This is a genomic window from Streptomyces sp. NPDC048718, assembly GCF_043198875.1.
Lineage (GTDB): Bacteria > Actinomycetota > Actinomycetes > Streptomycetales > Streptomycetaceae > Streptomyces.
Genome location: NZ_JBICVG010000018.1, coordinates 1 through 56,284 on the forward strand (window position 1 = coordinate 1; position 56,284 = coordinate 56,284).

Consider the following 56,284-nt stretch of genomic DNA (forward strand, 5'->3'; position numbering starts at 1 on the left):
AGGATCATCCTCGTACTGGACGTACTTGGATGACTCCGACAACGCAGCGAGCGTGCGTGCCAGGCGTCGCGGGCCAGGAGGGACTTTCGAAACACGCCCTAGTCCACGGGCCATGTGCCTGTCACAGGGCTGTCATATGCCTGGGGACCTGACGGGGGACCGCCTCGCGAGAGGCGGCCCCCCGTCCGCGTAGGGTCCCCGGCATGGGAACTCTCCTGCGCCCCCGGCTCATGGCGTGCTGCGCCGCCCTGCTCACCGTCGCCGCCGGTCTCGGCGTCAGGGCCGCGGGCTCGGGCGTCGTCGCCAAGTACGCGGGCGACGCGCTCTACACGGTCCTCGTCCTGGCCCTGGTGGTGCTGGTCGCACCCCGGGTACGGCCGGCCGTCGCCGCGTGGACCGCGCTCGGGTTCAGCTGCGCGGTGGAGCTGTTCCAGCTGACTGGCGTCCCGGCGGAACTGGCCGCGCGCAGCACGCTCGCGCGCCTGGTGCTCGGCACGTCGTTCAACGCGCCGGATCTGCTCTGGTACGCGATCGGCGCGGCGGTCGGCTGGGCCGTCCACCGCGCCGTACACACGCGTAAGTCGCTTGAGAACGCGCACAGCGCGTAGAAGCGAGGGTCAGTCGTTGGCGACGACCGGGTAGCGCGGGGTGCCCTCGGCCATCTGCCGCAGCGCGTCCTTGCGGTCGCGCTTGGAGAGCTTGTCGATGTACAGGAACCCGTACAGGTGGTCCGTCTCGTGCTGGAGACAGCGGGCGAAGTAGCCGGTGCCGCGGACCTTGATCGGGTTGCCGAGCATGTCCTGCCCGGTCACCTCGGCATAGTCCGGACGGGCCAGGGCCGCGTAGGCGGTCGGGACCGACAGGCAGCCCTCGTTGGAGTCGTCGAGGATGCGGCGGTCGGCCGGCAGGTCGGCGAGGACCGGGTTGATCACATGGCCGACGTGCCGGGTGCCCTCGTCGTCCATGCAGTCGTAGACGAAGACCTTGAGGTCGACGCCGATCTGGTTGGCGGCGAGGCCGACGCCCTCGGCGGTGCGCTGGCTGGCGAACATGTCGTCGATCAGCGTCGCCAGCTCGTCGCCGAACTCGGTGACGTCCTTGCACTCCCGGTGCAGCACGGGGTTGCCGACGACCGTGATGGGGCGCGAGGTCCCGCGCTCGCGGTGGGCCGCCTCGCGGGCGTCGGTGTCCTCGGTGTCGACGATGAAGCCCTCGTCGTCGACGTCGTACACGCCCATCGGTCCCTGCTCCTGCTCAGTGCCCTGCTGCGACATCTCGGCCGTACGCCCTCTTCCTCGAACCGGTCCGCCCCCGACGGCTGGTCGCGGGGCCGGAGTACAGCCTACGGGGAGCGGTCAGCAGACTTCCTCCAGATCACGCCATTCCCGGCTGTCCGGGCTGTCCGCGACCCAGCCGTCGAGCAGTCCGCGGACCAGGCTCGCGGGGGCGGCGATGCCGCATTCGCGTTCGGGGACCCACAGCTCGCCGGGCGAGCGGTGGCCGAGCGGGCCGGGGTGGCCCGGTTCGCTGTGATCGTGCGGGTCCAGGTGCTCGCCCTCGCCCTCGGCGCTGGGCATCGTCGACTCGGAGCAGGCGCGGCACAGCAGCCGCACGGAGGACGACCAGTCCTCGGCGGCGAAGCCGGCGTCGGCGGCCAGCTGTTCCAGGGCGTCCCGGTCGGCCTCGGTGGCGGCCTCCAGGAGCACCACCCAGGTGGGGACGGGGGACGGGGCCCACAGCTCGATCTCGTCGAAGACCGGGTAGGCGGGGCCGGCGCTGGTGGTGCGCTCGCCGTTGGGTACGCCGTCGTGCAGCACGACCTCGCCCCAGCGCCGCCCGGACGACGGCAGCGGGATCGACAGCACCTCGATCCGGGCCGGGTCGAGCCGGCGGCCCCAGACGACCTCGGCCTCGCCCTCCGGGGAGAGCCGCACGGCCGCGCTGCCGAGTTCCATGCCGGCCGGCTCGCCGGTGCCGGCGGAGGCGCCGGGCACCTTGAGGCCGTACGCCTGCCAGGCCCGGCGGGCCAGCGGCCAGTCCTGGAGGGCGGTGGCGGCGATGCCGACGTTCCACCAGTCCGGGGCGCCGTTCTCCTTGTCGAGCAGCGCGACGGCCCGCAGGCCCGCGGTCCGTGCCTGTTCCCAGTCGTGCCGGAACTTGTGCAGCAGGGCCAGGTTGAACCAGGACTCGGAGAGCCAGGGCTCCAGGTCCGCCGCACGCGTCAGCAGGGCGCCCGCGTCCTCGTACCGGCCGTCCCCGATCAGCGTGAACGCCCGGTCGGTGGCCTGCCGCCACGAGGCGGAGGGCCGATGCCGTACCTTCCCGAAGATCCTCACGATTCCCGCCTGCCGGTCGCTTCACCCTCTTGTTCGCATCCAACCATGCCCGGTCGGACGCGCGCTCATTACCCGTGGGTTACCCCGGTGGGACAGGGCCGACGCCCTTGTACGACGGTGGTGGCGGAGGGTGTCCGACCGGCTCCGTCACGCGGTCGCCGCAGGGGTCCCAGCGGTCTCGGCGACCCCGTCCGTCCCGCCGGATCCGGCCCCGGCGGCCCCGGCGGCGGCCCCCGTCCCCACCTCGGAAGCCCCTGCGGATCCCGTGGTTCCCGTGGATCCCGTGGTTCCGGCCTCCGCGGCGGTCGCCGGGCCGCCCCGGGCCAGCACCCGGGCGAGCGCCTCGACCACGTCGGGGTGGTAGTCGCGGGCGGTGCCGAGCCGCAGCCGCTCCAGGGCGGTGGGCCCGCCGCCCGCGCCGTCGGCGCCGTCGGCGGCCAGCTCGTCGTACGCGTTGACGACCCGGACGATCCGGGCCGCGAGCGGCTGCTCCCGGTACGGGTCGGCCTGCCGCTCCACGACGACGGCGACCTGGGGCGGGACGCCGGTCTGCCGGACCACGGCCCCGCCGAGCAGCGCGATCCGGCGCTGCTCGGCGGGCGGCAGCGGGGCGGTGGCGCCGCCGGCCACGGGGTCGACGAGCGAGAGCTGTCCGATGTCGTGCATGAGCGCCGCGTAGGCGAGCACCGTCAGCTCCGCCCCGGCCAGACCCAGCTCCCGGCCCACGGCCCGGCTGAGCGCGGCGACCCGGTGGGCGTGCCCGGGGCGGGTGCAACCGGCGACCTCGGTGGCGCGGGCGAGCGAGGCGATGGTCTCGCGGTTGGTGGTGCGCACGGCGGCGAACCGGCGGAAGGAGACCTGGGCGAGCAGCAGCGGCACGGCGAAGACGGGCAGCGCCCACAGCCCGACGACGGCCACCCCGAGGGCCATGACGGCGCCGGTGGCGCAGACCGCGGAGCCGATGCCGACCAGTCCGCGCAGTTCGTCGCGGAGCAGCGGGGCGAAAGGGGCGGCCGGGACGGGGGTGGCGCCGGCGGCGCGCGGGGCGCGACGGGGGGCGGAACGAGCCCGGCGCAGCAGGGCGGCGAGGACGGCGTCGCACAGCGCGGTCAGGAGCAACAGGAAGAGCAGCAGCAGGGCGTACGAGGGGCCCTGGCCGAGGCGGGCCGCGAGCGGGCTCCCGGCGGAGAACGGCTGGAAACAGAGGGCCGCGAAACCGACGCTCAGGATGCCGCGGGCCAGGTGGTCGAGTTCCGGGCCCCGGCCGCGCAGGACGTGGGGCAGGGCGCCGAGGAGCGCCGCCGGGGCGACGATGGCGACGGTCTGGAGGACGCCGTGGTGGGTGGGGTGTCCGGCGTTCCCGCCGAGCAGGGCGTACGCGAGGGAGGCGGCGGCGGTCGTCGGGGCGGGGTCGCGTTCACGCGGCTCGCCGAGGCCGGGCAGGGTGGCGGTGGCGATGCCGGCCCGGCGGGTGAGCTCGCCGAGGCCGATGAGGGCGGCGAAGGCGAGGGCGGTGACGGGGTCGTCGAGGCCGCCGCGAAGGGCGCTGCCGAGGCCGCCGAGGGTGAGCAGCAGGGCGCCGGTGTGGACGGCGCCGATGGTGAGGCGGCCGGGCCGTCCGGGGTGGGGCCTCACGCCCGCTCCTCTTGGAGGGACGCTGGATCCGGTGCGGCGGCGGACGGCGCTTCCGGAGTCTCCGGGGCGTCCGGGCCGGAGGCCGAGGTGCCGGAGGCGGGGCCGGGAACGGAACCTGAGGCGGGCCCGGGGCCCGGGCCCGGAACGGAACCGGGCGGTACGGGCTCCGCCGGGCGCGGGCCAGCGGGCTCGGGCGGGCGCGGGGTGGGGACGGCGGTCTCGTCGGCGGTGACCTCGGTCTGCCAGCCGTGCCGCTCCAGCGCGCGGGCGAGCGCGGCGACCATATGGGGGTCGAACTGGGTGCCCGCGCACCGCTCCAGCTCGGCGAGGGCGGCCTCGACGGGGCGGGCCCGGCGGTAGGAGCGGGTGGAGGTCATGGCGTCGAAGGCGTCGGCGACGGCGACCACGCGCGCGTACTCGGGGATCTGGTCGCCCTTGAGGCCGTACGGATAGCCGCTGCCGTCCAGGTGCTCGTGGTGGTGCAGGATCGCGCTGCGGGCCTCGCCGAGGAAGCCGATGCCGCGGACCATCTCGTGGCCGTACTCGGGGTGCAGTTCGATGATCCGGCGCTCCTCGGGGGTGAGCGGCCCGTCCTTGCTGAGGACCCGGGTCGGCACGCCGAGCTTGCCGACGTCGTGCAGGACCCCGGCGAAGCGGACGACCTCCAGACGGGGCTCGGGCATGCCGAGTTCCTCGGCGATGAGGACGGAGGCGCGGCCGACGCGTTCGCTGTGGCCTCGGGTGTAGCTGTCCTTGATGTCGACGGCCTGCACCAGGGCCCGGATGGTGGCCTGGTGGGCGGCTCGCTCGCGGTGGTACTGGGCGAAGGCCCAGCAGGAGACGGACACCGGCAGCAGGACGAAGACGGCGGCCACCGGCCCGTAGTCGCTGCGCCAGAGCACGGCCATCATCAGACCGGCCAGGGTGTGCACGGCGTGCGGGGCGAGGGACCGGCCGAGCAGTCCGCGCCAGGCGGCGTACGGCGGGACCGCCTCGACGGTGGCGCGGATGCCGCCGTCGAGGGCGGTGAGGGCCAGGCTGAAGGCGAGCGCCGTGGCCCCGGAGGGCAGCAGGACGTACGGGAAGTCGGGGACGACGAGGCCAGGTCCGAGCGCGTCGTGGCACGGCAGGAACTGTCCGACGCGGGCCGAGGCCCAGACGGCGAGGACGAGCCGGGCGGCCCGCCAGAGGCGGCGCAGGGCGACGGGCGGTTCGTCGACGGGGGCGAGCAGGGCGCCGGGGACGGCGGTGAGCGCGGCGGCGGACGGCGGGAGCAGCAGCGCGGCGGCGAGCAGCACGGGGAAAAAGGAGCCCGCGCCGAGGCAGGCGGGCAGCCGGCCCCGGCCGTCCTCGCCGTTCGCGTACGCCCGGCGCAGCCGCGGACAGCGGGCGGGCAGCTCGCACGCGGCGTAGAGCGCGGCGAGCGGCAGCACGGTGGCCCAGGGGGTGGCCGCGCCGGGGCGTAACGCGGGCAGCACGGCAACACCGGCGGCGAGTACGGCGCTGCCGACGTAGCCGCGTGCGATACGCGGGACACTCCTCCCGCGCGAAACGACCTCCACGCCCATCACCCGCGCCACGCTAGTGAGTGGGGGTGGCGCGTCGTGGCGCGCCGGACCCGATTCGCACCTTCGGGTGACAGGGGCGGCGGGAACGTGACAGGCCGGGCGAAAGACTCGCCCGGCCTGTGGTTCTGTCGATGTGTCCGGTGATACGGCGGGGGGCCGCCCGCGCGAAACCGTGCGGTGCCACGCGGAGCCTCGCCGTACCGGATGCCCCGAGCCGTACCTGATGCCCTGAGAGGGCGGAGGGGCTCAGTGCTCCTGCGGGGTCGGCTCGGCCGTCTGGGCGGCGGCGTCCGTCGTCTCGACGACGTCCGTCTCGGGGATCTGGTGCCCGGTACGGATCAGCTCGATCCGCCCCATGACCTTGGCACGCAGGTCCACCGGTACGTCGTCACTGCCGCAGCAGCGCTTGACCAGCTTCTTCACGGCCTGTTCGAGACCGTACTTCTCCAGGCAGGGAGAGCACTCCTCGAAGTGCACCTCGAACTTGGTGCAGTCGTTGTCCGGCATCTCATGGTCGAGGAACTCGTAGAGATGGTCGAGGATCTCGGAACAGTCCGTCTCGTGCGGCTCTCCGCAGCTCATGAGGCCGAACCTTTCAGATCGTGCGACGACTCTCCGGCGCCCGCGGGTACCAGCCCACGATCGCGCGCGTAGTCCTCGAGCATGCCGCGCAGCTGGCGGCGGCCCCGGTGCAGTCGGGACATCACCGTACCGATGGGTGTCCCCATGATGTCGGCGATCTCCTTGTAGGCAAAGCCCTCCACATCCGCGAGGTAGACCGCGATGCGGAATTCCTCGGGGATCGCCTGGAGCGCCGACTTGACGTCGGAGTCCGGGAGGTGGTCGAGCGCCTGGGACTCGGCGGAGCGCAGTCCGGTCGACATGTGCGACTCGGCGCGGGCGAGCTGCCAGTCCTCGATCTCCTCGGCGGCGGAGCGCTGGGGCTCGCGCTGCTTCTTCCGGTAGGAGTTGATGAAGGTGTTCGTGAGGATGCGGTAGAGCCACGCCTTGAGGTTCGTGCCCTCACGGAACTGATGGAAGGACCCGTAGGCCTTCGCGTAGGTCTCCTGGACCAGGTCCTCGGCGTCCGCCGCGTTGCGCGTCATCCGCAGCGCGGCCGAGTACATCTGGTCGAGGTAGCCGAGGGCGTCCCGCTCGAAACGCGCGTTGCGCTCGGCGGTCGTCTCCTCGGGACCGTCGCCCGTCCCTGTGTCCGTCCCGGTGACCGGACCCACCTCCTCCAGAGCCACGGCGGACCCGAACACGGATCCGCTCGCTTCGGAGGATAGACGAGGATCCACATCGCCCGCCGCCCGAACAGGGGCGGTACGCACCGCCGGCAGCACGGTCCACTCCAGGGCCGTGGCCTTGGGGCGCTCGTGGCAGATGGTCGAACCCATGCGGCGGTCTCCCTCTTCCTTCTGGCTCTCACACACCGACGTCCGTCACAACAGCCCGCCCGCCCCCGGCATTCCCGGGGTCAGCGGAGGGTGGCGATCCAGCCGGAAACGGCGCGAACGAGCGTCTCCAGGGCCTCGTCCTGGCCGAGCGGAGCGCGCTTGGGCACGGCGAATCCGTGATCGCCGTACGGGACCTCGGCGAGGGTGTGGGGGCCGCCCGGGAACTCGGCCGGCTTGCCGAACGGATCGTTGCCGCCCTGCACCACGAGTGTCGGCAGACCCGTGCCGAGGAGTTCGTCATCTCGGGACTTCTCCGGCTTGCCCGGCGGGTGCAGCGGGAAGCTCAGGGCGAGGACGGCGCTCGCCCCCAGCTCGGCTCCGGTCCGGCAGGCGACCCGGGCCCCGGCGCTGCGCCCGCCCGCGATCACCGGCAGGCCGGGCGCGGTGAGCGCGGGCCACAGGCCGCGCCAGCCGGTGTCGAGGGTCTTCGGGGCGGGCGCGACCTTCTTGCCGGCCACCCGCCAGGGCTGCTCGACCAGGGCCACGGTCACGCCTTCGGCGGGCAGGGCCGCGGCGAGCGCCTGGAGGTCGCGGGCCTCGATGCCGCCGCCCGCGCCATGGCTCACGGCGAGCACGGTCCACGGCTTCTTCGCGTCGATCCAGGTGATCCGGGCGTCCCCGGCGTCGGTGGGCACGGTCTCGGTCCGGGGCGCGGGGCCCGTCCGTCCGCTCGCGGTGGTGCTGTCGGTCTCGGTCACCCGCTCATCCTGCCGTGACCGGCGCGAACGCGGACGGAGGGACACCGTCCGCCGGGGGCCGCGGGCATACGGACCACGTGCGTACGTGGGGGACGTGGCGTACCTGAGGGCGGTACGCGTCAGAAGAGCGTGCCGACCTCCGGCCCGTCCAGTTCCGTCAGCAGCTCGGGCCCGTTGTTGCGGACGTTGCTGACCGCCGTCCCCACCGGGAAGGCCCGCATCAGCCCTTCGGGCGGGGCCGCGAGCAGCGCCCGTACCTCCTCGGGATCGGTGCACGCGGGGTCGAGCCAGGCGTCCCAGCGGTCCGGGGTCAGCATCAGCGGCATCCGGGGGTGGATCTCGGCGAGCGAGCCCGGGCCCTCGGCGGGGGCGACGGCGAGCGGGCCGGTCTCCGCCTCCGTGGTGACCACGGAGCAGGTCGCCCACCAGGCCGCCGGGTGGCCGTCGGGCAGCGTCCGGTCCCGCCAGAACTCGAACAGTCCGGCCATCGCGAAGACGGAGCCGTCGGCCGGGGTCACGAAGTACGGCTGCTTCCGGGCCCGCTTCCGCTTGCCCTCGACCTCCAGCTCCCGCTCGTCGGCGCCGGTCACCCACTCGTAATAACCGTCGGCGGGCAGGATGCAGCGGCGGGTGGCGAAGGCCTGCTTGAAGGAGGGCTTCTCGTGCACGGTCTCGGCGCGCGCGTTGATGAGCCGGGCGGCGCCCTCGGGGGTCTTCGCCCAGGACGGGACGAGCCCCCACTTCAGCACCCGCAGCTGCCGAACCGGCCGCCGCGGGTCCGCGTCCTCGCCCTTGAGGGGGCGTTCCAGGACCGCGTACACCTCCTTGGTGGGGGCCACGTTCCAGTCGGGGGCCAGGGTCTCCTGCGGATCCCACTTCTCGACCCCGAAGGTGTCCACCAGGTCCTCGGGTCGCCTGCTCGCCGCATACCGTCCGCACATGAGTGCCACACTGCCACGGTCCCGCCCTCCACCGAGAGCCTTCCTCACATGCCCGATCACACGCCCGACCACCTGCCCGGTCTTCTCTTCGTCACCCAGCCCGCGCCCGAGTCGTGGATCGTGATCGCCACGGCGGTCGCGGCGCTCGTCGCCGTGGTGCCCCGGCCGCTCTGGCGGCTGTCCCGCAACGCGATCACCATCGCCCACGAGGGCGGCCACGGGCTGATAGCCGTGCTGACCGGTCGTCGGCTGCGGTCGATCCGGCTGCACTCGGACACCAGCGGTCTCACCGTCTCGCGCGGCAAGCCCACCGGTCTCGGCATGATCCTCACGGCCGCCGCCGGCTACACCGCCGCCCCGCTGCTCGGCCTCGGCGGCGCCGCGCTGCTCGGCACGCACCGGCCGGTCCTGCTGCTGTGGCTGGCCACGATCCTCCTGGTGGCGCTGCTGATGATGGTCCGCAACCTGTTCGGCATCCTCACGGTGCTGCTGGTCGGCGGCGCGTTCAATCTGTTCCTCGCCTACACCGGCCCGGACGTACAGGCGGTCTTCGCGTACGCGGTGGTCTGGTTCCTGTTGATCGGCGGTGTCCGCCCGGCCTTCGAACTCCAGGCCCAGCGGCGGCGCGAGGGCGCCGGCGACTCCGACGCCGACCAGCTCGGCCGGCTCACCCATGTGCCGCCCACCCTGTGGCTGCTCTTCTTCCACGCCGTCTCGCTCTGCTGCCTGATCGGCGGCGGGGGGTGGCTGCTCGGCCTCTGAGGTGCGGGGGCGGTGGCTGCTCGGCCTATTGGGCGGCGGGCACGGACAGTGGCGCTCGGCGTGCCGCGGGTGAGGGGTGCCCCCGTAGAGTTAAGGACATGACCGATAGCCCTGTGTCCACCGATCCCCTGACCGGCCTGTGGCCCGCCCCGTACGCGGACGGCGCCGTCGACGCCACCGTCACCGTGCCCGGGTCGAAGTCGGTCACCAACCGGGCCCTGGTACTCGCCGCGCTGGCCGCCGAGCCGGGCTGGCTGCGCCGCCCGCTGCGCTCGCGCGACACCCTGCTGATGGCGGAGGCGCTGCGCACCCTCGGCGTACGGATCGAGGAGGGCGTCGGCCCGGACGGCAGCGGCGAGGCCTGGCGGATCGTTCCGGCCGGGCTGCACGGCCCGGCGACGGTGGACGTCGGCAACGCCGGTACGGTCATGCGCTTCCTGCCGCCGGTCGCGGCGCTCGCCGACGGCCCGGTCCGCTTCGACGGCGACCCGCGCTCGCACGAGCGTCCGCTGCACGGGGTCATCGACGCGCTGCGCGCGCTCGGCGCCCGGATCGACGACGACGGGCGCGGCGCGCTGCCGATGACCGTGCACGGCACCGGCGCGCTGGAGGGCGGGGTCGTCGAGATCGACGCCTCCTCGTCCTCGCAGTTCGTCAGCGCGCTGCTGCTGTCGGGCGCGCGGTTCAACCAGGGCGTCGAGGTCCGGCACGTCGGCGGCCGGCTGCCGTCGATGCCGCACATCCGGATGACGGTGGACATGCTGCGGGCGGCCGGCGCGCTGGTCGACGAGCCGGAGCACGGCGGCGAGCCCGACGTGTGGCGGGTCGCCCCGTCCGCGCTGCGCGGCCGCGACCTGGTCGTGGAGCCGGACCTGTCGAACGCCCAGCCCTTCCTGGCGGCGGCGCTGGTCACCGGCGGCCGGGTCACCGTGCCGGACTGGCCGGCCCACACCACCCAGCCCGGTGACGCGCTGCGGGAGATCTTCACCGCGATGGGCGGCTCCTGCGAGCTGACCGAGGCGGGGCTGACCTTCACGGGCACCGGCCGGATCCACGGCATCGACGTCGACCTCGGCGAGGTCGGCGAACTGACCCCCGGCATCGCCGCCGTCGCCGCGCTCGCCGACTCCCCCTCGACCCTGCGCGGGGTGGCCCATCTGCGGCTGCACGAGACGGACCGGCTCGCGGCCCTCACCCGCGAGATCAACGGGCTCGGCGGCGACGTCACCGAGACCGAGGACGGACTGCGCATCCGCCCGCGCCCGCTGCGCGGCGGCGTCTTCCACACGTACCACGACCACCGGATGGCGACCGCGGGCGCGATCCTCGGTCTGGCCGTGAAGGACGTGGAGATCGAGAACGTGAAGACGACCGAGAAGACCTTGCCCGACTTCCCGAGGATGTGGACCGAAATGCTCGGGGTCTGAGTCATGCGGCGTTACGGCAAGCACACCGACGCGGACGACATCCGCCAGCGGCCCAACCGCAAGGGAAGCCGCCCCCGTACGAGCATCCGCCCGAAGCACGAGGACGCCGTCGAGGGCATGGTCCTCACCGTCGACCGGGGCCGGCTGACCTGTCTGGTCGACGACCGGATCATCTTCGCGATGAAGGCCCGCGAGCTGGGCCGCAAGGCCGCGGTGGTGGGTGACCGGGTCTCCCTGGTGGGCGATCTGTCCGGGGAGAAGGACACCCTGGCGCGGATCGTGCGGATCGGCGAGCGCAGCTCGGTGCTGCGCCGGACGGCCGACGACGACGATCCGTACGAGCGGGTGGTCGTCGCCAACGCCGACCAGCTGGCGATCGTCACGGCCCTGGCCGACCCCGAGCCCCGGCCCCGGCTGATCGACCGCTGTCTGGTGGCGGCGTACGACGGCGGGCTCGAACCCTTCCTGGTGCTGACCAAGTCGGACCTCGCGCCGCCGTCGGCGCTCCTTGAGCTGTACGGCGCTCTGGACATCCCGTACGTGGTCGTCAACCGCGACGAGCTGTACGACGGCGGGGCGGCGGACCGGGTGCGGACCTATCTGGACGGCCGGGTCACCGCGTTCGTGGGCCATTCGGGTGTGGGCAAGACAACGCTGGTGAACGCGCTGGTCCCACAGGAGCGGCGGCGGATCACCGGTCATGTGAACGCGGTGACGGGCCGCGGCCGGCACACCACGACCTCGGCGCTCGCGCTGCCGCTGGACAAGGCCGAAGGGTGGGTGGTCGACACCCCGGGCATCCGGTCCTTCGGGCTCGCGCACATCGACCCGTCCCGGGTCATCCACGCCTTCCCCGACCTGGAGGCGGGTACCGAGGAGTGCCCGCGCGCGTGCAGCCACGACGAGCCGGACTGCGCGCTGGACGCCTGGGTCGAGGCGGGACACGCCGATCCGGCGCGGCTGGTGTCGCTGCGGCGGCTGCTCGCCACCCGGGAGCGGCGCGAGGGCGACTGATCCCTCACCGGGCCTGCGCCGGGCCGGGCCGACGGGTCGACCGCTTGCCGGCTGTTGGGCCGTCCGCTCGCCGGGCCGTCCGCTCGCCGGGCTGACGGGGCGTCGGGCCACCAGTCACCGAAGTCGCGGCGGAATCGCGCACGTTTGCGGGCCGCCACGGTTGGTAAGTGCATAATCGCACCAAGTGAGCCGAGTGAGCCACGGGATGCGAGTGGCGGAGCGGTCACCGAGGCGTGGGAGGCACTGACGATGGCGTGGCTGCTGGTGGTGATCGCCGGATTCCTGGAGACGGGCTTCGCGGTCTGCCTGAAGCTCTCGCACGGCTTCACCCGGCTGTGGCCGACGATCGCGTTCGCGTCCTTCGCGCTCGGCAGCTTCGGCCTGCTGACCCTGGCACTGCGACGCCTTGACGTGGGTCCGGCGTACGCGGTGTGGACCGGGATCGGGGCGGCCGGAACGGCGATCTACGGAATGGTCTTCCTGGGCGACGTGGTGTCCACGCTCAAGATCGTCTCGATCACACTGGTCATCGTGGGCGTGGTCGGACTCCAGCTCTCCGGCTCCGCGCACTGACCGTCCCGGCCTGCCGCGCCCAGCGCGCCCTGTGGACCCCGCGTGCCCGGTGAGCCCGGTGCGCCTTGCGCACTCCAGGGGACGGCCGGTGCCACCACATGACTGAGCGCCAGTCGTACGGCGAGCTCACAGCCCGCCGCCCACCGCTCCCCCGCCGAGGCCGCGGCCTCGGCGACCAGCTCACCGGGCGCGGGCGGTCCCTCGTCGGCCCGCCGCTGGGCGGGCAGGGGCGCGGCCCTGGCCCCGGCGCGGACCGGACGGGGCCGCGGCAGCCGGTCGCTCCAGGCGTCGGTGAGCAGGGCGCGCAGCAGCGGGCGTTCGGCGGCGCGCACCACGGTCCACTCGGCGACGGCGGCCAGATTGCGCGCGGGCGGGGCCGGGGCGGCGAGCAGCCCGCGTACCCCTTGGAGATAGGCGTCGGCCTCCCGCCGGGCCAGGGCCCGGGCCAGCCCTTCCTTGCTGCCGAACTCGTTGTAGAGGGTCTGCCGGGACACCCGGGCGTCCCTGGCCACATCAGCCATCCGCACGGCGGACCAGGGCCGGTGCACGAGCGCGTCGAGCGCGGCGTCGAGCAGGGCCTCGCGGGCAGTCGGCATGGGCGCCTCCCGGAATGTCTCCCGGACCGTACGGATCCGCAGCCACGGACCCGTGCCCAGCGTCGGCAGCCGGCCACGCGCTGTCAAGGTCCCCGGCCAGGGGGCGGCTCTTCGGGGGATAGAGTTCCGGCATGGCCGATTACCACGACGACCTGCGTCTGGCCCATGTCCTCGCGGATGCCGCGGACGCGGCCACGATGGACCGGTTCCAGGCTCTCGACCTGAAGGTCGAGACGAAGCCCGACATGACTCCGGTGAGCGAGGCCGACAAGGCCGCCGAGGAGCTGATCCGGGGGCAGCTGCAGCGCGCCCGGCCGAGGGACGCGATCCTCGGCGAGGAGTACGGGGTCGAGGGCTCGGGCCCGCGCCGCTGGGTGATCGACCCGATCGACGGCACCAAGAACTATGTGCGCGGGGTACCCGTTTGGGCGACCCTGATCGCGCTGATGGAGGCCGGGGAGACCGGTTTCCAGCCGGTGGTCGGCGTGGTGTCGGCGCCCGCGCTCGGCCGCCGCTGGTGGGCGGCGAAGGGGCTCGGCGCGTACACCGGCCGCAGCCTGGCCTCGGCGTCCCGGATCGGGGTGTCGAAGGTGGAGCGCCTGGAGGACGCCTCGTTCGCGTACTCCAGCCTGAGCGGCTGGGAGGAGCGGGGCCGGCTCGACGGTTTCCTCGACCTCACGCGCGCGGTGTGGCGGACCCGGGCGTACGGCGACTTCTGGCCGTACATGATGGTCGCCGAGGGCGCGGTGGACCTGTGCGCGGAGCCGGAGCTGTCGCTGTGGGACATGGCGGCGACGGCGATCGTGGTGCAGGAGGCCGGCGGCACCTTCACCGGGCTCGACGGGCGGCACGGCCCGCACAGCGGGAACGCGGCGGCGTCCAACGGGCTGCTCCACGGCGAGCTGCTCAGCTATCTCAACCAGCGGCCCGCTGACGACGACCTCGCCTGACCACCCCGGTCACTCCGGTCGCCCCGGTCGCCTCCGACGACTTCCGATCGCCCCTGATCGCGACTGTCCACCTCTGATCGGGCCGTCCCCTGCCGGGGGCGGCCTGTCCGCGTTCCGCCGTCCGCCCCGTGCCCCGTCCGGCCGCCCCTCAGCGCTCCCGCGGTGCTCCACGCGCCCCCTTGCCGCCCTTCTCCCCCCAGTGCGAATCTGAGACTCCCTTCACTTGTGAACTTGTGAACGGGTTCTCGAAGGCCACGATTCGGGGGTGGTTCCCTCCATGTTCGTCCGCGACGCCATGACTACCACGATCCTCACCATCGGCCCGGCCCACACCCTGCGCCAAGCGGCCCGTCTGATGTCGGCGCGCCGCGTCGGCTCCGCCGTCGTCCAGGACGGCGACGCGGGAGGCTTTGGCATCCTCACCGAGCGCGACATCCTCGACGCGATCGGCATGGACCGCAATCCCGACCTGGAGACCGCCGACGCGCACACCACCCGGGACGTCGTCTACGCGGCGCCGACCTGGACCCTGGAGGAGGCCGCGGAGGCGATGACCCGCGGCGGCTTCCGCCACCTGGTGGTGCTCGACGACCTCGGGCCGGTCGGCATCGTCTCCGTACGCGACATCGTCCGCTGCTGGGCCCCGGCCCGGCTGGCCGCCTGACGACGCCCGCACACCCCCGGGCCCCCGAGCCGGGAGGTACGCGGGCCGGGACGGACCACGGGAGCCCGGCCACCCACACCGTCCACCCCCACGTCCCAGATTCTGGACAGAGTCCAACTCGAACCCGTATCCAAAATCACACTCATTCAAGAACAGCCCGCTCGGCTGTTAGGCTGACGCCCATGAGTGACCTGTTGGAACGACTGCGCGGCCGCGGATGGCGGATGACCTCGCAGCGTCGCGTCGTGGCCGAGGTGCTGGACGGGGAGCATGTGCACCTGACCGCGGACGAGGTCCACTCGCGCGCGGTGGAACGGCTCCCCGAGATCTCCCGGGCGACCGTCTACAACACGCTGGGCGAAATGGTAACGCTCGGTGAGGTGATCGAGGTCGCCACCGACGGCCGCGCCAAGCGGTACGACCCCAACGCCCACCGCCCGCACCAGCACCTGGTCTGCGCCCGCTGCGGCGCGATCCGCGATGTGCACCCGGCGGGCGACCCGCTGACTTCCCTCCCCGCATCCGAGCGCTTCGGCTTCGCGATCTCCGAGGTCGAGGTCACCTATCGCGGCATCTGCCCCGGCTGCATGGCGGCCGGCGTCTGACGCGACGCGCTTCCTGAACGAAACAAGGCCCCTGCCCGACGGCGGGGGCCTTTGTCGTACGCGCCCGCGCTTCCCGCGTGTACGCCCACCCGCGCACAGGGCCGGACAACGGCGAAGGCCCGGATCGTGAGAAACGATCCGGGCCTTCGGCTACTGAGTAGCGGGGACAGGATTTGAACCTGCGACCTCTGGGTTATGAGCCCAGCGAGCTACCGAGCTGCTCCACCCCGCGTCGGTGAACCCAACCTTACGGGACGGCTCCGACCAGAGCAAATCCGTATCAGGGCACCCTCACGGCACACGCGCCACACGCGTCCCACCCGTCACACGACAGCGTCACGCGGTCAGCTCCTGGTGCAGGGCCTCGCTCAGCCGGGCCGCCCGCTCGGCGACCTCGGACGGGCCCAGTTCCACGGCCCGGTCGCACCAGCGGCGGCCCTCGGTCAGCTCCCCGCGCCGGGCGGCGAGCAGGGCGAGCCGGAGCGCGGCCCGGCCGTGTCCGGCGTGGGCGGCACGGGTCCACCACAGGGCGGCCTCGCGCTCGCCGCCCTCGCGGGCGAGCAGCAGCCCCAGGTTGAAGGCGCCATTGCGGGAGCCCGCCTCGGCCGCCTCCCGGTACCAGCGGGCCGCCTCCGCCACATCGCCCCGGTCGGCGGCGAGCATGCCGACCCGCACCTGGGCGCGGCGGTGGCCCTGGCCCGCGGCCCGCTCGTACCACTCCTCGCACTCGCTCTTCTCGGCGCGCGGGGCGCCCAGCACCACCGGGCCGGGGGCCGGCCGGCGCGCGTCGAGGACCGTGGCGAGCCGGTAGGCCGCCTCGGCGCTGCCGCCGCCCGCCGCGCACCGCAGATGCCGTTCGGCGCCCTGCTCGTCGCCGTCGCGCAGACAGGCGATGCCGACCTGGAGCGCGGCCTCGGTGTGGCCGGCGGCCGCGGCGCGCTCGTACCAGATCAGGGCGGAGCGGTCGTCGTCACGGCCCGCGTAGAGGATGCCGAGGTTGAAGGCGGCGTCGACGCTGCCGGCCTCGGCGGCCTTGGAGAACCACGGTTCGGCGCCGTTCGCGTCACCGGCCTGGAGCAGCAGGACGGCGAGCGCGTTGGCCGCCTCGCGGTGTCCGGCATAGGCGGCGCGGCGGTACCACTGCTCGGCCTGGGCGACGCGCTCCTGGGCGGCGCAGAGCAGACCGAGGTTGTACGCGCCGTTCACGTCGCCCGCGTCCATGGCGGCGCGGTACCAGCGCTCGGCGGTCTGCTGTTCGCCCCGGGCGGCGTGCAGCGCGCCGAGCGCGTTGGCGGCGTTGCCGTCGCCTTCCTGGGCGGCCCGCAGCCACCACACGGCGGCGCTCTCCTCGTCGCCCGCGTCGCGCAGCAGGAAGCCGAGCGCGCACGCGGCCTTGGCCTCGCCGTCCTTGGCGGACATCAGATACCAGCGGCCGGCCTCCTTCAGCTGGCCGCGCTGTTCCAGGATCGCGCCGAGGTGCAGGGCGGCCTTGCGGTGGCCGCGCGCGGCGGCCTGCCGGAACCACTGCTCGGCCTCGGCGAGCCCGCCCGCGGGCCCGCTGTCGGTGGCGCTCCCCGCCGCGGCTTCGCCCGTACGGGGAAGCGGCATGACACCGATGTCACCGCCGGGAGTGACGGGCGCGGCGGGTGCGGCGGACGGGGCGGGGGCGACGGGCGGGAAGGCCGCGCGCAGCCGGGTCCCGGTGCCGGGGCCGCCGCCAGGGCCGTACGCGTGCGGTCCGCGGGCCGGTTCGGTCGCCCGGTGCTCCAGGGCGAGGGCGAGCCGGAAGGCGGCCTCGCGGTGGCCCTGCTCGGCCGCGGCGCGCAGCCAGCGTTCGGCGCCGACGTCGCTGCGGTGCTGGAGCAGATCGGCGAGCGCGAAGGCGCCGAGGGCGTGGCCCTGCTCGGCGGACTGGCGCAGCCAGTACTCGGCGGCCGGCTCGTCGCCGCGCTCGCGGTGGTGCCGGCCGAGCGCGTGCGCGGCCGGCGCGGAGCCCGCGACGGCGGCGACCCGCCACCAGGCCGCGGCCTCGTCCGGGTAGCCACGCTGGTGCAGCAGCACGCCCAGGTTGTTGGCCGCCGCCCGGTCGCCCTGGGTGGTCGCGGCCCGCAGGAACGGCTCGGCGCCGTCCAGGTCCCCGCGGCGCAGCAGCATCGCGCCGAGGACGCTCATGGCCGCGGCGTCACCCTTCTCGGCGGCGAGGCGGTGGCGGGCCTCGGTCTCGGCCTCGGTCTCGTGGTCGGTCTCGTGGTCGGCGGCGGTGCTGCCGACGGTGGCATCGACGGCCCCCGCGGCCTCGATGATCTCGTCTGCGGCGTTATCGGCACGCCGCTGCACAAACCGCCCTGTCTCCAACAGAGTTGCCCTGTCCCCCATAAAACCCATCGTCGCACCACCCGCAACCCGCGTACACCTGGTATACCGCAGCCCGTGAGGTCACTTCAGCGTTTTGTCGACATGCCCACAGAGAGACAAGTGAAACACGTTTGGCACCAACTCGCCTCTCTCGTACCGCCCTTCGGGGGACACGGTGCGTCCCGAGACGCACCAAGGGCCCGAATCCAATTGGATTCGGGCCCTCGACTGCAGTAGCGGGGACAGGATTTGAACCTGCGACCTCTGGGTTATGAGCCCAGCGAGCTACCGAGCTGCTCCACCCCGCGTCGGTAAACCAACCGTATCACGACGTGGGATGGAGCCTGGACGACGATCAGCCGCCCGCCTTCGGGGAGGGGTCGGCCGACGGGTCGGCGGAGGACTTCGCCTTGCCGTCCCCGTCCGTCTTCCCGCTCTCGCCCGCCTTCTGGTCACCGGCAGCCTTGTCCGCGGCCGCCTTGTCCCCGGACTTCTGGCCGTCCGTGGCCTTCTGGCCGCCGGCGCCGGCGTCGCTCTTGAGCTTCGCCCCCGCGTCCGCCGCGCGCTGGAGCGCGTCCTGCAGCGCGGCCTGGGCCTTGCCGTAGGCGTCCCAATCGGGCTTACGGAGCGCCGCCTCGGCGTCCTCGTACGCCTTCTGCGCGTCCGCGATCGCCTGCTTGAGCGCGGCGTCGTTGGTCGTCGGCTTCGTCGGCTGGGTGGTGCCCGGCTGCTGCGCCGGCGGCGGGGTGGCCCCCTCGCTGCCGAACACCGCGTCGAGCGCCTCCGCGAGGTTGTCCTCGAAGACCGTGACGTCCTTCGTGGTGCCGCCCTTGGGCTGGTCCGCGTCCACGTACGACACCGCGACCTTCTTCATCAGCGGGTAGTGCGCGTTGCGGCCCTGCGCGTACACCGGCTCCACGTACAGGAAGCCGCCGTTGAGCGGAACCGTGAGCAGGTTGCCGTACTGGATGTCGGAGTCGGCGCCCTTCATGTCCCGGACGAAGTTGGCCACCGCGGGCAGGCTGTTGAGCTTGTTCTGCACCTGCTGCGGGCCGGGCACGTCCTCCGTGACGGTCAGCAGTCTGATCCGGCCGTAGTCCTTGCTGGTGGCGTCGGCGTCGACGGCCATGAACGCGCCCAGGTTGGGCCGCCCGTTCGGCGTGAACGTCGTCGTCAGCGAGAACCGCTGGTCCGTCTCTCCGGGCATCTTCATGCTCAGGTAGTACGGCGGGACGGCGGTGCCGGCCTTGTCGGTCGGGTCGTCCTGCACCTGCCAGGCGTCCGAGCCGCTGTAGAAGCGCTCGGCGTCCTCGACGTGGTAGCGGGTGAGCAGCTCGCGCTGGACCTTGAACATGTCCTGCGGGTAGCGCAGGTGCTCCATGAGCTCCGGCTTGATCGCGTCACGCGACTTGACCGTGTCGGGGAACGCCTTCATCCAGGTCTTGAGGACCGGGTCCTTCGTGTCCCACTGGTAGAGGTTCACCGTGCCGTCGTACGCGTCGACGGTGGCCTTCACCGAGTTGCGGATGTAGTTGACCTGGTTCTGCTGGGCGACGACCGCGCGCTGCTGGTTGCCGACCGTCAGCGCGTCGGCGGTGGTCTCGCCGAGCGTCGTACGGGAGGCGTACGGGTAGCCGTTGCTGGTCGTGTACGCGTCGACGATCCACTGGATCCGGCCGTCGATGACCGCCGGGTAGGCGTCGCCGTCGATGGTCAGCCAGGGAGCGACGGCCTCGACCCGCTCCTTGGGGGTGCGGTTGTACAGGATCCGCGAGCCGTCGCCGATGGCGCCGGAGTAGAGGATCTGCGGCTCGCTGAACGCGACCGCGTACGCCGCCCGGTTGAAGGTCGACGAGAGGCTGACGCCGCTGTTGCCCTTGTAGCTGGTGGTGCGCTCGCCCTTGCCGTCGTAGTCGAGCTCCTTCTGGGGCCCGCCGACGATGGAGTACTGGTCGGTCTTCTCGCCGTAGTAGACGCGCTGCTCGTACGTCGGGAGCATCCCGCTCGTCGGCAGCCCCTGCTCGGTGAAGACCGGGGAGCCGTTGGCGTCGGTCTGGGTGCCGGCCGCCAGGATGGCGCCGTACCCGTGGGTGTAGGTGAAGTGGTCGTTGATCCAGTTCCGCTTCGGGATGCCCTTGATGTTGAGCTCACGCAGACCGACGACGGTGTCCTGGCCGTCGTACCGGTCGACGTCGAGGGTGAGTGGGAACTGGTAGTACTTCCGCTTCTGCTCCAGCTGCTGGAACGTCGGCGACACGATGTTCGGGTCGATCAGCCGGTAGGCGGCCGCCGAGTCGGCGTCCGCGCGCAGCTGGTCCTTCGCCTTCACCGTGGACTTGCCGGAGTACTCCTGCGGCTTGGTGGAGGCGATGTCGTACGCCTTGCGCGTCGCGTCGATGTTCTTCTTGATGTACGGCGCTTCCTTGGCCTGCTCGTTCGGCTGGACCTGGAACTTCTGCACGATGGCCGGGTAGAGGCCGCCGATCAGGACCGCCGAGAGCACCATCAGACCGAAGCCGATCACCGGCAGCTGCCAGGTGCGCCGCCACAGCGTCGCGAAGAACAGCAGCGCGCAGATCACCGCGATGCAGAAGAGGATCGTCTTCGCCGGCAGATAGGCGTTGGCGTCCACGTACCGCAGCCCGGTCCAGTTGCCGGCCGCCTTGAAGTCGCTGGACTTCACCGCGAGGCCGTACCGGTCGAGCCAGTACGCGACGGCCTTCAGCGTGACGAAGACGCCGAGCAGCACCGACAGGTGTCCGGTCGCGGCACCGGTCGCGCGGGCGCCCGGGCTGGTGACGCGCAGCCCGCCGTAGAGGTAGTGCGTGGCCGCGGCGGCGATCAGCGACAGGACGGTGGCACCGAAGCCGAAGGCCAGCAGGAAGCGGTACCAGGGCAGGTCGAAGGCGTAGAACGACACGTCCAGCTTGAACTGCGGGTCCTTCTCGCCGAACGGGACCCCGTTCACCCACATCAGCCAGGTGCGCCACTGCCCGGAAGCGGAGGCTCCGGCGATCAGGCCGACCAGCGCGGTGACCGCGAGCAGCAGCCACTTGCGGAACGGCGCGATTCCCATCCGGTAACGGTCGAGACTCTGCTGTTCCTGTGACATCGCGCTCAGCGGCGGCCGCAGCCGGTACGCGAGCCAGATATTCAGGCCGACGGCCACGGCCATGATCAGACCGAAGACCAGGAAAAGGCCGATCTTGGTCCACAGAGTGGTGGTGAACACCGAGGAGTAGTGGACCGAACGGAACCAGAGCCAGTCCGTCCAGAAACCGGCGAACATCACGAAGACCATGAAGAGCACGGCCAGGACGCCCAGGGTCATCAGGAGCGTACGGGCGCGACGGGACGGCCGGCCGACCCGCATCCTCGGTCCGGACGGCCCCGACGGACCCCTGCCGCCTCTGCCGCCTCCGCGGTCCGGCATCTGGAAAGCCAACGTACGCCCCTTGAAGTTGATGCGTGAGATGCGTCGATCTCCGCGTGCAAGAACAGGCTCCGCGATCGTCGGAGCCCACTGTTGCAACTTACTGAGGCTTTACCTAGTTCCCGACTTTCGGGAAAGAGGAGGCAGGATATTGCTCATGTCCAATGTTTCCCCCTCCGGCCCTCCGATGGCCGCGAGCCCCCTCACCCGCGCGGTACTCGAAATCGACGAGTACGCCTCGGGCCTCGGCTGGGACCGTCCGGCCCGGCTCTTCGCCCTGGTCGACACCGCCCGGCTGCGTGCCTCGGCGCCGTCGGTCGCCCGCCAGCTCACCGGTGCCGGCGGCGAGGCCGGCGCCGCCGGCTACACCCCCATCGAGCAGGACCAGCTGCCCGCCGGAACCGCTCTCGACGAGTTTCTGGGCACCATCGCCTGGCCCGACGCGGTGGCCGGCTGCGCGCTGACGGTGGAGCGGCTGATGCTGCCGCCGTCGGCCGAGGGCTCCGTACCGAAGGGCCTGAGCGATGCCAAGCTCGCCAAGTGGGTCGCCGCGCACCCGGACCGCCAGGAGGTCCGGATGACCGTCGCGGTGCTGCGGAACGGCGCGCGCGAGGCGGCGATCCGGCTGCGCGAGAAGGACTCGGCGAGCGAGGTGCTGACCGGTCCCGACCTGGTGCCGGGTCTCGCGGACGCGCTCGCGGCGACCTTCGAGTCCTGACCCTGCCCTTGGCCCTGGCCCCGACCCTCGGGGTTTTCGGGCCGGTGGCGGTGTACGGGTACGGGGCGCGCGCCCCGTACCCGTACACCGGCACCTACACCGGCGCGTACACCGGCGTGGTTCAGCTCTTCGAGCAGCCGGGCAGACCCGTCGTGTCACCCGTGCGGAGCTTTTCCAGGGAGTTCCTGGCGTCGTCGATGTTCGTCACCTTGATGAGCGTCAGCCCGGAGGGCGTGTCCGCGGCGGCCGCGGCGCAGTTGTCGGCCGGGGTGAGGAAGTAGCGGGCGCCCGCGTCGCGCGCGCCGACCAGCTTCATCTCGATGCCGCCGATCGGGCCGACCTTGCCCGCGTCGTCGATGGTGCCGGTGCCGGCGATGAACTTGCCGCCGGTGAGCGCACCCGGGGTGAGCTTGTCGGCGATGCCGAGCGCGAACATCAGACCGGCGCTCGGGCCGCCGACGTCGGCGAGCTTGATGTCGACGGTGAACGGGAAGACGTGGTCGGTGCCGGCCTGGATGCCGACGACGGCCCGGTCGCCGTCCTCCTTGGACTTCGCGGTGGTGAGGACCACCTGCTCGGTCACGGACGTGTCCTGGTGCGTCTTGGCCGCGGCGGCGGCCTCCTTGGCCGGGCTGATGGTGAAGGTCACCTTCTGGCCGGGCTTGTGCCGGGTGACGAGCTTGGCCACGTCACCGGGCTCCTTCACCGGCGTACCGTCCACGGCGCGGATCACGTCGCCCGCGTGCAGCTTCCCCTCGGCGGGGGTGTCCTTGACAACGGAGGCGACGACGACCCGCGTGGTCACCGGGATGTCCAGCTCTTTCAGGGCGGCCACCTTGGCGCTCTCCTGGGACTGGCTGAACTCCTCGGCGTTCTCCTGGCTGGACTGCTCCTCGGTCTTGCCGTCCGGGTAGAGCGTCTCGTGCGGAACGACCACGCTGTCGTGGGCCAGCCACTTGTAGACGGCCTCGATCGCGTTCATCTTGTAGTCCGCGCTGGTGACCCGGACCGTGGTCATGTTGAGGTTGCCGGAGGTCGGGTACGTCTTCTTTCCCGAGATCTGCAGCACCGGCTCGCCACGCGCCTCGCCGAGGGTGTTCACCGTGGGTCCCGGGCTCATCTCGGAGTACGGCACCGGGATGAGGACGCCGACGCAGAGCAGCGTGATCAGGATCAAGGTGGAGGCGAGCATCGTCGCGGTGCGGCGTGGCATGGAACGACAGTACGGGACCTGCCTGTGCGCGCACTCCCGGGGCGGTCCGTACGAGGATCAGCCGGTACCGGTGGTCGCGGCGGCGGCCCTGGCCTCGCGCTCCGGCAGCGCGGAAGCGGAGGCGGGATCGGGCGAGGGGGCGGGATCGGAGGGGTGGGACCGCTCCATGGCGTCCCGGAATCGCGCGTAGCCCGCGAGCTCGGCGACGTCCCCGATGGTCTTGTTACGGGAAGCCCAGCTTCCCCATATCGCCGTGCCGACGACTGCGAAAACCGGAATCAGCAACCAGGCCAGCGCTGCCATCCCGACCTCCCATCCCCAGTGGTCCCCAATGAGTGGATCAGCAGACTATTCATCCGCAGCATCAACGCTGCTGCCTGGGGGGCGGTTACGCAAATCGGGCGGTCGGCTACGACTCGTCGGCGTGGCGCCTTGCGTGATCGGGCGGGCGACGTACGTCGGTCGGGCTGAGCGCGGGCGCCTTCGACAGGCGTCCCTCCCCCAGCCTCCGGCCGGGGGACCCCCAGACTCAAGGGAAACGTCTCAACAGGCTCCCACCCTCCCCCAGCCTCCGGCCGGGGGGACCCCCAGACTCAGGGTGAACGTGTCAGCAAGCTCCGACCCACTCCTCGGTCCCGTCCGAGAAGCTCTGGTGCTTCCAGATCGGGACCTCGTGCTTGAGGTCGTCGATCAGCTGCCGGCACGCCTCGAAGGCCTCCCCCCGGTGTGGACAGGAGACCGCGACGATCACCGCGAGGTCGCCCACCCGCAGATCGCCCACCCGGTGGACGGCGGCCAGGGCGCGGACCGGATGGTTCGCGGCGACCTTCTCGGCGACCCGGCGCAGCTCCGCCTCGGCCGTCGGGTGGCAGGAGTAGCCGAGGGCATCGACGTCGGCGCCGCCGTCGTGGTTGCGTACCGTGCCCACGAACAGGACGATGCCGCCCGCGGCGTCGTCGCCGACCGCGCGGAAGACCTCGTCCACCGAGAGCGGTGTGTCACGGATCGCGAGGAGCTTGATCGGGTCGTCCGAGGCCCGCTCGCCGGGGTGGTCATACCTGTCAGCCATGGGCCCATCGTGCCGTACGGCGCCGACAGGCGGTAACCACGTCTCCCCGGACGGCCGCCCGGGACCGTTCCGCTGCGGGTCCCCGGGCGCGTTTGGGGCGGGTCCTACAGACCGCGCCGCTTGCGCATCTGCCGGACCAGGGCCGCCGTACCGAGCAGCGCCACCGTGGCACCCGCCGCGCCCGCCGCCGTCGCGTCCTTGCGGCCGAGCCGGCGTCCCGCGACCGTGTGCCGGCCCTCGGCCTCCTCCAGAAGCGCGGCCAGCACCTCCTCGTTGGTCCACTTCGGCCGCCAGCCCGCGTCGTGCAGCCGTCCGACGCTCACCACCCAGGGGTGCATGGTGTACGCGAGGTCGCCGGCCGGCGAGGGGGTGAGGCCGATCCGGTGCAGCCGGGCCGCCGTGCCCAGCGCGACCGCCGAGGGCAGCTCCATGCGCCGGATCCCCGACAGTTCCTCGATCTGTTCCTGCTCCAGCCAGCCGTCGCAGCCGACGGCGAACTCCCCCTCGACCTTCCCCAGAGCCGCGTACTCCAGCGCGCTCACCAGGTCCTCCACATGGCAGAACTGCCAGGTGGGCCGGGATCCGGCGACGACGAGCAGCCGGGGCGACTCGAAGTAGCGGGTCAGCGCCGTGTCCGTACCGCCGACCAGGACGGCGGGCCGGACCACGGTGACGTGGAGGCCGGGGTACGCGCGCGGGGCGCGACGGGCGAGGCGTTCGATCTCCAGGAGGTCGCCGACGCCGGTGGCCTCGGCCGTGGCGCGCAGCTCGGCGTCCTCGGAGAGCGGGATGTCGTTGTCGGGCAGCGCCCCGTAGACCATGGCGGAGGTGCACAGCACCACCCGGCGCACCCCGGCCGCCGCGGCGGCCGTGAGCACGGTCTGGGTGCCGCGCACGTTGTACGCGGTGCGCGCGGCCGGGTCGGTCTCCAGGTCGAGGTCGACCGCGAGGTGCACGACGACGTCGGCGCCGCGCAGCTTCTCGGCGATGGCCGGATCGCGCACGTCGAGGATGTGCCACTGCGCCTCGGGGACCTCCCCCCGGCGTTCGTCGATCGCGACGACCTGCTTGATCTCGTCCGATGCGGCAAGGCTGCGGGTCAGCAGGTCACCGACCCCGGACGCGGCACCGGTGACCGCGACGACGGGGCCGCGCGCGGCGGACCGGGTGGACGGGTTTCGCGCTGCGCGAACCTGAGATTCTGGGGAACTCACCGGGCGTCTCCAGCGGTTGTCTTCAGTACACACCCGCGTGACGTGTGCGTACCAGGTGGCGTCCATCCTGCCCCAGGCCCCGGCCCGGCGGAGCACCGAGCCCTGATCCGGTGCGGATGTCGCGGTGGCCCGCCGCCTCGCGGACCGGCGGGCCCGGCCCGGTCCGCGCGTCACCGCCTACGCTGGTGGTGTGGAGTCGGGGAGGCGAGCCAAGCCGAGAGCCCGCCGCCGGCAGGAAGCCGGTGGCCTTACGAGCCGAGGAAACCTGTGAGTGACACCCCATTCGGATTCGGCCTTCCGCCGGAGGAGCCGGAGAACGGCGACGAGGGCAAGAAGAAGGACCCCGCCGGAGGTGGCCAGGGGTCCGGTGGCCAGGGCGGCGGCAATCCGTTCGGGGCGAACCCGTTCGGCTTCGGCGGTCTGCCGGGCATGGGGGGCGGCCAGGGCGGCGGGGACAACCCGTTCGCCGCGATGTTCGGATCGATGAACCCGCAGGACCTGGGCGCCGCCTTCCAGCAGCTGGGCCAGATGCTCAGCTACGAGGGCGGTCCGGTCAACTGGGACATGGCCAAGCAGATCGCGCGCCAGGTCGTCGCCCAGGGCACGTCCGACGGCACCAAGGACGAGAGTGTCGGCCCCGCCGAGAAGGCGGCGGTCGAGGAGGCGGTGCGCCTCGCCGACCTGTGGCTGGACCAGGTGACCTCGCTGCCGTCCGGCGCGAACACGGCCGTGGCCTGGAGCCGCGCGGAGTGGGTCGAGGCGACCCTGCCGGCCTGGAAGCAGCTGGTCGACCCGGTCGCCGAGCGGGTCGGCACGGCGATGGGCGAGGTGCTGCCGCAGGAGATGCAGGCCATGGCGGGCCCGCTGATCGGCATGATGCGCTCGATGGGCGGCGCCATGTTCGGCCAGCAGATCGGCCAGGCCGTGGGCGTGCTCGCGGGCGAGGTCGTCGGCTCGACGGACGTCGGTCTGCCGCTCGGCCCGGCCGGGCGCGCGGCGCTCCTGCCGCTGAACATCGCGGCCTTCGGCAAGGACCTGGGCGTCCCCTCGGACGAGGTCCGGCTGTACCTGGCCCTGCGCGAGGCCGCTCACCAGCGTCTCTTCGCGCATGTGCCGTGGCTGCGCTCGCACCTGTTCGGCGCCGTCGAGGGCTACGCCCGGGGCATCAAGGTCGACACCTCCAAGCTGGAGGAGGCGGTGGGCCAGCTCGACCCGTCGCACCCCGAGCAGCTGCAGGAAGCCCTTCAGCAGGGCATGTTCCAGCCGGAGGAGACCGCCGAGCAGAAGGCGGCCCTGGCCCGTCTGGAGACGGCGCTCGCACTGGTCGAGGGCTGGGTCGACGCGGTCGTACACGAGGCCGCCAAGGCCCGTCTGACCTCGGCGGACGCGCTGCGCGAGACGCTGCGCCGGCGCCGGGCGACCGGTGGCCCCGCCGAGCAGACTTTCGCCACCCTGATCGGTCTTCAGCTGCGTCCGCGCCGGCTGCGCGACGCCTCGCGCCTGTGGGCCTCGCTCACCGACGCGCGCGGCATGGACGGCCGGGACGCCCTCTGGGAGCACCCGGACATGCTGCCGACGGCGACCGACCTGGACGACCCGGACGGCTTCGTGCACCACGAGCAGCCGGACTTCTCCGAGCTGGACAAGATGCTCGGCGAGGCCGCGAAGGGCGGCGCCCAGGGCCACGCCGAGGGCGGGGCCGAGGACGGCGCCAAGGACGCGGACAAGAGCGCCGAGGCCGGGGACAAGGGCGAGACCGGGGACAAGGGCGAGGGCGACGGCCCGGCCCGGGGCGACGACAAGGACGACACCGAGAAGTGAGCCTGTACGACGACGCGGTCCTCGTGCTCAAGGAGTACGAGGACCAGCCGGAACTCCGTGATGTCTATCTGGCGCACCTGGCCGAGCACCCGGACGGCATGTACAAGCCGTGCACGGCCGGGCACGTCACGGCCAGCGCGCTGGTGATCGTCCCCTCGCGGGGGCAGGTGCTGCTGACGCTGCACCGCAAGCTGAACATGTGGCTCCAGATGGGCGGCCACTGCGAGCCGGACGACCGGACGGTCGCGCAGGCCGCGATGCGCGAGGCGGCCGAGGAGTCCGGCATCCCGGATCTGACGCTGCTGTCCGGCGGCCCGGTGCGCTTGGACCGGCACCCCATCCCGGGGACCTGCCAGTGGCACCTGGACGTGCAGTACGCGGCGCTCGCCCCGGCCGGGGCCGCCGCGGCGATCAGCGACGAGTCGCTGGACCTGCGCTGGTTCGGCTACGACGAGGTGGCGGACGTGGCGGACGCCTCGGTGGTCCACCTGGTGGAGCGCACCCGCGCCCGGCTCGGCTGACCTGCGGGGCCCGTGGCGGACCGTGTGAGCGGGCCGCCACGCGGACATCGCGTAAGGGGCGGTCTCCCATGGAGATCGCCCCTTACGCGTTACCCATGCATGGGCGCGGGTCAGCTCCAGACGTTGCCCTGGTTCTGGCCGTACGCGCCGTTCCCGCCGACGCCGTACTGGGCGGCGATGCCCTGCCCGATGACGGCGTGCTGCGGCGGCATGACCTCACTGGGCTGCACGAGGGCGAAGCCCGTACCGAGGAAGCTCAGCTCCCAGCCCTCGCCCGTGTCGCCGCGCCGGCGGCGTACGGAGGTGCTGTGCGTCTGGGCCTGCATCTGCACCCGCAGACCGCCGGACCAGGCGACGACCGCGTCGGCGTCCGCGCTCACGTACTTGTCGGGGGTGACCCGCATCATCAGCGGCTGCCCGGAGGTCATCAGGGCGATCTTGCCGTGGCCGGTGATGTTCAGCTGGTACTTGCCGGTGCCGGAGACGCCGTACTGGCTGTCCACGGCGACGACCTCGCTGTGCAGCGTCGAGTCGAGCGCGAGGACGTAGGCGCTGTCGACGGTCAGACCGTCCCGGTCGACGTCCACGACGTGGATGTACTGCGCGAGGTTCGCGAAGTACACCGTGCCCTGCCCGGAGCAGCGCATCAGGTCCAGGCCCTCGCCCGTGCGGGCCTGGGTCACGCGCTGGGTCGTGGACGTGTACTCGCCGTCGAAGTCGACGAGCCCCTGGTAGGCGACCATCGCGCCCTTGCGGGCGAGCACGTCGTCCTGGCCGCTGAGCGCGACCCGCAGCAGCTGCGGGTTCTGCACGACGTAGCGTTCCTGGCTCTGCTGCTCGGCGTAGTTGAAAAGCGGGCTCTGCATGATGTGTTCTCGCTCCCCCTCAGCCCCGCACCCGCAGGCGGTCGGAGCTGTCCTCACTCGGCTGTACGACGACGATGCCCTGGCCCGAGAAGGCCATCTGGTACGCCTCTCCGCTGCCCCGCCCGATGAGGGAGCCGGCCTTGAAGCTGCGCTTGCCCTTCACCTTGAGCACGGGCGACCAGGCGACGAGCGCGTCGGGGTCGACGTACGTCTCGTCGTCGCCCCGGCCGCAGTCGACGACGACCGGGGTGCCGCGCGAGGTCAGGGCGACCCAGCCGGTGCCGGAGATCCGGACGTTGAACATGCCCTGGCCGGCGAACTTGGCCAGGCCCTTGACCCGCTCGACACCCCAGTCGAGGTGCGCGTCGAAGGCGAGCAGATTGCTGCCGTTGACCGACAGGGCGTCGTCGTTCAGATGGACGACGACGACGTCGGCGCCATAGTCGGCGAGGTAGAGCAGTCCGTCGCCGGAGCACCTCATGACCGGCGCGCCCTCGCCGGTGAGCCACTCCTTGGCCTGGTGGCGCAGGGCCGGCGGATTGGGCTCGTAGGACACGAAGCCCTCGTAGGCGACCATCGATCCGGTGCGCGCGTACAGGTCCTGACCGGTGGTCATGGCGACCTTCAACATGGCGCTGCCGTGGTTCTCCATGCGGGCGGCGGGCGGGGTCGGGGCGAAGCCCGCGAGTTTCTCGTTCATGGTTCCGGGCTCCCTTTAGACCTCGTAGGGCTGGACGACGATGAAGTTGCCGGGGGCGCCCCGGAACTGGAGGTTCACGGTCTCCCCGCTGTGGCCCGGGTAGGCGTTGCGGCGCAGCCTGACCTGGCTGGAGAGGATGACCTGGGAGGCGGCCGACCAGGCGACGACGGCGTTGCAGTCGGCGAAGGTGGTCGGGGTGACCGGCAGGACGACGGGCACGCCGTGCGTCTTCACGACGACGGTGCCGGTGCCCTGGAACAGCATCGTGAACAGGGCGCCGCCGGGGATGCCGTGGCCCTCGATCCGGCGCACCTCGTACTGGAGGCTCTCGTCGAAGGCGAGCACGTTCTCGGCGGAGACGCAGATGCCGTCGCCCTGGAGCTCGATCGGGTGCAGATGGGTGCTGTTCTCGGCGAGGAAGACCTGGCCGCGGCCGGTGCAGCGCATCAGCTGCATCTCCTGGCCGGTGGCGTTGCCGACGATCCGGCCGGCGAACCCGGCGCCCTTGTAGGAGAAATCGACCTTGCCCTGGTACATGACCATGGAGCCCTGCCGGGCCAGCACGGGGGTGCCGCCCTTGTCCAGGTCGACCCGCATGAGCTGGTGGTTCTGCGAGGTCCAGCGGGCACCGTCGGCGGCTTCCCTGAACGGCGCGAGCGCGGCGGCGAGTCCGGCGCCGGCGGCGGGCAGGCCCTGCGGCGCGCCCCCGTGCGGGGGCTGCGGCGGGACCTGGCCGAACTGCTGCTGGCCGAACTGCGGCTGACCGTACGGGGCGGGCGCGGGCTGCCCGTAGGGAGCGGGGGTGGGCTGGCCGTAGGGAGCCGGTGCGGGCTGCCCGTAGGGGGCCGGTGCGGGAGGCGGCGGGGCGGGTGCCGGGGCCGGGGCCGGGGCCGGGGCCGGGGGTACCAGGGGCGCGACCACCGTCGGCGCGCCGTGCATCGGGGCCGGCGGCGCGGGCGGGGCGGGGGCGGGCGCCGGGGCGGGCGCGGGAACCGGTGCCGGTGCCGGGGCCGTGGGCGCGCCGAAGGCGGGCGGGGTGGCGGGCGTCGCGGGAGGGGCGAAGCCGGGGACCTCGGCCGGGGCGGCCTGCGGCGCGGCGGGCTCTTCCTCCTCGGCGACCTCGCCGCCGAAGTTCTTCAGCAGCGCCGCGAGACCTCCGTCGAAGCCCTGCCCGACGGCGGCGAAGCGCCAGACGTCCTTCAGATAGAAGTCGCCGAGCATGACCGCGCGTTCGGTGGAGAACTCCGCGCCGGTGAAGGCGTACCGGGCGACCTCCTCGCCACCCGCGACGATCCGGATCCAGCCGGGGCCGACCTGCGACATCTGCCCGTCGCCGTCGATGGTGGCGGTGAAGGACAGTTTCCGGATCTGCGCGGGGATCCGGTCCAGGGTGACCCGGAAGGACTCGGTGTCGCCGGCCTGCGCGCCCAGGAGCTGGATCGACTCCTCCGGCGACTTGGGCTGGTTGAAGAAGACGAAGTAGCGGTCGTCGGAGAGCCGCTCGTCGGCGTCGAGCCCGAAGCAGCTGATGTCGAAGGTCAGTCCGGGAGCCGCGATCCGCACACCCACGTACAGATCCGTGCCCGCCGTCAGATCACTGATCTTGGCCTTGTGGCCGCGTTGGAATTCCCTGGCCATATGTGACGACCGTCCCCCATCCAGAAGAGCGAATGCGTCGCGCCAGGCTAACCGCTGCCCAGGACTGGGGCTCCGGGCGGCACTGGTCTGGTACGAAATCGCCGCACTACGCCCCTACTCCCCTCTCTCCTTACTTGCCTGCCTCCTTGTTTCCTTGCTCCCTTACTCGGCTCGGGCTCCCGGCAGCCGGGGAAGCCGGGCGGCCTCGGCCACCCCCTCCAGATAGCCGCGGGCTCGCTCGGTGCGCGGATAGGAGTCCAGGAGCCGCCAGAAGTCGGGCCCGTGGCCCGGTACGAAAAGGTGCGCCAGCTCATGGCAGAGCACATAGTCGACGACGTACTCGGGCATGCCCTGGAGCCGGTGGGAGAGCCGGATGCTGCCCTCGGAAGGGGTGCAGGAGCCCCAGCGGGTGTTCTGGTTGGTGACCCAGCGGACGGACGAGGGACGGGCCCGGCCGCCGAAGTGCTGCTCCGACAACCGCTCGGCACGCTCGGCCAGTTCCCGGTCGCCGAGCACGCTCTTGCTCTCCCGGGCCGCCAGTTTGTCCAGCATGACGGTGACCCAGCGGCGCTCCTCCGCCTCCGACATCCGGGCCGGGATGAGGACGATCGTGCGGTCGCCCTCGCGGTAGGCGGAGACGGTCCGTCTCCGGCGGGAGCTGCGGCGGACCTCCACCGCGCTCGTCCCCGGGCCGCGGGGCGTTGTGCTGGTCAGGCTGGAATGCGGTTCGACGGGCACGGCCCCGACGTTACCGGCTGGGCGCCGGGGAGTCCCGCACCATTCGAATGATTAATCCCCCGAGCCTGTGGACAACTTTCCGCACCGCTCGCACCGCGGGGGCACTCTGATCCCAGGCGTCCACGGTGGAACGGGACGCGGGCACATGAGGCTTCGACACGGGGGTGGATCGTGCATCCGATGGTGAAACCGGCGCTGCGGCGCGCCTGGCGCAATCTGCGGTACGTGCAGTTCGGGGTGACGCCCGCGCACGCGGTGGTGCTGGGGCCGGTGGACCCGGCGACCGGCAGTCTGATCGGGCTGCTCGACGGGACACGCGGGATGGAACCGCTGCGCGCGGCGGCCGGGGCCCTGGGCCTGCCCCGGGGGCATCTGGAGGCGCTGCTCGGGCGGCTCGCGGCGGCGGGGCTGCTCGCGGACGCGTCGGTCCGTCCGCCGGGCGGACCACCAAGGGCCGTACCAGCGCCGCTCGGAGGGGAAGGAACGGGCGCGGTGAACGGGATGGACGGGCCTGGTGGGGCGCCGGGCCGGGTGGATCCGGAGCGGGATCCGGTGCGGGCGGATCTGGCCTCGCTGTCGGTGGTGCACCGGGCGCCCGACGGTGCGGCGCGGACGCTGGCCGCCCGGCGGTCGCAGCGGGTGCAGGTACGGGGCGCGGGTCGGGTGGGCGCGGCGGTGGCGGCGCTGTTGTCGGCGGCGGGGGTCGGCCGGGTGGAGGTGCTGGACTCCGGCACGGTCGCCCCGTGGGAGGTCTCGCCGGGCGGGTTGCCGGCCGAGGACGTCGGCGAGCGGCGGGCGGTGGCGGCCCGGCGGCTGGTGGGACGCTCGGCGCCGGGCGGCCGGGTCCCACGCGAGGCGGCGCGGGGGACGGGTGACGGCGGCGAGCCGGGGTGGTCGCTCGTCGTGGTGGCGCCCCGGGACGGCCTCGGCGCGTATGTGCCCGATCCGCTGCCCGCCGAGCACTGGCTGGCCACCGGGACACCGCATCTGTACGCGGGGGTGCTCGAAGCCACCGGGGTGGTGGGACCGTTGGTGCTGCCGGGCGGTACGGCCTGCGCGGGCTGCATCCAGCAGGAGCGGGCCGATCGGGAGCCGCTGTGGCCGCGGCTGCCGGCGCAGTGGCGGTCGGGCCGGCCGCACGCGCTGCCCGCGTGCGACGTGGCGCTGGCGTCGGCGGTCGCCGGGCTGGCGGCGGCACACGCGCTGGCGTTCCTGGACGGGGACCTGCCGTCGAGCACGGGGGCGCGGTGGGAGGTGTCGCTGCCGCTGCTGGAGTGGCGCTCGGCGCCGGTCCGGGCGCACCCGGCGTGTCCGTGCGGGGCGCGGTCCGGCACACAGCGGGAACATGCCTCGGCGGCCGGCGGCTGACACGACACAATGAGCACGTGGACGGCCCCGTGCGGTACGGCAGTCTGGGACTTGGAGGGCGTATGTCTGATCTTCCCCGGAAAGCGGTCACCCGGACCGCGAAGTTGGCCGCGTTGCCCCTCGGCTTCGCGGGACGGGCCACCTGGGGCCTGGGCAAGCGGATCGGCGGGAAGTCCGCGGAGCTGGTGGCGCGCGAACTCCAGCAGCGGACGGCCGAGCAACTGTTCAAGACGCTTGGGCAGTTGAAGGGCGGGGCCATGAAGCTGGGACAGGCCCTCTCGGTCTTCGAGTCGGCGCTGCCCGAGGAGGTGGCCGGGCCCTACCGGGCGGCGCTCACCAAGCTCCAGGAGGCGGCGCCGCCGATGCCGGCGGCGACCGTGCACGGGGTGCTCGCGGAGAGGCTGGGCCCGAAGTGGCGGGAGTCGTTCCTGGAGTTCGAGGACAAGCCCGCGGCGGCCGCGTCGATCGGGCAGGTGCACCGGGCGGTGTGGCACGACGGCCGTGAGGTCGCGGTGAAGGTGCAGTACCCGGGGGCGGGCGAGGCGCTGCTCTCGGACCTCACCCAGCTCAGCCGGTTCGCCCGGCTGCTCGGTCCGCTGCTCCCCGGGATGGACGTCAAGCCGCTGATCACGGAGTTGCGCGACCGGGTCGCCGAGGAGCTGGACTACGGCCTGGAGGCGGAGGCCCAGCGGCGGCACGCGGATGAGTTCGCGGACGATCCGGACGTGGTGGTGCCGGCCGTGGTGCACCAGTCGGAGCAGATCCTGGTGACGGAGTGGCTGGACGGGGTGCCGCTGTCGGAGGTGATCGCGGACGGCACACCGGAGCAGCGCGACCGGGCCGGGCAGCTCCTGGCGCGGTTCCTGTTCTCGGGACCCGGGCGCACGGGGCTGCTGCACGCCGATCCGCACCCGGGCAACTTCCGGCTGCTGCCTGCGCCCGGGGCCGCGCCCGGGCAGGGATCCGGGGACGCCGGGGAGGGGGACGGTGCCGGGGACGCCGCATCGTGGCGGCTCGGCGTACTCGACTTCGGCACGGTGGACCGGCTGCCGGGCGGACTGCCGGAGACGATCGGCGTCTGTTTGCGGACCACCCTGGCGGGCGAGGCGGAGAGGGTCTACGACCTGTTGTGCGCGGAGAACTTCGTGAAGAAGTCCGTCGCGCTCGATCCGGAGGAGGTGCTCGCGTATCTGCTGCCGATCATCGAACCGGCGCGGACGGATGTGTTCACCTTCAGCCGGGGCTGGATGCGCACTCAGGCGGCCCGGCTCGCCGACCCCCGCTCCCCCGCCCATCAACTCGGCAAGCAGCTGAACCTGCCGCCGTCGTATCTGCTGATACACCGGGTGACGCTGAGCACGATCGGGGTGCTGTGCCAGCTGGGCGCGCGGGTGCGGCTGCGGGACGAGCTGGAGGAGTGGCTGCCCGGGTTCGCCGCGCCGGACGCGCCGGAGGAGTGAGCGGCGCGAGGCTGGTCGGGCGGACCAGGGCCGGACAGCCCGCAGGCCCGGGCTGACCGGGGTCACCACCAGGAGGAGTCGAGGCGGCCCTCGATCGACCTGAGGTGGACGCGGGCGCAGTCCTCGCAGAGGTAGTGCCGGGTGCCGTTCTCGACCGAGCAGGTCCAGGTGACGGGCGGCTCGGGGACGGTCCTGCCGCAGCGGGCGCACACGACGCGGGGTGCGGGGGCGTGCTCGTCGTTCACGAGGGTGACGATAGCCCTCCGGGGGCTCGCCACCGGCGCAACGCACCGCGGGGGCCGGCCCGTTCGGACCGGCCCCCGCCTACCGGGTCACCGCCCGCTCCATGGGGGAGCGGGGGCGGCGAGCGCCGGTGTCAGTGCATGACGGCCATGGCCAGCGCGCGGCGGGCGCGCAGCGACACGCGCTCGGCGCGGCGCTGCATCCGCCGGGCGGCGACCAGGCGGACGGCCTGGCGTTCCGCCTCGGCTTCCCGCAAGCGGTCGCGCATATGGGCGCGCGCCAGGGCTTCGGGGATGAGTTGCATTTCGCGGGTCCTGTTCTGACGCGAGCGCATCGCGCCGTTGAGGGAGACATCGGGGGTAGCGGAGCCGGCCGGCTCGTGGGGGGTGGTCATCGGGGCCTGCTTCTGGGGATCGTGCGTGAGGGGACGGTCGATGGTTCCGGTGACGTTCATGCCGCGACCGGGTTCTTGCGCGGGCGGCCGCGGGGCCGCTTGCGGGCCACGACCACGCCCTGGACGAAGAGCTCGCCACCCCAGACGCCCCACGGCTCCCGCCGCTCCTTGGCGCCCGCGAGGCAGGCTTCCACGAGCGGGCAGGTGCGGCAGAGGGACTTCGCGTACTCGACGTCGGCCGGGGACTCGGCGAAGAAGACCTCGGGGTCGTACGAGCGGCAGGGAACGGCTACACCGAGGTTCTCGATGGCGTCGTCGAGAGCGGTGAGAGTGGTGAGGGGAGTCAAGGCGAATTCCTCCGTGGAACCGGGCGGCGGGATCGTTTCGGAAGGCGGTACGGACGGGGCGTGCGCTTCGAGTTGCACGGTTGTCGGTCCTCGTCTGTTGTTCCGGCCTGTTGGCCGGGGTTCTGGCTGGTACCGGTCACTACTGGTCCCGAGGCCCCTTCACTCCGTCCGCCCCGTTCGGGGACAAACAGAAGGGCCGCGGATCCCTGGTGGGGTTCCGCGGCCCTGAAGGTGCCGGTCTGATCGTCGATCAGACTGGATCGCTCCAGGGTTCGAGCCCACGGAAGGCCCACATCGTGTGGTGCTGCGTCGTCTGCTGCTGAATACCGGCACCGGTCGCGGCGGCCGCAAAACCAAAGGCCATGGCCTTGGCCTTGCCTGCTACTCCTGCTTCCAGTGCCTTCGTCGGTCGCTCACTCCGCTCCAGACGGTCCAGGAGCCGGGCCGGCATGCCGAGCGGCAGACCGGCGCCGGACAGACCGGTGCCAGGAAGGGAGGGGTAAGCGACGACGGCGGAGAAGCCGAGCGAGCAGGTGGAGACGACCGAGCGATCGTTCACTTTGGCGCTGCGGGTGTTGATGGTGTTGATGCTGATCACTGGAATCGCCTCCTCTCGGCGTCTCGGAGGGTTCGGGGTGAACCGGACCCTCATGTTCATTTGGACAAGTACAGCACGAAGACAGGGCTTCGAAGAAGCCGCCGTTTTCGTGGTTACGAACCTATGGGGCTTGACGGGGCGGGCGCAAACTATTTTCCCGACGATTTTTTTTCAGGGCGTCTCTTCACCCTCTGCGGGATCCTCACCTGCGCAGATGGCGAGAACATCGGCCCCGAAGCGGTCCAGCTTGCGGGCGCCGACACCGGAGATCGCGGCGAGCTCCCCGTCGGAGCCGGGAACCTGCTCGGCGATCGCCATGAGCGTCTTGTCGGTGAAGACGCAATAGGCCGGCTGGCCGAGCCCGCGCGCCTGCTCGGCGCGCCACTCGCGCAGCCGCTCGTACAGCGCCTCGTCCATGTCCGAGGGACAGTCCTCGCAGCGCATCAGCTTCATCTCGCCCGCCTCGGTGAGCGTGGCGCCGCAGACCCGGCACAGCACAGGTCCGCGCCGCTTGCGCCGCCCTGCGCCGCTGCCGCGCTCGATGCCCGCGCCGGCACCGGCGCCGCCGGCCGCGCCGAGCTTGCCGGAGCCGGGCCGCAGGCCCTTGAGGAAGCGGGTGGGGCGCCGGGAGGCACGGCCGCCCGGGGAGCGGGAGAGCGCCCAGGACAGCGAGAGGTGCTCCCGGGCCCGGGTGACGCCCACGTACAGCAGCCGGCGCTCCTCCTCGACCTGTTCGTCGGTCTTGGCGTAGGTGATCGGCATCATGCCCTCGGTGAGCCCGACCAGGAACACCGCGTCCCACTCCAGGCCCTTGGCGGCGTGCAGCGAGGCGAGGGTGACGCCCTGGACGGTGGGCGCGTGCTGGGCGGCGGCCCGCTCGTCGAGTTCGCCGACCAGGTCGGAGAGGGTCGCGCCGGGCTTGGCACGGGCGAAGTCCTCGGAGAGCCGGACCAGGGCGGCCAGCGACTCCCAGCGGTCGCGGGCGGCGCCGGAGCCGGCCGGGGGCTCGGGGGTCCAGCCGTTGCTGGAGAGGACCGCCCGGACCTGGGAGGGCAGGTCCTCGGTGTCGTCGAGCAGGGCGTCGTTGCCCCCGGCGCGGGCGGCACCGCGCAGCGCCACGCCCGCCTTGCGGACCTCCTCGCGCTCGAAGAAGCGCTCGGCGCCGCGCAGCTGGTAGGGCACGCCGGCGTCGGCGAGGGCCTGCTCGTAGACCTCCGACTGGGCGTTGATCCGGTAGAGCACGGCGATCTCGCCGGCCGGGACGCCCGAGGCGATCAGGTCGCGGATCCGGCGGGCGGTGCCCTCGGCCTCGGCGGGCTCGTCCGCGTACTCGGTGTAGGCGGGCTCGGGGCCGGGGTCGCGCTGGGAGATCAGCTCCAGGCGGTGTTCGGCGGCCCGGCCGCGGGCCTGCGAGAGCAGCCCGTTGGCCAGGTGGACGACCTGGGGGGTGGAGCGGTAGTCGCGGACCAGCTTCACCACGGTCGCGTTCGGGTGGCGGACGCGGAAGTTCAGCAGGTGGTCGGGGGTGGCGCCGGTGAAGGAGTAGATGGTCTGGCTGGCGTCGCCGACCACGCACAGGTTGTCGCGGTCGCCGAGCCACAGATCGAGCAGCCGCTGCTGGAGCGGGGAGACGTCCTGGTACTCGTCGACGACGAAGTGCTGGTACTGGCGGCGGATCTGGTCCGCGATGTCGTGCCGGTCCTGGAGGATGCCGACGGTGAGCAGCAGCACGTCCTCGAAGTCGATCACGCCCCGGTCGCGCTTGAGCTGCTCGTACATCGCGTAGATCTGCCCGATCTCCGCGGTGTCGCGCGGGGCGTCGCGCTGGGACTTGGCGACGGCGGCCGGGTAGTCGCCGGGGACCGTCTGGGTGACCTTGGCCCACTCGATCTCGCCGGTGACGTCCCGCAGCTCGTTGCGGTCGAGGCGGACGCGGCAGCGCGCGGCGGCCTCGGCGACCAGCTGGACCTTCCGTTCCAGGAGCCGCGGCAGGTCGCCGCCGACGGCTTTCGGCCAGAAGTACTGGAGCTGGCGCAGCGCGGCGGAGTGGAACGTCCGCGCCTGGACGCCGCCCGCGCCGAGCTGGCGCAGCCGGCCGCGCATCTCGCCGGCGGCGCGGTTGGTGAAGGTGACGGCCAGCACACTGGCGGGTGGGAGTATGCCCGCCCGCACCCCGTAGGCGATGCGGTGGGTGATGGCCCGCGTCTTGCCGGTGCCGGCGCCCGCGAGGACGCACACCGGGCCGTGCAGGGCCAGGGCGACCTCGCGCTGCTCCGGGTCGAGCCCGGCGAGCACCGCGTCGGCCGTCTCCGGGACCTGCGGGAAAAGAGTGGAGTGCGTTGCTGCTGTCACACAGCCATGCTGCCAGGTCCGGCGGGGTCGGTGCGGAGGTTGTCCACAGGTGTGCGACGCCGGTCATACGAATTCCGGGAATGGCCGGACGAGAGCGTACGTTCTTCCTCTCGGCACGACCGATACGGCCGTGCCGCTCCGATGGACCCCGATAGACGCTGATAGACCCCGACATGCGAGGAGCGCCAGGCCATGCAGGGCACTGTGACGATGTACAGCACCACGTGGTGCGGCTACTGCCGCCGGCTGAAGAGCCAGCTGGACCGTGAGGGCATCGCGTACACCGAGATCAACATCGAGCAGGACCCGGCCTCGGCGAAGTTCGTCGAGGAGGCCAACGGCGGCAACCAGACCGTTCCGACCGTGCGGGTCGCCCCGACGTCCGGTGCCGGCGAGGTCGTCATGACCAACCCGAGCCTGGCCCAGGTCAAGCAGGCCCTCGCGGTCTGAGGCCACCCAGGCCCCCGAGGCTCCTGAGACCCCCGGGCGCGGGCCTTCGGGGACCGTCGGGCTCCCGCGGGGACCCCGCCGGCCCCCGGGGCCGCCCAGGGCCCCTTCCGGGCCCCGCATGGCCGAGAACAGCCCCCTCCCGATCGTCCGGGAGGGGGCTGTTCCGCTTCCGCTTCCGCTTAAACCGGATCGGATCGGCTCGGATGCGGCCGGGTCGGCTCGGAGTGGACCGGGCTCAGACCACGTCGCCCGGCTTCGGCAGCGGCTTTCCGTACCAGAGCTCGATCAGCCGGGAGGCGATCGAGATCCCGTACGGCGGCAGTACCTCGCCCGTCTCGAACGCGGCGGCCAGCTCATCCCGCGAGAACCAGCGGGCCTCGTGTATCTCCTCGCCGTCCACGGTGATCTCCGGCGAGGACGCGCGGGCCATGAAGCCGAGCATCAGGCTGGACGGGAACGGCCACGGCTGGCTCGCCACGTACTCGACCTCGGCGATCGTGACCCCGGCCTCCTCGAAAACCTCGCGCACCACCGACTGCTCGATGGACTCGCCGGGCTCGACGAAGCCCGCGAGCGTCGAGAAGCGGCCCTCGGGCCAGTGCATCTGGCGGCCCAGCAGCGCCCGGTCCTGGTCGTCGGTGACCAGCATGATCACCGCCGGGTCGGTCCGCGGGTAGTGCTCGGCGCCGCAAGCCGGGCAGCGGCGGACGTGTCCGGCCGCCGCGATCTTCGTCCGCTCGCCGCAGCGCGAGCAGAAGCGGTGCAGCCGCTGCCAGTTCTCCAGGGCGACCGCGTGCACCATCAGTCCGGCGTCGCGCGGCGAGAGCAGCAGCCCCGCCTCGCGCAGTCCGGCCGGGCGCGCGGACTGATCCATGCGGCCGGGCAGGCTGTCCTTCTGGAGCGCGAAGTAGGAGACGCCGTCCTCGTCGGTGCCGAGGAAGTAGCGGTGGGTCTCGGTCGGCGGGGCCTCGAACGCCGGGGTCGTGACCAGCTCGGTCCGGCCGTCCGGCGTGTCGTCGATCAGCACCTGACCGCCCGAGACCACGAAGACCCGGGTCGTGGGGTGGCTCCAGGCGGCGGCGAGCCACGCCTCGTCGAGGCGGTGGTGTGCGGCACGGTCGATCCCGCTCGGGGCGGTCAGCGAGATCGGGCGGTCCGCGAACGCGTTCTTCAAGGTGCTGCTCACAGGTGCTTCCAACTCCCCCGGTTCGATGATGGTGGGTACGGCGGCGCCCGGCGTAGGGGCGCCCGCGGGCCCGGCGTCCGGGCGCTCGCACGCCGGGCGCCGGGGCGCGCTCCGGCTCAGGCGCCGGGGGTGTCCGGGGCGGCCGGGGCGGCCGGAACGCCCTGGGCCTGCGGGGCTTTCGCGCGCAGAGCGGCGGGCAGGTCGCTCCACAGGTACGCGGTCGTCTCGACGCCCTTCATGAGGAGATCCAGCTCGATCTTCTCGTTCGGCGCGTGCCAGCCGTCGGACGGGACGGAGATACCCAGGAACAGCACCGGCGCACCCAGGACGTCTTGGAGGTCGGCGGCCGGTCCCGAGCCGCCCTCGCGCGTGTAGCGGACCTTCGCGCCGTCGAAGGCCCGGCTCATGGCACCCGCGACCGCGCCCAGGGCGGGGTGGCCGAGCGGGGTGAGGCAGGGCCGGGTCGGGGCGCCGAAGACGATGTCGTAGCGGATGCCCGCCGGGACCAGACCGGCCAGCCACTCCCGTACGGCCTTCTCGATGTGCGCCGGGTCCTGGCCCGCGACCAGCCGGAAGGAGAGCTTCAGATGGGCGGAGGCGGGGACGATCGTCTTGCCGCCGGGGCCCTGGTAGCCGCCGCCGATGCCGTTGACCTCGGCGGTCGGACGGGCCCAGACCCGCTCCAGGGTGGAGTGGCCGGCCTCGCCGAGCGTGCCGTGCGACTTCGCGGTGGCCAGCCAGGCGGCCTCGTCGAAGGGCAGCTCGGCGATGAGCGCCCGCTCGGCCTCGGTCAGTTCGGTGACCCCGTCGTAGAAACCGGGGATCGCCACCCGCTCGGTGTCGTCGTGCAGGGCGGCCACGATCCGGCCGGCGACGGTGGCCGGGTTGGGCACGGCGCCGCCGAAGGAGCCGGAGTGGATGTCCTGGTCCGGGCCGTGGAGGTCGATCTCGCAGTCCGCGACCCCGCGCATGCCGGTGCACACGGTCGGGGTGGTCTCGGACCACATCCCGGTGTCGGAGACGATCACCAGATCGGCGGCGAGCCGGCCGGCCCGCTGCTCCACCAGGGCGCGGAAGTGCGGCGAGCCCGACTCCTCCTCGCCCTCCACCAGCAGCTTCAGGTTCACGGCGGGCGCGCTGAGGCCGGTCTCGGCGAGATGCGCCCGCACCCCGAGGGTGTGGAAGAGGACCTGGCCCTTGTCGTCGGCCGCGCCCCGCCCGTACATCCGGCCGTCGGTCACGACCGGCTCGAACGGCTCGGTGTGCCAGCCGTCCTCGCGGGCGGCGGGCTGTACGTCGTGGTGGCCGTAGACGAGGACGGTCGGCGCGTCCGGCGCGTGGGACGGCCACTCGGCGAAGACCGCCGGGGCGCCGTCCGTCTCCCACACCTCGACCGTGGTGAACCCGGTCGCGGTCAGCTTCGCGGCGAGCCAGTCGGCGCTGCGCCGTACGTCGCCGGCCCGCTCGGGCTCGGCCGAGACCGACGGGATCCGCAGCCACTCGGCGAGGTCGTCGAGGAAGGCGGACCGGTGCTCCGCGATGTGGGCGCGCACGGCGTCGGTACGTACGGGGTGGACGGCGCTGTCCGGGGTCTGGCTCATGGACCCGAGCCTATCCGGCGCCCGGGAGCGCTCCGTCCACGCCCGGGTGACCGCCGTCCGGGTGACGGTTGTCCGGGGAGCTGCCGTCTGAGTGGCCGCCGTCCTCGGCGGGTCCGGCGGGTCCGGCGGGTCCGGTCGCGGCGCGGTCCTCGCCGCGCAGCAGGGCCTCCAGTTCGGCCCGGCCGGGCAGCCGGCGGGGCCGGGCGATCTCCCCGGTCCGTATGTACACGAAGGCGGCGGCCACTTCCTCCGGGTCGAGACCGTGCTGCTCGGCCCAGGCGAGCCGGTAGAGGGCGAGCTGGAGCGGATCGGCGGTGCGCAGCCGGCTGGTCTTCCAGTCGACGATCTCGTACGCGCCGGTCTCCGGGTCCCGGTAGACGGCGTCGATCCGGCCGCGCACCACCCGGCCCGCGAGGGAGAGATGGACGGGGACCTCGACGCGGTACGGGACGCGGCGGGCGTACGGAGTGCGGTCGAACGCCTCCTTCAGCTCCTCCAGGTCCCGCTCGTCGCGGATCTCCGGCTCCCCCGCGAACTCCTCGCCGCCGGGCAGCTCCTCCGGGCCGAGCAGGGGCAGCGGCAGTTCCTCGAAGCGGGACTCGACCCAGGCGTGGAAGCGGGTGCCGCGCCGGGCGGCCGGCTGCGGCGGCTTCGGCATCGGCCGGGCCAGCTCCTTGGCGAAGCCATCGGGGTCGGCGGCGAGCCGGATCACCTGGGAGGCGGAGAGATACGCGGGCAGCAGGACGTCCCGGGTGGTGGCCCGGGAACGGTGCAGCTCGGCGGTGAGGGCGGTGAGGTCGCGGTCCCAGGACTCGATGGTGCGCAGGTCCTCCGAGGACGCGGCCAGGTCCCGGTCCCGGTCCTGGTCGGCCGGTTCGGGGGCCGGAGCCGGAACGGCGGCCTGGGTCGTCACGGGACCCGGGGCCGGTTCCGGCGCGCGGGGGGCGGGGACCTGGGGAGCCTGCGGGGCCTGCGCACCGTGGGGCGGCTCCTCGTCCCAGACGGGCTCGTCGTCCCAGTCCGGCTCGTCCGGGAACCAGGGGTCCTCGGGGGCCTCGGCCGTCGCGGAAGCCGGAGCCGTACGCCCGCCCTGACCGTACGACCCGTGCGACCCGTGCGGCCCGGCGCCCTCGGGCCCGTACGCCCACAGCCGCTCCAGCACCGCCCGCGCCGCCTCGCGCCGCCGCTCGAACGAATCCTTGTCGAGCGGCAGCGGCCAGGCCTGGTCGGCCAGGTCGGCGGCGAGCAGCGGGTTCTCCTCGCCCTCGGCCGGAGCGTCCGCCCATGCCTCGATCTCGCCGTACCCCGCCGCGCAGTGGTCGTACAGCGCGCTCATGAAGTCGGACGGACCCCGGGGCTTCTTCTGCGCGGGCCCCCACCAGTGGGCGGAGCCGAGCAGCAGGGACCGGGGCCGGGTGAAGGTCACATAGCCGAGGCGCAGCTCCTCGGTGTGCTGGTGGGCGCGCATCTCGTCCTTGAAGGACTTCATGGCGGCCGCCGTCCACTCCTCCAGGGCGGGCAGGGTCGCCGCGTCGCCGCGCAGCGCGTGCGGCAGGACCTGCGGCTGCGCGGCCCAGGACTCGCGGGCGCGGGTGGACGGGAACTGCCCGGTGACGAGCCCCGGCACGGCGACGACGTCCCACTCCAGTCCCTTGGACTTGTGCGCGGTCATCACCTTGACGGTGTTCTCGCCGCCCGGGAGCGCGTTGTCCAGGCCCTTCTCGTACTGCGCGGCCGTACGCAGGAAGCCGAGGAAGGCGAGGAGGGTGGCCTCGCCGTCCAGGGAGGCGAAGCCGGCGGCGATGTCGAGGAAGTTGCCGAGGGTCTCGCGGCGGCGGGCGGCCAGGGCGTGCGGGGAGGCCGACAGCTCGACCTCCAGACCGGTGGCGGCGAGGACCCGGTGCAGGACGTCCATCAGCGGGTCGGCCAGGGAGGTGCGCAGGGCGCGCAGCTCGGTGGCGAGGCGGGCGAAGCGGACCTTGGCCTCGGCGGAGAAGGGCAGCTTGTCGTCCTCGGCGCCCGCCGGATCGAGGAAGGTGTCGAGCGCGTCGGCCAGCGAGATCACCTCGGCCGGGTCGACGCCCTCGACGGCGGCGGCGAGCCGCTGGTCGGCGTCCTCGCTCTCCGCGCCGGGGCGGTGGACGAGCAGCCGGGCGCGCCGGCCGAGGAGGGCGAGGTCGCGGGGGCCGATGCGCCAGCGGGGGCCGGTGAGGAGCCGGACCAGGGCGGCGTTGGCGCCGGGGTCCTGGAGGACCTCGCAGACGGCGACGAGGTCGGCGATCTCGGGCAGGTGGAGCAGCCCGGACAGGCCGACGACCTCGACGGGCACGTCACGGGCGACGAGCGCCGCCTGGATCGCGGGGAAGTCGGTCGCCGTGCGGCACAGGACGGCGATCTCGCCGGGCGGGGTGCCGGTGCGGACCAGATGGGCGAGGGAGTCGGCGAGCCAGTCGATCTCCTCGGTGTGGGTGGGCAGCAGCGCGATCCGTACGCCGCCGTCGCGCTCCGCTCCGGGCGCGGGTCGCAGCGCCTCCACGCCCGCGTGCATCGCGCGCAGCGGGGCGGCGAGGCCGTTGGCGAGGTCGAGGAGACGGCCGCCACTGCGCCGGTTCTCGGACAGGGCGTGCCGGGCGGCGGGCCGGCCGTCCTCGTACGGGAAGTGGACGGGGAAGTCGTCCAGGTTGGCGACGGAGGCGCCGCGCCAGCCGTAGATGGCCTGGCAGGGGTCGCCGACGGCGGTGACGGCGTGCCCGGTGCCCTGCCCGAAGAGGCCGGACAGCAGCAGCCGCTGGGCGACCGAGGTGTCCTGGTACTCGTCCAGGAGCACCACCCGGAACTCGTCGCGCAGCAGTGCCCCGACCTCGGGCCGGGTGGTGGCGATCCGCGCGGACAGGGCGATCTGGTCGCCGAAGTCGAGCAGGTCACGGGAACGCTTGGCGGCGCGGTAGCGGATGACCAGATCGAGCAGCTCACGGCGCGCGACGGCGGCCTCGGGGAGTTTGCGCAGGTCGGCGTTGGTGAGCTTGGCGCCGGCGAGGTCGGCGAGCAGTCCGGTGTCGTGACCGATGAGCCGCTCCGGCTCGACGAGGTGCTCGGACAGCTCGGCGTCGAGGGCCAGCAGATCGCCGACGAGGGTGGGGAAGGAGCGGGTGAGCGCGGGGTACGGGCCGGGGGCCTCGCGCAGGACGCGGGCGGCGAGCTGGTAGCGGGTGGCGTCGGCGAGGAGGCGGGAGGTGGGTTCCAGGCCGATGCGCAGACCGTGGTCCGTGAGGAGCCGGCCGGCGAAGGCGTGGTACGTGGAGATGCGCGGTTCGCCGGGCGGGTTCTCGGGGTCCTGGCCGAAGGCGAGGGCCTGGCCGGGACCCGGGGACGGGGCCGGACCCGGAGCCTGAGTCTGGGCCGTCAGGGGCGCCGGGTCGGGGTCGGTGACGCCGGCCCGGACGAGGGCGGTGCGCACGCGCTCGGCGAGTTCGCCGGCGGCCTTGTTGGTGAAGGTCAGGCCGAGGACCTGTTCGGGGGCGACCTGCCCGGTGCCGACCAGCCAGACCACCCGCGCGGCCATCACGGTCGTCTTGCCGGAACCGGCTCCGGCCACGATGACCTGCGGGGCGGGCGGCGCGATGATGCAGGCCGTCTGCTCCGGGGTGAAGGGGATCCCGAGCAGCTCCTTCAGCTGCTCGGGATCGGTCAGGCGTGAGGTCACTCCAAAGAGGCTAACGGGGTCCGCCGACATCCTCCGCCGTCACGCCTCCCGACGATCTTCCGGCGACGCCCGGCCGGTCCGGTGTCGCCCGGCGCGGCCCCCCGCCGGGACCGGGAACACCGGCCCGGCGGGAGAGACCGGTCACGCAGTGCCGGTCGCGGGGTGCCGGTCACGCGGGGGACCGGTCGCGGGGTGCCGGTCACGGGGCCGGCTCGTCGCTCAGGACGGCGACGGGGACGGCGACATCATCGTCATCGCGGAGATGTCGACGGTCTGGTTGGCGGGCGGTGCCGTGACCTTCACCGTCTTGTTGAAGTCGGAGAAGGTGAGCGTCCCGCTGTTGCCGCCGCCGGTCCGCACCGCCTTGAGCACGTACGGCGTGCCGTGCGCCGCGACGGACAGCGTGCTGGTCTCCTCGTGGGTGCGGCCGTGGGCCGAGACGTTGTTCCGCTTGATCACGGTGGCGACGGGGGTGTTGTTCACCGCGGCGTCGGGGCCGCGCACGATCTGGCCGTGCATGGTGCTGAACTTGCCGATTCCGGCGGCGGTGGACTTGACGTCGCACCGCTCCATCTTCATGCCCCGGCTGTCCTTCATCCCGGCGGGGATGCGCAGCCAGTGGCCGTGGAGTTTGGCGACGGCCTCGTTGATCTGGGTCTGGCTCATTTTCTGTCCGGCCAAGGAGGCGCGCCAGAACCCGTCGTCGCCCTTGATGTACGAGGTGCCGCCGACCTGCCGTACCTCGCCGGAGCCGCCGCGGAGCTTGACCGTACCGGCGCAGTCACTCTGGTTGAGCGAGATGTCCACGTCGGCGGCGCGCCCGTTGGCCATGACATGGCCCGTCATCCGGAACGAGGTCGCCGTCTTGGTGGCGGCTATGCCCTTGTCGGCTATCTGGGCCGGGGTGAGGTTCGAGTACGGCCTCGGGGTCGGGGACGGTACCTCCGCCACCGCCGCGGCCTGGGCGTGCGCCAGGGTGGCGGGCACGGCCCCGCTGACCAGGACGGCACAGACGACCGTCGCGGCGCGGAGCGTGATGGTGCGGAGCGGGGTGTGGGACGCCATGCGAGCCTCCTCGCGGGATTCCCCTTCCGGGTCTCCCTCGTGGGATTCCCCCCTGGACGGGATTCCCCCCTGGGACGCCCTCGGGTGAGGGTCTTCGACTGATGACCGGCCGGTCCGGGTCCCGATGGCTCCGGGCCCTGGTCTCCCGGGTTCTTTGGCCCCGGGTCTCTCGGTTGTCGGGCTCTTCAGTCCGGTGCCCGCGCGTGCGGGCACCGGACTCCCAGACTGCCGGAGCCGGGCCCGGCCCGCACCGCGAGCGCGCTCGGGCCGTGCCTCGAAGCCTCCCGGGGCCGGGCGCACGACCGGAGCCGCTCAGGGCCGCCCGGAGTCGTACGGAGTCGTACGGAGTCGTACGGCAGCCTCGTCACGGGACGATGTGACGGCCCTCCGGTCGCGCGCTGCACGAGGCCCGGAAGGAGCAGGTGGTGCACTGCTGACCGGCCGTTGGAGTGAACCTCTCGTCGAGGACGCGGCCGGCGGCGGTGGCGAGGAGGTCACCGATCCAGGTACCCGCCGTACCGCCCGCGCCCTCCGTCCCCCCAGCGCCGTCGCCGCCGCCTTCGAGAGGTTCCTGCTTCTGCACCTTCGGCAGCGCGTCCCCGCCCTCCTTCTTGGGCGCCGGCTGCCGGAGGTGGACCAGTTCGGCACCGCCGGGCTCGGGGGTACGGCCGCCGAAGACCTCGTCGACGGCGCCCGCGCGGACGGCGAGCTGGTAGACGGCGAGCTGCGGGTGGCGGGCGACCTCGTCCTTGGTCGGGGCGGACTTGCCGGTCTTGAAGTCGACGACGTACGCGCGGCCCTTCTCGTCGGCCTCGACCCGGTCCATGGAGCCCCGGATGCGCACCTGGTACGCGCCGGCGGCGAGCGTCACGTCGAAGTCGTGCTCGGTGGCGGCGGGGGTACGGCCGGCCCGGTCCAGGACGTGCCAGTGCAGGAAGCGTTCCAGGGCGGCCCGGGCGTTCGCCTTCTCCTGCCCGGACTTCCAGGGCGCGTCGAAGGCGAGGGCGTCCCAGACGGAGTCAAGGCGGGCCATGAGCACGTCGAGGTCGGCGGGCGTACGGCCGGAGGCGACCTCGTCGGCGAGGACGTGGACGACATTGCCGAAGCCCTGGGCCGCGGTGGCGGGGGCGTCGGCTCTGACCTCGCGGCCGAGGAACCACTGGAGCGCGCAGGTGTTCGCGAGCTGGTCGAGGGCGGAGCCGGACAGGGCGAGCGGCAGGTCGCGGTCGCGCAGCGGCACGGCGCTGCGGGTCGGCTCGGCCAGGCCCCACCAGCGGTCCGGGTGGGCGGCGGGGACCAGCGGGTTGCCGTCCTCGTCGGCGAGGGCGGCGAGATGGGCGAGGCGTTCGGCGGCGGCGGCCCGCAGCCGGGGCGAGGCCTCGGGGTCGACGGTGGTGGCGCGCAGCTCCGCGACCAGCGCGGCGACCGCGAGCGGGCGGCGGGGCCGGCCGGTGATCTCCTTCGGCTCGACGCCGAGCTCGGTCAGGAAACGGGACGGCTGGTCGCCGTCCTCGGCCGACGCCTTGACGGCGGTGACGACGAGCCGGTCACGGGCCCGGGTCGCGGCGACGTAGAACAGCCGCCGCTCCTCGGCGAGCAGGGCGCCGGGGGTGAGCGGCTCGGCGAGACCGTCGCAGCCGATCCGGTCGGCCTCCAGGAGCGAGCCGCGGCGGCGCAGATCGGGCCAGCGGCCCTCCTGGAGCCCGGCCACGACGACCAGGCTCCATTCGAGGCCCTTGGCGCGGTGCGCGGTCATCAGGCGGACGGCGTCGGGGCGGGTGTGGCGCCGGGTGAGGGTGTCGGCGGCGATGTCCTGGGCGTCGAGTTCCTCCAGGAAGTTGAGCGCGCCACGGCCGCCGACCCGGTCCTCGGCGCGGGCGGCGGACTCGAACAGCGCGCAGACGGCGTCGAGGTCCCGGTCGGCGTTGCGGCCGGCCGGGCCGCCGCGCAGCGAGGCGCGCTCCAGACGGCCGGGCCAGCCGGTGCCGTTCCACAGCAGCCACAGCGCCTCTTCGGCGGTGCCGCCGGCCGCGAGCGTGTCGCGGGCGTCGCGCAGCAGTCCGCCGAGGACGCGGGCGCCTCGGGTGTACGTCCGGTCGTGCGCCACCAGCCGCTCCGGCTCGGCGAGCGCCCGCGCGAGCAGGACGTCCGACGGGGCCGGCACCTTGTTCCCGCCGGCCCGCTCCTCGTCCCGGAGCGCGCGGCCGAGGCGCCGCAGATCGGCCGGGTCCATCGCGGCGAGCGGCGAGGCGAGCAGCGCGATGGCGGTCTCGACGTCGAGCCACCCGGCGCGGGCGGGGGTGGGGGTGGGGGTGGGGGCGGGCGTGGCGGCGTCCGCTTCTCCTGGTACGTCGGGTTGCCCGGGTACGTCCGGGCCGGCGGCCTCGGACGGCGCGGGCTCAGGCCGCTCGTGCTCCGGCGGTACGGCACCGGCTTCGGCGTCGGCGCCCTCGTGGGCGTCGGTCGCCTGCTCCGGTTCCGGCTCCTCCTCCTCGTACGCCCCAGGGCCCTCGCCCGTATCCGCGTCCGCGTGCTCGGCCTCGTCCACGCCCACGACCGTCCCCGCCCCGTGCGCCGCCGCGCGCAGCGCGAGGAGCAGCGGGGCCACGGCCGGCTCGTGACGCAGCGGGATGTCGGCCGCGTCGGTCTCGACCGGGACACCGGCCGAGGTCAGGGCGCGCCGGAGGGACGGGAGGTGGGCCGAGGCGCGGGTGAGGACGGCCATGTCCTGCCAGGGGACGCCGTCCTCCAGGTGGGCGCGGCGCAGCAGGTCCGCGATGTTCTCGGTCTCCGTCGAGGGCGTGGGGTACGTGTAGACCTCGGCCCGGCCCCCGCCCCGTACCGGCTCCAGGGCGCGGTGGGCGCGGGCCTGGGCGGCGGGGAGCCGGGGCAGCGGCATGCGCTGGGCGAGCAGCCGCGTCGCGGCGAGCAGGGCGGCGCCGGAGCGGCGCGAGGTGCCGAGGACCCGTACCGGTCCGCCGAAGACGGCGGGAAAGTCGAGGATGCCGTTCACGTCGGCGCCGCGGAAGGCGTAGATCGACTGGTCGGGGTCACCGAAGGCGACGACCGCCCCGGTGGTGCCGGCCGTGAGCCCGCGCAGCAGCCGGACCTGGGCCGGGTCGGTGTCCTGGTACTCGTCGACGAAGACCGCGTCGTACGCGGGCAGGGTGCCGGGCGCGGCCGACTCGGTGAGCAGGACGGCCCGGTGCACCAGCTCGGTGTAGTCGACGACGCCCTGGAGGTCGAGGACGTCGAGATACTCGGCGAGGAAACCGGCCGCCGCCCGCCAGTCGGGGCGGCCGACACGCCGGGCGAAGGCGTCCAGGGCGTCCGGGCCGAGGCCCAGCTCGCGGGAGCGGGCGATGACCGCGCGGACCTCGTCGGCGAAGCCGCGGGTGGTCAGGCAGGCGCGCAGTTCGTCGGGCCAGCCGACCTTGCCGAGGCCGGCCTTCTCCAGGTCGATCTGTCCGGCGAGCAGTTCACGCACCGCGAGGTCCTGCTCGGGTCCGGAGAGCAGGCGCAGGGGTTCGGCGAAGAGGTCGGCGTCCTGGTGGGCGCGGATCAGGGCGTAGCAGTACGAGTGGAAGGTGGTGGCCTGCGGGGGGCGCCGGCCGCCGAGCCGGGCCGCCATCCGGTCGCGGAGTTCCACGGCGGCCTTGCGGCTGAAGGTGAGGACAAGGATCCGCTCGGGGTCGGTGCCCTGTTCCATCCGGGCGGCGACGGACTCGACCAGCGTGGTCGTCTTGCCGGTGCCGGGGCCCGCGAGGACGAGAAGCGGTCCGTCCCGGTGCTCAACCACCGCCCGCTGCGTCGCGTCAAGCAGAGGGGGCCGCACCGGTGCCGGCACCGCCCGGACCAGCCGGTACGCGCCGGGGCCCCGCGTTTGCCGAAGGGCGGAGGAGGAAGTCACGTGGGTCGCCGGTCCTGCTGGGGGGTCGTGGGTACGGTGCGTGGGGCGCTCGGGGCGCTGACGGCTCCCGGGCCCCGGGGTGCCGCGGTGCGGAGCGCGACCCTCGACGTTACGCGATCGGACGCCCGGAACTCACGCGTCCGGACCCCGGGCGCGGGTATCTCACACTCGCTGGTCCGGGTGGTCGGTGACGCGTGTTCCCGCGCCCTGGGCTCGCGGGCCCTGTCGTCCCCGGCCCCGGCCTCCCGAGCCCCGCTGCTCCGGACCCCGCCGCCTGCGGACCGGGCCTCGGGGGCGCGACGTGCCGCGATCAGCCTGGCTCGGCTGACTCGTACCTCTGTGTCTGGCTCTGGCTCTGGTTTTGTCCTGGCCTCGGCGGCCTCGGCGGGCTCGGCGGGCTCAGCTGCCCCAACCGCCTCAGCTGTCGGTGCCGGGCTCCCCGGCCCCCGCCCCCTCGCCGTCCCAGCGCGCCCGGCGCATGTCCAGGCGCGGGACGCCGCTCCCGCGCGGGTCGCGCAGCGGGGTGTTCTCGGCCCGGTAGTGGCCGAGGGCGCGCTGTTCGTGTCCCGGCAGGATCGTCCCGTCCGCGCGCACCACGCGCCACCACGGCACGGAGCCGCCGTACAGCGCCATGACCCGGCCGACCTGGCGCGGGCCGCCCTCACCGAGCCATTCGGCGACGTCACCGTAGGTCATCACCCGGCCGGGCGGGATGTCCTCGGCTGCCTGAAGGACTCGTTCCGCGTACTCCGGCAGCTCGGGCGGCTCGTACGTCTGCATCGGCCCATCCTGCCGTACGGCACCGACAACCCCCTGATGCCTCCGTTCGGGCTCACTTCGTGCCACCATCGTGCGGGCGGTGACTGGTGATACGAGATCAACAAAACGTAACGACGAAGACGAACGCGGCGGCCCCGGTCCGCCCGAAGACGACCGATGAGCACGCGGTTGAGCACGCGGTGCACGCAGAGACGGACATGGTGATGGCGCACGACAGCCGGCCCGAACGCGCATCCGAGCGCGTATCGGGCGACGAGCCCCTGCTCGCCGCGCGTGTGCACCGGCCGTCCGATCTGATGCGGCTGCTCGTCGGCATCCTCGCCATCGCCCTCGTCCTCGCCATCGCCGCCTTCGCCCAGGGCACGACCTCCGGCCTGGAACACGACATCAACAAGGGCGCCGGCGGCGCGCCCGACATCTTCGTCAAGCTCGCCGGGCTCGTCTCCTCGATCGCCGTCCTGCTGGTCCCGGTGGCCTTCGCCATCGAGCGGCTCATCAAACGCGACGGGCTGCGGATCGCCGACGGCGTCCTCGCCGCCGTCCTCGCCCACGGCGTGACCCTCGCCACCGACCTATGGGTGGCGCAGGTGGCGCCCGGCACCATCCAGGACGCGCTGACCCAGCCGCAGTCCGGCGGCGGGCTGAGCGATCCCGTCCACAACTACCTCGCCCCCGTCATCGCGTACATGACGGCCGTCGGCATGGCCCGCCGCCCGCGCTGGCGGGTGGTGCTGTGGGTGGTGCTGCTGCTCGACGCGTTCACGATGCTGGTGGCCGGCTACACCACCGCCTTCTCGATCATCCTCACCGTGCTGATCGGCTGGACCGTGGCGTACGGGACGCTGTACGCGGTCGGCTCGCCCAACGTCCGGCCGACCGGGCAGACCCTCCTCGCCGGACTGCGCCGGGTCGGCTTCCGGCCGGTGACCGCGCTGCGCGCCGAGGGCGTACCGGACGCGTCGGACACCGGCGACCGGGGCCGCCACTACGTCGTCACGCTGGAGGACGGCCCGCCGCTGGACGTGACCGTCGTCGACCGTGAGCAGCAGGCGCACGGCTTCTTCTACCGGGCCTGGCGGCGCCTCACCCTGCGCTCCATCACCACCGGCCGTTCGATCCTCTCGCTGCGCCAGGCCCTGGAGCAGGAGGCGCTGCTCGCGTACGCGGCGATCGCGGCGGGCGCGAACGCGCCGAAGCTGATCGCCACCTCCGAACTCGGCCCCGACGCGGTGATGCTCGTCTACGAGCACCTGGGCGGCCGGACCCTGGACTCGCTGGACGACGACGAGATCACCGACGATCTGGTCCGAGGCGCCTGGCGGCAGGTGAAGGCGCTCCAGTCGCGGCGGATCGCGCACCGCAGGCTCGCCGGGGACGCGATCCTGGTGGATCGTTCCGGCAAGGTGATCCTCACGGATCTGCGGGGCGGCGAGATCGCCGCCGGCGACCTGGTCCTGCGGATGGACATCGCGCAGCTGCTCACCACGCTCGGTCTGCGGGTGGGAGCCGAGCGGGCGGTGGCGATGGCCGTGGAGGTCATGGGGCCCGACACGATCGCCGGCTGTATGCCGCTGCTCCAGCCGATCGCGCTCAGCCGGTCGACCCGCGCCGAGCTGCGCCGGCTCGGCCGTGAGCGCTCCAAGCGGGAGCGCGACATGGTCCTCGCGGCCTCGGAGGCGGCCCGCGAGGCGCGGGCCGAGGCCCGGGCCAAGGCCAATCTGACGACCGACCGCAAGGAAGCTCGGGCGGAGAAGCAGGCCGACAAGAAGGCCGAGAAACGGGCGCTCGACGAGGCCCTGGACGAGGCCCGCGAGGAGGACCTGCTGGTCCAGATCCGGCAGCAGGTGCTCCTGATGCGGCCGCAGGCTCCGGTGGAGCCGGTCCGCCTGGAGCGGATCAAGCCGCGCACCCTGGTGTCGCTGATCGCGGGCGCCATCGGCGCGTACTTCCTGCTCGGACAGATCGCCCGGACCCCGCTGTCGACGATCGCCCAGGCCGACTGGTGGTGGGTGGGGGCGGCCGTGCTGTTCGCGGCGGCCAGCTATGTCGCGGCGGCGATGAGCCTGCTCGGCTTCGTGCCGGAGCGGGTCGGGTTCCGGCGGACGGTGGTGGCGCAGGTCGCCGGCTCGTTCGTGAAGATCGTCGCCCCGGCGGCGGTCGGCGGTGTGGCCCTGAACACCCGTTTCCTCCAGCGCGCCGGCGTACGCCCGGGGCTCGCGGTGGCGAGCGTCGGCGCGTCGCAGCTCTTCGGCCTCGGGGCGCACATCGCGCTCCTGCTGACCTTCGGCTATCTGACCGGTACGGAGAAGACCCAGTCGTTCACCCCGTCGAGGACGGTGATCGCGGGCCTGCTGACGGTCGCGGTCCTGGTCCTCGTCGTCACGGCGATCCCGTTCCTGCGCAAGTTCGTCTCGACGCGGCTTCGCTCGCTGTTCGCGGGGGTGGTGCCGCGCATGCTGGACGTGGTCCAGCGGCCGATGAAGCTGGTCACCGGCATCGGCGGCATGCTGCTGCTCACCGCGGCGTTCGTGTTCTGCCTGGACGCCTCGGTGCAGGCGTTCGGGCACGGGGCGGTCTCGGTCAGCTACGCGAGCGTGGCGGTCGTCTTCCTCGCGGGCAACGCGCTCGGCTCGGCGGCGCCGACACCGGGCGGTGTCGGCGCGGTCGAGGGCGCGCTGATCGCCGGTCTGGTCGCGGTCGGGCTGCCGATCGAGGTGGCCACGCCGGCGGTGCTGCTGTTCCGGCTGCTGACGCTGTGGCTGCCGGTGCTGCCGGGCTGGATCTGCTTCAACTGGCTGACCAAGCGAGAGGCGCTGTAGGGCGGGGCGGGGTCCGGGACCGGGCGGGGCGCGGGGCCGGGCGGGGTGCCACCCGCTTGGCTCAGCGCCCCGCGCGAGGGCGCGAGGGGCAGCCGAGGATGAGGTCATGCCGATCTCCGCCGCCCAGCGCGCCGCGCTGATCACCGTGTCCGCCCTGCTCCTGACCTCCCAGACCACCGGGTGCTCGGACAGCGGGCAGCGGGCCGCGCCGCCCGCGACCAACGGGCCCACCGGGCTCGACCGGCTCGCGGCGCAGAAGCTGGAGTGGGCGCCCTGTCTGCCGCCGAACCAGGACGAGGGCGGCGGGCCCGCCCCGTCGCCGCTGCCCGGTGGCGGGTCCTGGGAGTGCACGTATCTCTCCGCGCCGCTCGACTACGCCAAGCCGGACGGCGGCACGGTCGACCTCGCCCTGATCCGTGCCAAGGCCCGGGAGCAGGGGCAGCGGATCGGCTCGCTGATCTTCAACTTCGGCGGCCCCGGCGGGTCCGGGGTCACCGCGCTGCCCGGCTTCGCAAGCGACTTCGAGGATCTGCGGTCCCGCTACGACCTGGTCTCCTTCGACCCGAGAGGCGTCGGCCGCAGCAAACCGGTGGTGTGTCTGACCGACGCCGAACTCGACGCCTACTACGCGCTCGACTTCACCCCGGACGACGCGGCGGAGGAACGGAAGCTGTCGGACGCGCAGAAGAAGTACGCCGACGGCTGCCGGCAGCGCTCCGGCGCCCAACTGCCGTACGTCGGCACCGAGAACGCCGCTCGCGACATGGACCTGATGCGCCGGGTCCTCGGCGACCGGCAGCTCCACTACTTCGGCATCTCGTACGGTACGGAGCTCGGCGGCGTCTACGCCCACCTCTTCCCGCGGAGTGTCGGCCGGGCCGTCTTCGACGCCGTGGTCGACCCCAAGGCGGGCGTGGTGGGCGGCGGTCTCGGCCAGGCGCGCGGCTTCCAGCTCGCGCTCGACAACTTCGCCCAGGACTGTCTGAACCGGGCGGACCAGTGCGTCCTGCCGGGCACCTCCGTCGCGGAGATCGAGCGCTTCATCACCGACCTGCTCGCCGCGCTCGACAAGAAACCCATCCCGGGCATCGGCGGCCGGGATCTCACCGAGACGCAGGCCACCAACGGGATCGCCCAGTCGCTGTACTCGAAGGAGTTCTGGCCCTATCTGGAACAGGGCCTGGACGAGGCCGACGGCGGGAACGGGGCGCTGCTGCTCGCCCTGTCGGACTCGATGAACGGCCGCGACCAGAACGGCCGGTACAGCAATCTCCAGTCCGCGAACGCCGCCATCAACTGCGTGGACTACAAGGAGCGTTACACCCTCGCACAGGCCCGCGCGAAGCTCCCGGAGTTCGAGAAGGCGTCCCGGGTCTTCGGCGCCTACATGGGCTGGGGTCTCGCGAGCTGTGCCCACTGGCCGGTCCCCGGCACCTGGCAGCACCCGAACGTCTCGGCCCCCGGCTCGGCCCCGATCCTCGTCATCGGCAACACGGGCGACCCCGCCACCCCTTACGAGGGCGCCCGCTCGATGGCGAACGCCCTCGGCCCGGGCGTCGGCATCGAACTCACCTACAAGGGCCAGGGCCACGGCGCCTACAACAGCGGCAACGCGTGTGTGAAGACGACGACGGACGGCTATCTGCTGGAGGGCAGGGTGCCGAAGTCGGGCACGGTGTGCCGGTGAGCGTCGACGGTCGACTCAGGCGCCGATCCGGTCGCCCTTCACCCCGGCGACGAACGCCGAGAACGCGACGGCGGAGAGGCTGAGCGACGGCCCGTCGGCGACCTTGGAGTCCCGGACGGGGACGGTGCCACGGGAGGCGACAAGGTTCGTGGCGATCTCGACGCACTGACCTCCGTTGTTGCTGTAGGAGGACTTGAACCAGCGGGGAGCCTCGGTTGTCATCTGGTGCCCTTTCGTACGAAGGGTCGAAGGGGGTCCTTCGCGCACGGTACGTCCTTCGAGCGCCCACAACCAGACCGCATGACGAAGCCCCGCCTCGTTCCCAAGCCAGGGAGTGGGGCGGGGCTCTTCGCGCGATCAGCGCGTGTCAGGCGATGTCGAGCCCGTCACCCTTGACGCCCGCCACGAAGGAAGCGAACGCGGAGACGGAGACATCGAGGACAGGGCCGGTGATGTCCTTCGAGTCCCGTACAGGGACGATGCCACGCACAGCAACGAGGTTCGTGGCGACCTCCACGCAGCTGCCGCCGTTGCTGCTGTACGAGGACTTGAACCAGCGGGGGGATTCGGTCGTCACGACATGCCCTTTCGTCCCTCATTGATCATGGCCACGGACGCCGCTTGCGAGAGCGATTCGGCCGCAAGCTGATGGTAGGCCGTCAATATTGGGCGCACGAATCGCATATCCCGTTCGAGGCGCCCCTGTTGCGACGACTCAGCGTAGGCGTATGTGCTGTGGTCCGGCATGACCAGGAGGTTGACCGGGAGATCGAAGGCTCTACGCTCACCCAGTTCGAACGGTGCGA

At 73.0% G+C, this 56,284-nt stretch carries 49 protein-coding genes and 2 tRNA genes (1 of these 51 cut by a window edge); 16 read left to right on the forward strand and 35 right to left on the reverse strand.

Features of this window, described 5'->3' with window-relative positions:
• Positions 1-203: 203 nt before the first annotated feature.
• Positions 204-608, forward strand: a complete 405-nt coding sequence (locus ACGFRB_RS28240; RefSeq protein ID WP_363001448.1) for a DUF2809 domain-containing protein — start codon at positions 204-206, stop codon at positions 606-608.
• 9 nt (positions 609-617) lie between these two features.
• On the opposite strand, the gene def is transcribed toward ACGFRB_RS28240, so the two are convergent.
• The 8 genes from def to ACGFRB_RS28280 all read right to left on the reverse strand — a co-directional run bounded on the left by def (position 618) and on the right by ACGFRB_RS28280 (position 8,638).
• The gene (gene def, locus ACGFRB_RS28245; RefSeq protein WP_363001450.1) at positions 618-1,274 is read right to left on the reverse strand and encodes a peptide deformylase; all 657 of its coding nucleotides are present in this window, start codon (positions 1,272-1,274) and stop codon (positions 618-620) included.
• 81 nt (positions 1,275-1,355) lie between these two features.
• On the reverse strand, positions 1,356-2,336 hold the full coding sequence (locus ACGFRB_RS28250) for a hypothetical protein (protein WP_361230931.1): 981 nt from the start codon (positions 2,334-2,336) through the stop codon (positions 1,356-1,358).
• Positions 2,337-2,483: 147 nt separating this feature from the next.
• Positions 2,484-3,971, reverse strand: a complete 1,488-nt coding sequence (locus ACGFRB_RS28255; RefSeq protein WP_393247027.1) for an HD-GYP domain-containing protein — start codon at positions 3,969-3,971, stop codon at positions 2,484-2,486.
• On the reverse strand, positions 3,968-5,539 hold the full coding sequence (locus ACGFRB_RS28260; protein ID WP_393247157.1) for an HD-GYP domain-containing protein: 1,572 nt from the start codon (positions 5,537-5,539) through the stop codon (positions 3,968-3,970). Before ACGFRB_RS28260 ends, ACGFRB_RS28255 begins: the two co-directional genes overlap by 4 nt.
• A gap of 246 nt (positions 5,540-5,785) precedes the next feature.
• Positions 5,786-6,121, reverse strand: coding sequence for a mycothiol system anti-sigma-R factor (rsrA, locus tag ACGFRB_RS28265; protein WP_393247029.1), 336 nt, complete (start codon positions 6,119-6,121; stop codon positions 5,786-5,788).
• Positions 6,118-6,774 (reverse strand): sigma-70 family RNA polymerase sigma factor, encoded by a 657-nt coding sequence (locus tag ACGFRB_RS28270; protein ID WP_363001795.1) that lies wholly within the window; start codon positions 6,772-6,774, stop codon positions 6,118-6,120. Before ACGFRB_RS28270 ends, rsrA begins: the two co-directional genes overlap by 4 nt.
• Before the next feature lie 245 nt (positions 6,775-7,019).
• Positions 7,020-7,697 carry an alpha/beta family hydrolase gene (locus tag ACGFRB_RS28275; protein ID WP_393247031.1) on the reverse strand — a complete coding sequence of 226 codons (678 nt, stop codon included), beginning with the start codon at positions 7,695-7,697 and terminating at the stop codon, positions 7,020-7,022.
• Between the two features lie 119 nt (positions 7,698-7,816).
• Positions 7,817-8,638: an SOS response-associated peptidase gene (locus tag ACGFRB_RS28280; protein WP_363001460.1), complete on the reverse strand. Its 822-nt coding sequence runs from the start codon at positions 8,636-8,638 to the stop codon at positions 7,817-7,819.
• Between the two features lie 48 nt (positions 8,639-8,686).
• On the opposite strand from ACGFRB_RS28280, the gene ACGFRB_RS28285 reads away from it, so the two are divergent.
• The 4 genes from ACGFRB_RS28285 to ACGFRB_RS28300 all read left to right on the forward strand — a co-directional run bounded on the left by ACGFRB_RS28285 (position 8,687) and on the right by ACGFRB_RS28300 (position 12,414).
• Complete coding sequence (locus ACGFRB_RS28285) at positions 8,687-9,400, forward strand: M50 family metallopeptidase (RefSeq protein WP_393247033.1); 714 nt, start codon at positions 8,687-8,689, stop codon at positions 9,398-9,400.
• Positions 9,401-9,498: 98 nt separating this feature from the next.
• Positions 9,499-10,827 (forward strand): 3-phosphoshikimate 1-carboxyvinyltransferase, encoded by a 1,329-nt coding sequence (gene aroA, locus ACGFRB_RS28290; protein ID WP_393247035.1) that lies wholly within the window; start codon positions 9,499-9,501, stop codon positions 10,825-10,827.
• Between the two features lie 3 nt (positions 10,828-10,830).
• Positions 10,831-11,841 (forward strand): ribosome small subunit-dependent GTPase A, encoded by a 1,011-nt coding sequence (rsgA, locus tag ACGFRB_RS28295; protein WP_393247037.1) that lies wholly within the window; start codon positions 10,831-10,833, stop codon positions 11,839-11,841.
• Positions 11,842-12,090: 249 nt separating this feature from the next.
• A complete protein-coding gene (locus ACGFRB_RS28300; protein ID WP_363001468.1) occupies positions 12,091-12,414 on the forward strand; it encodes a multidrug efflux SMR transporter in 324 nt (107 codons plus the stop codon).
• Here the strand turns inward: ACGFRB_RS28300 and ACGFRB_RS28305 are convergent.
• On the reverse strand, positions 12,306-13,010 hold the full coding sequence (locus tag ACGFRB_RS28305; protein WP_393247039.1) for a TetR/AcrR family transcriptional regulator: 705 nt from the start codon (positions 13,008-13,010) through the stop codon (positions 12,306-12,308). The genes ACGFRB_RS28300 and ACGFRB_RS28305 overlap by 109 nt on opposite strands.
• A 131-nt stretch (positions 13,011-13,141) precedes the next feature.
• On the opposite strand from ACGFRB_RS28305, the gene hisN reads away from it, so the two are divergent.
• From hisN to ACGFRB_RS28320, 3 genes are all read left to right on the forward strand, one after another.
• Entirely contained in the window at positions 13,142-13,960 is an 819-nt protein-coding gene (hisN, locus tag ACGFRB_RS28310; RefSeq protein WP_363001472.1) for a histidinol-phosphatase, read from the forward strand.
• A gap of 277 nt (positions 13,961-14,237) precedes the next feature.
• Positions 14,238-14,624 (forward strand): cyclic nucleotide-binding/CBS domain-containing protein, encoded by a 387-nt coding sequence (locus ACGFRB_RS28315; RefSeq protein ID WP_393247159.1) that lies wholly within the window; start codon positions 14,238-14,240, stop codon positions 14,622-14,624.
• 182 nt (positions 14,625-14,806) lie between these two features.
• A complete protein-coding gene (locus ACGFRB_RS28320; protein WP_363001474.1) occupies positions 14,807-15,229 on the forward strand; it encodes a Fur family transcriptional regulator in 423 nt (140 codons plus the stop codon).
• Between the two features lie 158 nt (positions 15,230-15,387).
• Here ACGFRB_RS28320 and ACGFRB_RS28325 read toward each other — a convergent pair.
• From ACGFRB_RS28325 to ACGFRB_RS28340, 4 genes are all read right to left on the reverse strand, one after another.
• Positions 15,388-15,461, reverse strand: a tRNA-Met gene (locus ACGFRB_RS28325).
• A gap of 104 nt (positions 15,462-15,565) precedes the next feature.
• Positions 15,566-17,614, reverse strand: a complete 2,049-nt coding sequence (locus ACGFRB_RS28330; protein WP_393247041.1) for a tetratricopeptide repeat protein — start codon at positions 17,612-17,614, stop codon at positions 15,566-15,568.
• A gap of 204 nt (positions 17,615-17,818) precedes the next feature.
• Positions 17,819-17,892: transfer RNA gene (locus ACGFRB_RS28335), tRNA-Met, on the reverse strand.
• Positions 17,893-17,939: 47 nt separating this feature from the next.
• Entirely contained in the window at positions 17,940-21,017 is a 3,078-nt protein-coding gene (locus ACGFRB_RS28340; protein ID WP_393247043.1) for a UPF0182 family protein, read from the reverse strand.
• A 157-nt stretch (positions 21,018-21,174) separates the two neighbouring features.
• Between ACGFRB_RS28340 and ACGFRB_RS28345 the strand changes: the two genes are divergently transcribed.
• A complete protein-coding gene (locus ACGFRB_RS28345) occupies positions 21,175-21,735 on the forward strand; it encodes a PPA1309 family protein (RefSeq protein WP_363001480.1) in 561 nt (186 codons plus the stop codon).
• 121 nt (positions 21,736-21,856) lie between these two features.
• On the opposite strand, the gene ACGFRB_RS28350 is transcribed toward ACGFRB_RS28345, so the two are convergent.
• The 4 genes from ACGFRB_RS28350 to ACGFRB_RS28365 form a co-directional block, all read right to left on the reverse strand.
• Entirely contained in the window at positions 21,857-22,948 is a 1,092-nt protein-coding gene (locus tag ACGFRB_RS28350; RefSeq protein WP_393247045.1) for a PDZ domain-containing protein, read from the reverse strand.
• Positions 22,949-23,005: 57 nt separating this feature from the next.
• Entirely contained in the window at positions 23,006-23,251 is a 246-nt protein-coding gene (locus ACGFRB_RS28355) for a hypothetical protein (protein ID WP_363001811.1), read from the reverse strand.
• A gap of 304 nt (positions 23,252-23,555) precedes the next feature.
• Positions 23,556-24,017 (reverse strand): molybdenum cofactor biosynthesis protein MoaE, encoded by a 462-nt coding sequence (locus ACGFRB_RS28360; protein WP_363001484.1) that lies wholly within the window; start codon positions 24,015-24,017, stop codon positions 23,556-23,558.
• Positions 24,018-24,121: 104 nt separating this feature from the next.
• Positions 24,122-25,231 carry an SDR family oxidoreductase gene (locus tag ACGFRB_RS28365; RefSeq protein ID WP_363001486.1) on the reverse strand — a complete coding sequence of 370 codons (1,110 nt, stop codon included), beginning with the start codon at positions 25,229-25,231 and terminating at the stop codon, positions 24,122-24,124.
• 267 nt (positions 25,232-25,498) lie between these two features.
• On the opposite strand from ACGFRB_RS28365, the gene ACGFRB_RS28370 reads away from it, so the two are divergent.
• Positions 25,499-27,052, forward strand: coding sequence for a zinc-dependent metalloprotease (locus ACGFRB_RS28370; protein WP_393247047.1), 1,554 nt, complete (start codon positions 25,499-25,501; stop codon positions 27,050-27,052).
• Positions 27,049-27,573, forward strand: a complete 525-nt coding sequence (locus tag ACGFRB_RS28375) for an NUDIX hydrolase (protein ID WP_393247049.1) — start codon at positions 27,049-27,051, stop codon at positions 27,571-27,573. Before ACGFRB_RS28370 ends, ACGFRB_RS28375 begins: the two co-directional genes overlap by 4 nt.
• Before the next feature lie 110 nt (positions 27,574-27,683).
• Here the strand turns inward: ACGFRB_RS28375 and ACGFRB_RS28380 are convergent, their stop codons facing one another.
• The 4 genes from ACGFRB_RS28380 to ACGFRB_RS28395 form a co-directional block, all read right to left on the reverse strand.
• Positions 27,684-28,439: an AIM24 family protein gene (locus tag ACGFRB_RS28380; protein ID WP_393247051.1), complete on the reverse strand. Its 756-nt coding sequence runs from the start codon at positions 28,437-28,439 to the stop codon at positions 27,684-27,686.
• A 19-nt stretch (positions 28,440-28,458) separates the two neighbouring features.
• Positions 28,459-29,139 (reverse strand): AIM24 family protein, encoded by a 681-nt coding sequence (locus ACGFRB_RS28385; protein WP_393247053.1) that lies wholly within the window; start codon positions 29,137-29,139, stop codon positions 28,459-28,461.
• Positions 29,140-29,154: 15 nt separating this feature from the next.
• Positions 29,155-30,777, reverse strand: coding sequence for a TerD family protein (locus ACGFRB_RS28390; protein WP_393247055.1), 1,623 nt, complete (start codon positions 30,775-30,777; stop codon positions 29,155-29,157).
• 162 nt (positions 30,778-30,939) lie between these two features.
• Positions 30,940-31,515 (reverse strand): M48 family metallopeptidase, encoded by a 576-nt coding sequence (locus ACGFRB_RS28395; protein ID WP_393247057.1) that lies wholly within the window; start codon positions 31,513-31,515, stop codon positions 30,940-30,942.
• A 171-nt stretch (positions 31,516-31,686) separates the two neighbouring features.
• On the opposite strand from ACGFRB_RS28395, the gene ACGFRB_RS28400 reads away from it, so the two are divergent.
• Positions 31,687-32,883 carry a ThiF family adenylyltransferase gene (locus tag ACGFRB_RS28400; RefSeq protein WP_393247059.1) on the forward strand — a complete coding sequence of 399 codons (1,197 nt, stop codon included), beginning with the start codon at positions 31,687-31,689 and terminating at the stop codon, positions 32,881-32,883.
• A gap of 62 nt (positions 32,884-32,945) precedes the next feature.
• Entirely contained in the window at positions 32,946-34,343 is a 1,398-nt protein-coding gene (locus ACGFRB_RS28405; protein ID WP_393247061.1) for an ABC1 kinase family protein, read from the forward strand.
• A gap of 62 nt (positions 34,344-34,405) precedes the next feature.
• On the opposite strand, the gene ACGFRB_RS28410 is transcribed toward ACGFRB_RS28405, so the two are convergent.
• The 5 genes from ACGFRB_RS28410 to ACGFRB_RS28430 all read right to left on the reverse strand — a co-directional run bounded on the left by ACGFRB_RS28410 (position 34,406) and on the right by ACGFRB_RS28430 (position 38,277).
• Entirely contained in the window at positions 34,406-34,588 is a 183-nt protein-coding gene (locus tag ACGFRB_RS28410; protein ID WP_363001504.1) for a hypothetical protein, read from the reverse strand.
• Positions 34,589-34,719: 131 nt separating this feature from the next.
• Entirely contained in the window at positions 34,720-35,040 is a 321-nt protein-coding gene (locus tag ACGFRB_RS28415) for a hypothetical protein (protein ID WP_361230878.1), read from the reverse strand.
• Positions 35,037-35,405, reverse strand: a complete 369-nt coding sequence (locus ACGFRB_RS28420) for a WhiB family transcriptional regulator (RefSeq protein WP_361230876.1) — start codon at positions 35,403-35,405, stop codon at positions 35,037-35,039. Before ACGFRB_RS28420 ends, ACGFRB_RS28415 begins: the two co-directional genes overlap by 4 nt.
• A 172-nt stretch (positions 35,406-35,577) precedes the next feature.
• On the reverse strand, positions 35,578-35,925 hold the full coding sequence (locus tag ACGFRB_RS28425; protein WP_363001508.1) for a hypothetical protein: 348 nt from the start codon (positions 35,923-35,925) through the stop codon (positions 35,578-35,580).
• Positions 35,926-36,096: 171 nt separating this feature from the next.
• Positions 36,097-38,277 carry an ATP-dependent DNA helicase UvrD2 gene (locus ACGFRB_RS28430; RefSeq protein ID WP_393247063.1) on the reverse strand — a complete coding sequence of 727 codons (2,181 nt, stop codon included), beginning with the start codon at positions 38,275-38,277 and terminating at the stop codon, positions 36,097-36,099.
• A 192-nt stretch (positions 38,278-38,469) separates the two neighbouring features.
• Here ACGFRB_RS28430 and ACGFRB_RS28435 point away from each other — a divergent pair, with 192 nt between their 5' ends.
• Positions 38,470-38,727 carry a mycoredoxin gene (locus ACGFRB_RS28435; protein WP_361230870.1) on the forward strand — a complete coding sequence of 86 codons (258 nt, stop codon included), beginning with the start codon at positions 38,470-38,472 and terminating at the stop codon, positions 38,725-38,727.
• 235 nt (positions 38,728-38,962) lie between these two features.
• On the opposite strand, the gene nudC is transcribed toward ACGFRB_RS28435, so the two are convergent.
• From nudC to ACGFRB_RS28465, 6 genes are all read right to left on the reverse strand, one after another.
• Positions 38,963-39,913 (reverse strand): NAD(+) diphosphatase, encoded by a 951-nt coding sequence (gene nudC / locus ACGFRB_RS28440; RefSeq protein WP_363001512.1) that lies wholly within the window; start codon positions 39,911-39,913, stop codon positions 38,963-38,965.
• Positions 39,914-40,029: 116 nt separating this feature from the next.
• Positions 40,030-41,514, reverse strand: a complete 1,485-nt coding sequence (locus tag ACGFRB_RS28445; protein ID WP_393247066.1) for a dipeptidase — start codon at positions 41,512-41,514, stop codon at positions 40,030-40,032.
• Between the two features lie 10 nt (positions 41,515-41,524).
• Complete coding sequence (locus ACGFRB_RS28450; protein WP_393247068.1) at positions 41,525-45,217, reverse strand: ATP-dependent helicase; 3,693 nt, start codon at positions 45,215-45,217, stop codon at positions 41,525-41,527.
• 219 nt (positions 45,218-45,436) lie between these two features.
• The gene (locus tag ACGFRB_RS28455) at positions 45,437-46,282 is read right to left on the reverse strand and encodes a hypothetical protein (RefSeq protein WP_363001518.1); all 846 of its coding nucleotides are present in this window, start codon (positions 46,280-46,282) and stop codon (positions 45,437-45,439) included.
• 364 nt (positions 46,283-46,646) lie between these two features.
• Entirely contained in the window at positions 46,647-50,192 is a 3,546-nt protein-coding gene (locus tag ACGFRB_RS28460; RefSeq protein ID WP_393247070.1) for an ATP-dependent helicase, read from the reverse strand.
• Positions 50,193-50,609: 417 nt separating this feature from the next.
• The gene (locus ACGFRB_RS28465) at positions 50,610-50,972 is read right to left on the reverse strand and encodes an MGMT family protein (protein WP_363001522.1); all 363 of its coding nucleotides are present in this window, start codon (positions 50,970-50,972) and stop codon (positions 50,610-50,612) included.
• Positions 50,973-51,169: 197 nt separating this feature from the next.
• On the opposite strand from ACGFRB_RS28465, the gene ACGFRB_RS28470 reads away from it, so the two are divergent.
• Both ACGFRB_RS28470 and ACGFRB_RS28475 read left to right on the forward strand, forming a co-directional pair.
• Positions 51,170-53,791 carry a flippase-like domain-containing protein gene (locus tag ACGFRB_RS28470; RefSeq protein ID WP_393247161.1) on the forward strand — a complete coding sequence of 874 codons (2,622 nt, stop codon included), beginning with the start codon at positions 51,170-51,172 and terminating at the stop codon, positions 53,789-53,791.
• Between the two features lie 106 nt (positions 53,792-53,897).
• Positions 53,898-55,478 carry an alpha/beta hydrolase gene (locus tag ACGFRB_RS28475; protein WP_393247072.1) on the forward strand — a complete coding sequence of 527 codons (1,581 nt, stop codon included), beginning with the start codon at positions 53,898-53,900 and terminating at the stop codon, positions 55,476-55,478.
• A 15-nt stretch (positions 55,479-55,493) separates the two neighbouring features.
• Here the strand turns inward: ACGFRB_RS28475 and ACGFRB_RS28480 are convergent, their stop codons facing one another.
• The 3 genes from ACGFRB_RS28480 to ACGFRB_RS28490 all read right to left on the reverse strand — a co-directional run.
• On the reverse strand, positions 55,494-55,700 hold the full coding sequence (locus ACGFRB_RS28480; protein WP_393247074.1) for a DUF397 domain-containing protein: 207 nt from the start codon (positions 55,698-55,700) through the stop codon (positions 55,494-55,496).
• 145 nt (positions 55,701-55,845) lie between these two features.
• Positions 55,846-56,055 (reverse strand): DUF397 domain-containing protein, encoded by a 210-nt coding sequence (locus tag ACGFRB_RS28485; RefSeq protein ID WP_393247076.1) that lies wholly within the window; start codon positions 56,053-56,055, stop codon positions 55,846-55,848.
• Positions 56,052-56,284, reverse strand: the 3' end of a protein-coding gene (locus tag ACGFRB_RS28490; protein WP_393247078.1) for a helix-turn-helix transcriptional regulator. It continues 595 nt past the right edge of the window; 233 of the gene's 828 nt are visible here — the last part of the coding sequence; its start codon lies beyond the right edge, outside the window; the stop codon is at positions 56,052-56,054. The genes ACGFRB_RS28485 and ACGFRB_RS28490 overlap by 4 nt, the downstream gene beginning before the upstream one ends.

What these genes read in the sequence shown, in the direction of transcription:
- rsrA (WP_393247029.1), bottom strand. Translation starts at nt 6,121, where the DNA reads ATGAGCTGCGGAGAGCCGCACGAGACGGACTGTTCCGAGATCCTCGAC.
- hisN (WP_363001472.1), top strand. Translation starts at nt 13,142, where the DNA reads ATGGCCGATTACCACGACGACCTGCGTCTGGCCCATGTCCTCGCGGAT.
- rsgA (WP_393247037.1), top strand. Translation starts at nt 10,831, where the DNA reads ATGCGGCGTTACGGCAAGCACACCGACGCGGACGACATCCGCCAGCGG.
- ACGFRB_RS28300 (WP_363001468.1), top strand. Translation starts at nt 12,091, where the DNA reads ATGGCGTGGCTGCTGGTGGTGATCGCCGGATTCCTGGAGACGGGCTTC.
- ACGFRB_RS28465 (WP_363001522.1), bottom strand. Translation starts at nt 50,972, where the DNA reads ATGCAGACGTACGAGCCGCCCGAGCTGCCGGAGTACGCGGAACGAGTC.
- ACGFRB_RS28340 (WP_393247043.1), bottom strand. Translation starts at nt 21,017, where the DNA reads ATGCCGGACCGCGGAGGCGGCAGAGGCGGCAGGGGTCCGTCGGGGCCG.
- ACGFRB_RS28385 (WP_393247053.1), bottom strand. Translation starts at nt 29,139, where the DNA reads ATGAACGAGAAACTCGCGGGCTTCGCCCCGACCCCGCCCGCCGCCCGC.
- def (WP_363001450.1), bottom strand. Translation starts at nt 1,274, where the DNA reads ATGTCGCAGCAGGGCACTGAGCAGGAGCAGGGACCGATGGGCGTGTAC.
- ACGFRB_RS28480 (WP_393247074.1), bottom strand. Translation starts at nt 55,700, where the DNA reads ATGACAACCGAGGCTCCCCGCTGGTTCAAGTCCTCCTACAGCAACAAC.
- aroA (WP_393247035.1), top strand. Translation starts at nt 9,499, where the DNA reads ATGACCGATAGCCCTGTGTCCACCGATCCCCTGACCGGCCTGTGGCCC.
- ACGFRB_RS28435 (WP_361230870.1), top strand. Translation starts at nt 38,470, where the DNA reads ATGCAGGGCACTGTGACGATGTACAGCACCACGTGGTGCGGCTACTGC.
- ACGFRB_RS28280 (WP_363001460.1), bottom strand. Translation starts at nt 8,638, where the DNA reads ATGTGCGGACGGTATGCGGCGAGCAGGCGACCCGAGGACCTGGTGGAC.
- ACGFRB_RS28315 (WP_393247159.1), top strand. Translation starts at nt 14,238, where the DNA reads ATGTTCGTCCGCGACGCCATGACTACCACGATCCTCACCATCGGCCCG.
- ACGFRB_RS28405 (WP_393247061.1), top strand. Translation starts at nt 32,946, where the DNA reads ATGTCTGATCTTCCCCGGAAAGCGGTCACCCGGACCGCGAAGTTGGCC.
- ACGFRB_RS28415 (WP_361230878.1), bottom strand. Translation starts at nt 35,040, where the DNA reads ATGAACGTCACCGGAACCATCGACCGTCCCCTCACGCACGATCCCCAG.
- ACGFRB_RS28445 (WP_393247066.1), bottom strand. Translation starts at nt 41,514, where the DNA reads ATGAGCCAGACCCCGGACAGCGCCGTCCACCCCGTACGTACCGACGCC.
- ACGFRB_RS28240 (WP_363001448.1), top strand. Translation starts at nt 204, where the DNA reads ATGGGAACTCTCCTGCGCCCCCGGCTCATGGCGTGCTGCGCCGCCCTG.
- ACGFRB_RS28475 (WP_393247072.1), top strand. Translation starts at nt 53,898, where the DNA reads ATGCCGATCTCCGCCGCCCAGCGCGCCGCGCTGATCACCGTGTCCGCC.
- ACGFRB_RS28330 (WP_393247041.1), bottom strand. Translation starts at nt 17,614, where the DNA reads ATGGGTTTTATGGGGGACAGGGCAACTCTGTTGGAGACAGGGCGGTTT.
- ACGFRB_RS28470 (WP_393247161.1), top strand. Translation starts at nt 51,170, where the DNA reads ATGGTGATGGCGCACGACAGCCGGCCCGAACGCGCATCCGAGCGCGTA.
- ACGFRB_RS28305 (WP_393247039.1), bottom strand. Translation starts at nt 13,010, where the DNA reads ATGCCGACTGCCCGCGAGGCCCTGCTCGACGCCGCGCTCGACGCGCTC.
- ACGFRB_RS28355 (WP_363001811.1), bottom strand. Translation starts at nt 23,251, where the DNA reads ATGGCAGCGCTGGCCTGGTTGCTGATTCCGGTTTTCGCAGTCGTCGGC.
- ACGFRB_RS28285 (WP_393247033.1), top strand. Translation starts at nt 8,687, where the DNA reads ATGCCCGATCACACGCCCGACCACCTGCCCGGTCTTCTCTTCGTCACC.
- ACGFRB_RS28390 (WP_393247055.1), bottom strand. Translation starts at nt 30,777, where the DNA reads ATGGCCAGGGAATTCCAACGCGGCCACAAGGCCAAGATCAGTGATCTG.
- ACGFRB_RS28260 (WP_393247157.1), bottom strand. Translation starts at nt 5,539, where the DNA reads ATGGGCGTGGAGGTCGTTTCGCGCGGGAGGAGTGTCCCGCGTATCGCA.
- ACGFRB_RS28360 (WP_363001484.1), bottom strand. Translation starts at nt 24,017, where the DNA reads ATGGCTGACAGGTATGACCACCCCGGCGAGCGGGCCTCGGACGACCCG.
- ACGFRB_RS28455 (WP_363001518.1), bottom strand. Translation starts at nt 46,282, where the DNA reads ATGGCGTCCCACACCCCGCTCCGCACCATCACGCTCCGCGCCGCGACG.
- ACGFRB_RS28320 (WP_363001474.1), top strand. Translation starts at nt 14,807, where the DNA reads ATGAGTGACCTGTTGGAACGACTGCGCGGCCGCGGATGGCGGATGACC.
- ACGFRB_RS28380 (WP_393247051.1), bottom strand. Translation starts at nt 28,439, where the DNA reads ATGCAGAGCCCGCTTTTCAACTACGCCGAGCAGCAGAGCCAGGAACGC.
- ACGFRB_RS28350 (WP_393247045.1), bottom strand. Translation starts at nt 22,948, where the DNA reads ATGCCACGCCGCACCGCGACGATGCTCGCCTCCACCTTGATCCTGATC.
- ACGFRB_RS28345 (WP_363001480.1), top strand. Translation starts at nt 21,175, where the DNA reads ATGTCCAATGTTTCCCCCTCCGGCCCTCCGATGGCCGCGAGCCCCCTC.